This is a genomic window from Acinetobacter lwoffii (assembly GCF_024129735.1).
GTDB lineage: Bacteria > Pseudomonadota > Gammaproteobacteria > Pseudomonadales > Moraxellaceae > Acinetobacter > Acinetobacter lwoffii_H.
On the sequence record NZ_JAMXXK010000003.1, the window covers coordinates 1 to 57,671 of the forward strand.

The window sequence follows — 57,671 nt, forward strand, 5'->3', positions numbered from 1 at the left end:
GTACTTTAGCAAGTTGTTCAAAATCCTGTCGCACAACAGGTTTAATTAGCTCATGAAATACGGTATTCTGATGTGACAAAACCTGAATCCTGGTCGTTAAAGTGTTTGTTTGCACTCATATTTTAACTGTTAGGACTCAGGTTTTTTTATTTAAAGCAAACTATGGGACAGCAGTGGGGAATTCCCTCCTTTTTCAAAGGAGGGTGAGGGTGGATTAAATTTATTAAAAGAAAAAATAAGTCCTTATTGGGCAGCCGGTTTATCCGCTTTCTGCGCTCTTAACTGCGCCACCAGACTCTGCATATCTTCTGGCAATGGTGCTTCAATTGCTGGATAGCCCGGAATGTCCAGACGCATTGCATGTAAACACAAACGGCGTGGTTTTGGCCCACGATATTCTGTTTCATGACCATACTTTTCATCGCCTACTAGCGGATGACCAATACTCAAACCATGAACACGAATCTGATGGGTACGACCAGAAAGCGGAGATGCATACACCAGTGTGGCATGCATAAAACGTTCCTGCACATTCCACTGGGTTTTAGACTCTTTACCTTCTTTCGGGGACACGCAGACACGACGTTCACCATTGGCCAGCTCGTAACGATGTAAAGGTGCATCAATCAGCTGTTTATCCAGACTGACCTGCCCTTTTACTACAGCGGCATAGGTTTTTTTGATTTTATGTTCACGCAACATATCTTGTAATGTTTTCAACACGCTACGCTTTTTGGAAATCATCACCAGACCGGAAGTATCACGGTCAATCCGGTGAATCAGTTCCAGATACTTTTTACCGGTTGCGGCACGCAAGCCCTCAATCAGGCCATAGGCCACACCGCTACCACCATGCACAGCAATCCCGGAAGGTTTATTCACGACCATCAAACCTTCATCTTCATAAATCACACGGGCCAATAAGCCTTGTGCCACTTTGTCAGAAACCGGTGCAGCAGATTCATCTTTTTGTTCATAGCGAATCGGCGCAACGCGAATCTGGTCACCGATTGCGAGTTTGGTTTCTGCTTTAATGCGTTTTTTATTAACGCGAACCTGGCCTTCACGAATCAGACGATAGATACGGCTTTTTGGCACACCTTTCAGACGACTAAACAGGAAATTATCGATGCGTTGTCCATCTTGATGTTCATCCACTTCAAACCAAGTGACGTTTTGCCATTGTTGCGTAGAATTCATACAGTTACTATGACCCAAAAAATACTAAAATTGATTAAAAACTGATCACTTAGGTTATGCTTTACACAAGAAACATAAGCTTAGCCCATAGGCAGATGATGCAAGGTTTGATATAGTCAGCGCACGGAAACCATCGTTTGTGAGTAAAAGTTGAATCATTTCAGATTTTTCTGAACTTGATTGTTCAATTAAAGACTCACATGATACGGGAAGGTCCCCAAAGAATTATGCCACGCCGAAGGCTTATTATATCGGCAAACAAAGCAAACTGTTGCGTTTAATTGTACCTCAGGTACATAAATCAGTTTGTCTTAAAAAATATGTCGCCAACTTTGTTGGTTTTTAAACGTAAACTGATACACATCAGATTAGTCGCAACCTGAAGACGACTTCAGGCTACAGCGTTGATGCATTGGATCTGCACAGTTTGTAAAGATACGACGACAATTCCGTATCAAGACACTTTCTATAAAGAAGGGATGATCTTCGAGCAATGTGACAGTGAAAGTTACACACATCCAATGCACCGCTCGTCCGCCAGTGAAGCGTTCAGGTGACTTTAATCCGTTTAAAGATTGAAGCCGTATTGCCATCATCAATACGTGAATCAAAAACCGAAGCCCATCTATATTAAATAGAGCTCGGTCATAAAAGACTCAAACCACAATGAAATTCATTGCAGATTTGAGCCATTGATCCGTGATGTGTGATGTTCGCTACGTGTATAGCGATTTTTTGCTGTGTATCACTATAAGGTGTTACACCCATGAAACGTATGTTGATTAATGCAACACATGCCGAAGAAATTCGCGTTGCACTTGTCACTGGTCAGCGTCTTTACGATTTTGATTTAGAAAATCGTACCCGTGAACAAAAAAAATCCAATATCTACAAAGGTCACGTGACTCGCGTTGAACCTTCTTTAGAAGCTGTATTCGTTGAATACGGTGCAGGTCGCCAAGGCTTCCTGTCAATGCGTGAAATCGCGAATTCATATTACAAAGCCGACCCTCGCCAAACTTCGAATATCCGTGAACTGATCACTGAAGGCACCGAGCTTCTGGTTCAGGTGGAAAAAGAAGAGCGTGGCAATAAAGGCGCTGCCCTGTCTACTTTTATCTCACTTGCTGGCCGTTATTTGGTCTTGATGCCAAACAACCCTAAAGGTGGTGGTATCAGCCGTCAGATTTCTGGTTCAGTGCGTGAAGAACTGAAAGAAATGCTGGCAACACTGAACGTGCCACGTGGTATGAGTGTGATTGTGCGTACTGCCGGGATCGGTCGTTCACAAGAAGAATTGCAACTCGACTTACAGCACTTGTTAGACCTTTGGGCACAAATCCAGAGCACTGCAAGTTCAGGTCCATCGCCAATGTTGGTACATCAGGAAGCGGGCGTAGTGACACGTGCCATTCGTGACTACCTGCGTGATGATGTTGCTGAAATCCTGATTGACTCAGAACAAGCTTATAACGAAGCTTATAACTTCGTAAAAGCGGTAATGCCACGTCAGTTAGAAAAACTGAAAACTTATACCTTAAATGAACCTTTATTTGCGCATTTCGCGATTGAAAGTCAAATTCAAACTGCTTATGAACGTGAAGTAAAACTTCCTTCGGGCGGTTCGATCGTAATCGATCAAACTGAAGCTTTAGTGTCAATTGACATTAACTCGGCAAAATCGACTCGCGGTAGCGACGTTGAAGACACCGCGTTAAATACCAATATTGAAGCGGCAGAAGAAATCGCGCGTCAATTACGTTTACGTGATATCGGTGGTCTGGTGGTGATCGACTTCATCGACATGACTAAAGACCGCAACCAGCGTATGGTGGAAGCGAAGCTGCGTGAAGCGACGCAAAGTGACCGTGCCCGTATCCAGTTCGGTCAATTGTCACGTTTTGGTTTGATGGAAATGAGCCGTCAACGTCTGCGTCCTTCTCTTGAAGAAGCGACTGGCTACGTTTGCCCACGCTGCCATGGTACCGGCATGGTTCGTGATCTTCGTTCTTTATCACTTTCGATTATGCGTAAAGTGGAAGAGATCGCGTTACGTGAACGTCATGGTGAAGTTCAAGTCGAAGTTCCAGTCGAAATTGCTGCCTTCTTATTGAATGAAAAACGTCACACCTTGGTCTATTTAGAACAGACTTCAAATGTACGTGTCACTGTGCTGCCGCATCCGCATCTGGAAACACCGCATTATGAAATCACTTATAATGCCGAAGGCTTTGCACCAACCAGCTATGAACGTACTGAAGCAACTCGTTCAAGTGAAAAAGAGTTGGGCTATGAGTCATCTGAATGGCATTTAGAAGAAGAACAACATACGCATGCTGCTGCACCAGCGCCTGCTCAACAGCAAAACAACGGCAGAAACAATAAACGCCGTAACCAGCAAAACCAAAATGCACAGCAAGTACCTGTTGCGCAACAAGCTCCAGCCCAAGCACAAGTTGCTGCTCCTGCATCTAGCCCATGCGCATGGTTAGAAAACCTGTTTGTTCAAAAACAGGCTGCGACTGTTGATCAATCGCGTACTGCCAACAATGCAGCTGCAGCAATTGAACAAATGATCAATGGCGGTGCGGTGAGCCGTGGTCAGTTCGGTCAATTGTCTGCACCAGTGGCACAACCTGCGCCACAGCAAGTGTCTCAACCTGCTGCTCCGGCAAGCAGCAATGCCTATCTTGCACCATCGACTGTAGCGCAAAAACAGGAACGTGATGCTGAAAAACCGGCAGAGCGTGATGAAAGAGCGCCGCGTCATAACAATAAAAAACCACGCAATCCGAAGCACAAAGAACCGCGTGAGCAGGTTCAGTCTGAAGCTTCCGCTCCTCAGCAACATCAGGTGCATGAAGAAGTGGTTCAGGTATCTCGTCAAGAGCAACGTCATGAAGCACGTGAAAACAAGCGTAATTCTCGCCGTCAGCATCACAATGAGCCATCTCAGCAAAATGATGTTCAAAACAATGAACAACAGCCTCAACAGGTAATGCCACGTCGTGACCGCCGCAACCAGCCACGTCAGGAACGTCCAAATCGCCACCGCGATCCAAGCGTGCTGAATGAGCAGGCTCAACAAGCAGCACCTGCAGTCGTTGAAGTTCCAGCAGTCAATGACAAGCAGCTTCGTGTTGAATTGGTCGATGCGCCACGTCAAGACGTGATGCCGACTGCTATGGTGGTGAATATTGACCAGGCGAAAAGCGAAATCGTGGCATTGAATGACAATGCTGCAGTTGTAACGCCAGCGGTTGAAGTTACTGCACCGGCAGATGCGCCAGTTGAAGAAGCCGCTGCTGAAAATGTAGTGGAAGCTGCACTGACAGCTCCTGTTGAAGAGGTTGTGCCAGCTGAAGAATCAAGCGCTGAAAAACCACGTGCCAGCAACGATCCGCGTCAGCGTCGTCGTCAGCAGCGTGAAGGACAGCCTCAACAGGCTACAGTTCAGAAGTTGACTCCTTCACAAGTACCAACGTTGGGTCAGTTCACCATTGGTAGCCTGATTCGCCATGTTTATGGTGAAGACTGCTCCGTACTGATTGAACAGTTTGGTTTATTGCCAACCTTCAACCGTGCTCTAGAGAAGTTCACAAAAGAGTACAACGCGAGTCTGGTGGCTGCAGCAACGCCTGCCACAGAGAAAAAACCGGTCACCCGTGATGTTCAAGTGACCGTAGCCAAGGTTGAAGCAGAGCCTGCTCCAGTTCTGGACCTGACTCCACCAAAACCGGTGTCGGACAAACGTGTCGCAAATGATCCACGTGAGCGTCGCCGTCTGGCTAAACAGGCTGCAGAACAGGCCCTGCAACAAGCCAAGCAACAGGCTAAAGTAGAAACAGCTCCGGCAGTTGAAACTACGCCAGAAGCACCTGTAGCAGCAGAAGCGCAAGCAGAGTCAGTTGAAGCAGCAGCAACTGAAACTCCAGTAGCCACTGAAGTAGCTATTGAAGAAACCGCAAATGCTCAGCCAGCTGAACAAGCAACTGAAACGACGGCACCATTAGATACAGCTCCTGCAGAAGAGGCTCCAGTCACTGAAGCTCAACCTGAAGATGCTGCGCCAGTTGAAGCAAATGCTGAATCAGAAGCTCCTGTTACAGAAGCCCAGGATCAGGCCGAAGTAACAACAGAAGACACTGAAGCCAGCGAAGCTGAAAAAGCAGAGAAACAGGCTGCTCGTCCACGTCGTCCACGTGGTCGTCCACCGAAAAAAGCCAATACTGCAACTGAATCATAATTTGCTCAATTGCAGTCATCTAAAAAAACCTAGTCATTTCGGTGACTAGGTTTTTTTTGCTAGATTTAGTCAGAATAGGTTGATTGCACTAGTGTTTTAACGCTAAAAGATGGCTAGCTCGTCTACTGTATATAAATTGAACGTATCGGATACGAAAAATAAATAGGATTCTCATGACCCAAATGAAACCACACGATCTGATTGGGATTGCAGATGTCGCTGCCAAAATCCCGGCTTTTTTGACCAAAGTACCCAATTTGCTCACTGGTCTAAGACAGGCATATTTACGTACTCCGAACACACCGGCCGGCCTGGGTCTGGCTTTTGAAAAAGCGACCAAGCGTAACCCGGAAGGTATTGCCTTACGTTTTGAAGAGCAAAGCTATAGCTATGCCGCTCTCAATGCCTGGGCCAACCAGATTGCCCATTTCTATCTATCCTTGGGAGCCAAGAAAGGTGATGTCGTTGCTGTCATGGTCGAGAATCGTCCTGAACTGATTGCCAGTGTAATTGGTCTGGCCAAACTGGGGGTGACCACGGCTCTGGTCAATACCTCTCAAGTCGGCAAGGTACTGACCCATAGTATCAATCTGGTCAAACCGATTGCCCTGATTGTAGGTGAAGAGTGTCGTCATGCAGTTAACGAGATTCGTAATGACCTGAATATTAGCAGTGACCGCTTGCACTGGTTTGCAGATCAGAATACTCAAGCCGATCCGGGTCAGGCACCTGAAGGCTTTATCAACCTGGCTGAAAAAACCGATCTTTCTCCTAAATTCAATCCATCAACCACCCATTCGGTGCAAGGCAAAGACGGACTGTTCTATATTTACACCTCGGGCACCACAGGTCTACCTAAAGCGGTGATTTTTACCAATGGCCGCTGGACGCTCGCTTATGGCACCTATGGGCATGTGCTAAACCTCAATCAAGATGATGTGATGTACTGTACCCTGCCGCTTTATCATGCCACAGGCATGGTGGTGTGCTGGTGCGGTGTCATTGCAGGTAGCAGCACCCTGGCGATTCGGCGTAAATTTTCGACCTCCTCTTTCTGGAAGGATGTGCAAAAATTTGATGCCTCTGCGATTGGTTATGTCGGTGAGTTGTGCCGCTATCTGATGGATGCTCCCCCATCTGAACTGGAAAAAGGTCACCGCGTGACTAAGATGATTGGGAATGGCATGCGCCCAAATATCTGGGATAAATTTAAATCCCGTTTTGGCATTCAGGAAGTGCTGGAACTGTATGCCTCTAGTGAAGGCAATGTCGGTTTTAGCAATATTTTCAATTTTGACAATACCGTCGGTTTCTCACCCACACCGTATGCGATTATTGCCTTTGATAAAGATAAAAATGAGCCGGTACGGGACGCTAAAGGCCATTGCAAACGGCTGAAAAAAGGCGAAACTGGTTTATTAATTGGTAAAATTACCCGCCGTTCACCCTTTGATGGCTATACCGATCCGGAAAAAAACAAGTCAGTCATCATGCAGGATGTATTTACCCAAGGTGATGCTTACTTCAATAGCGGAGATCTGGTGCGCAATATCGGCTTCCGTCATGCGCAGTTTGTTGATCGTTTAGGCGATACTTTCCGCTGGAAAGGGGAAAATGTTTCTACAACTGAAGTGGAAAACATGCTGACCGAGTATGACAAAATCGTTGAAGCGGTGGTGTATGGCGTAGAAATTCCCAATACCAATGGTCGTGCCGGTATGGCCGCGATTACCCTGCAACCCGATGTAAAATTGGATGATGCAGATTTAGCAGCCATGGCCGCTTGCTTAAAAAAATGCTTGCCGGCTTATGCGGTACCGGTATTTTTACGTATACAACAGCAGATTGAAACTACAGGTACCTTTAAATACCAGAAAAATAAATTGAAAGAGCAAGCATTTGATCCGAGTAAAACCGATGAACGCCTGCTGGTGTTATTGCCAGGTGCAACGGCATATTCGGAGCTCACCGCAGAGATTTTTGCCAATATTCAGGCCTATCAATATCGCTTCTAAGTACTGAAGTTGCCTATTTTTTGTTTAGATAAAGCATAATTGTTGTATTTATAATCAAACATGGGCAACTTTGTTATTTTTTGCTTGCGCTGAAATGAGATCTTGCTACAATACGCTCCATCAAACAAAGTGGTGCTTTAAGCTATTTAGCTTGACTTGCACTGCACATTCAAACCTGGTTTGAATGATGGTTCAGGGTCGTTAGCTCAGCTGGTAGAGCAGCGGACTTTTAATCCGTTGGTCCCGCGTTCGAATCGCGGACGACCCACCACTTATTTGATATCCCTTGATGGGTCGTTAGCTCAGCTGGTAGAGCAGCGGACTTTTAATCCGTTGGTCCCGCGTTCGAATCGCGGACGACCCACCATCTTCCGAAAGGATCACGTAAAAGTACACCACACTCTTGCGTCATAAAAATGGTCATCATCATTTTTATTCCTCAGGGTCGTTAGCTCAGCTGGTAGAGCAGCGGACTTTTAATCCGTTGGTCCCGCGTTCGAATCGCGGACGACCCACCATTCTTTCCTTAGAATGTCTCCCTGATTCCCTTATTATATTTTAATTAAATTGCGATGTTTTGGTCGTGTATTTCTGCGCCCAGATTTTATGCTTACGCGCTCCCACAACTCGCCTTTATTGTCTAATCTAAATCGTATTTGAATTAAGCTTTCTACCAGATCAGCCGATTTTTATCGGGTATTATTCTTGAATATGAAAGGACGTGTCTTTGACCAGTTCATAGGCTTTCGAAGGTGCCGGATAGCCGCGATCAAATAATTCCCGGTTGGTTTTTTCTTTTTCACTATAGATTTTTTCCAGATTCATGACTAAGTGATTTGAATCTTTAATCTTATAGTAAAAGCTCGCCCCTTCTTTACGATTCACTACTATATCGGTACGCTCCGGATTGATAAACCAGCGGTCTTTACGGTAGGTAATATTATGAGCCGTGCTGCTTTTGGTATTATCAATAAATACTTTGCCATACTGTAAAATACTGCGATGCACCGTACCGTCCGGCATTAGAGTCAAAATAAATTCTGCCTTACCTTCAGTACAAGGCGCAAAGCGGCCATCACAGTCGATTTCAGTATGATAGCGACCTATAAACACCTTGGCATCCTCTGGTACAGTTGCCGGGTTTAAATCTGCTTCTACCGGAAGAGTCGCCTGCCCTGCGACCTGAGTTAAGGATTTGGCGCTGACAGTCACCACATCGGCCTTCGTATTGGCAGCGGAAATTTTAACGCCCTCTTCTGAGGTCGCCTGACCTTCCTGTTCAGGTTTGACTTGCTGCTGATCACAAGCCTGCAAAATCACCATACTCCCCAACACCAGGCTACATTTAAAAAAACTGCTTAATGTACAACGTGATACATCCAATTTCATTTTTAACAAACCTAAATAGGAAACATGGCGAGCAAAAAGCACCCAGCAAAGCTGATGAACTTTACACAAGAGTTCAATAGAATTTTCACTATGTTAGTAGCTCTTAGATCTGGTTTTAATCTTTATTAACATTACTTAACGATTTTATTTGTAATCAGCACTTTAAAAAGTTTAAGTAAACTCCATTTCTTTAAGTATGGATCCATTTTAGGATTCAAACTTATTTTTAATCAGGAGATTTTAATGGCCAATGTTGGTTTATATCGCTCAAACCGCTCAAACATGATTGCAGGTGTAATGGGTGGTATTGCTGAACGTTTTGGTTGGAACGCAAATTTATTACGTCTGATTTTTGTGGTGATTTCAATCATGAGTGCCGCATTCCCGGGTATTTTGGTCTATCTGGTGTTGTGGTTAATCATGCCGAAAAAACAGTACAGAATTGATCATGACAGCGTTCATCAACCTCAGGGCTATCAAAATCCTGTGCGTACAGTGAATCAGGATAAACGCTATTAAGCTGTACAGTCATTTTTAACAAGCGTTCTTAACCAGTTTCATCGCAGAGCTTCCTCTTTCACCCCGGTTAAATGGGATGAAATTTTGATGCCACGGTAATTTCCCCAAGTTATCGTGGCTTTTTTTTGCCTATATTTTTTGTTATTTCTTTGCTGTATTACAGCTTTTCACTTTCTTTCTCAGTTGAATTCACGATAAGTTCAAGATTCCAATTTTTGAAATGGATTTCACATGACTCAGGCAGAATGGATGATGCTGTGGCTCTGTGCCGTCGCAGCCCTGCTGCATGGTTTAAGCGGCTTTGGCTTTCCTATGATGAGTACGGCTGTTCTGTCCAGCGCATATCCGCTTAGCATCGCGGTTACCCTTGTCATTCTGCCCTGTCTGCTGCTGAATCTGATCATGCTGAATGCTGACCCTGCGCATAGCCTGTTGAATAGTATTGGCTATTATATAAAACGTTATTGGCCATTAATGCTTAGTAGCCTGGTCGGCAGTGTACTCGGGGTCAAGCTATTACTTTGGCTAAATGAGGCTTATTTAAAACTGTTATTGGGTCTGGTAATTATATTTTATGTCTTGGACCAGTTACGGGCACGCCCCTTACAAGTTAGTCCGCATATTTCCAGCATGCTCTGTTTTGGTTTACTGGCCGGCATTATTGGAGGTGCAACCAATGCCATGGCACCTTTTCTGATGATGTATCTGATGAGTTGCCAACTCTCTAAAACAGATATTGTCATTATCAGTAATCTCAATTTCATTGCCGGTAAACTGATCCAGCTGGTTTTACTGTTTCCAATTCTGATCACACTGGAAACCCATCAACAGCATATTCTGATCGGGATAAGCTTATTCGCCCTTGCTGGTGTCTGGATTGGAGGCAAAATACGCCATCGTTTATCTCAGCAACACTTCAAATGGATTGTCTTGGCTTTACTTTTCGGCTTGGGCCTGTATGCCTTCTGGCAAAGTACTGGATTATTGCAACAATCTGGTTATAGTATCTTTAAATAGGATATTTTTTAAGCAAAACAAAATTACAAATTTAAAGCTAATATAAAAAATGATGTAAATAAACACCTTGCAAGGAGAGCATATGACTCAGACCAACCTAGCTACCCCGACCAATGCCATGCCCAAAGGGCTGCTTAAAGGCTGGATTCTTATTTTTGTCGCAGCCATTGTAGCCTATGGCTTATATCTTTACCTGCCCTATGACCAGAATGCCAATAAAGGACTGGCCCTTTTAGCCTTTATCGGTATCTTATGGCTGACTGAAGCCATTCATATCACGATTACAGCTTTACTCATCCCCGTGATGGCGGTATTGCTGGCCATGCCAATGGCCTCTGGTGAGGAACTGGTTCCGATTACCACACAAGCCGCTTTGGCCACTTTTGCCGATCCTGTCATTTTCCTGTTTTTTGGTGGTTTTGCGCTGGCAACGGCGTTGCATATCCAGAAACTGGACCGGAAAATTGCCATGTGGATCATCTCCATGTCCAGAGGGCATCTGGGCATTTCTGTACTGGCGATTTTTGTGGTGACGGCGCTGCTGTCCATGTGGATTTCCAATACGGCGACTGCTGCCATGATGCTGCCTTTGGCCTTAGGCTTGCTTTCACATCTGGATGTCAGCAAGGATCGTAAAACTTTTGTCTTTATCCTGCTCGGCATTGCCTATTCGGCCAGTATTGGCGGACTGGGCACCATGGTCGGTTCACCTCCGAATGCCATTGCCGCCAAGGCACTTGGCTATGATTTTGCCGACTGGATGAAAATCGGCTTGCCGATGATGTTCATTATTCTTCCCGCCATGCTGGTCAGTTTATATCTGGTACTACGTCCAAAACTAAATCATAAAGTACAATTTGTGACCGAAGACATTCCCTGGACCGGCACCCGTATAGCCACCATGATCCTCTTTCTCTGTACTGCAATTGCCTGGATTTTCAGTAAAAAATTCACCGAAATTTTTGGTATTTCCCAGCCGGATACCTGGATTGCAATTTTGGCTGCCTGTATGGTGGTGATTCTGGGTACCGCAAGCTGGAAACAGATTGCAGAAAATACCGACTGGGGGGTCTTGTACCTATTTGGTGGTGGTCTGACCTTGAGTGCCATTCTGAAGGATTCAGGCAGTTCGCTGGTACTGGGTCAAACTCTGGCCAATGCCTTTGGTGATGCCTCCCCGCTGATGATTATTTTCGTAGTCGCTACTTTTATTATCTTCCTGACTGAATTTACCAGTAATACCGCTTCGGCTGCCCTGCTAGTACCAGTATTTGCCGCAATTGCGGATCAGATGGGAATGCCCAAAGAAATTCTGGTGATCGTCATTGGTATTGGTGCTTCATGTGCCTTTATGCTGCCGGTAGCCACCCCACCAAATGCGATTGTTTTTGGAACCGGTCATATCCAGCAAAGCGAAATGATGAAAGTTGGTTTTGTGCTGAATATCATGTGTATCTTTATTATTTCACTGTTTATTTACTGGTTCTTTATTTAATCATTACAGCTCTTAAACATCACACCCTCTACAAAGCACACTCCGGTGTGCTTTGTCGTATCAATCGCCTATATGTTGAATCTTTCTCTCATCGAAAAATAATATGCTTTTAACAATGATAAAGATAAAGTCTTTATATTAAAAACATCAAAAAGTAGCAGATAGATAGTGGACAGGATATTTCACTTAATCTCTCAACCGATCCAGAATTCCCCTTGGAAAATGACATTTAACCTCGCGCTTGCACCTCTGATCATAGCTGTAATTTTATTCCCTTATGCGCTATTTCATGAAGCCAGCTCTGGGATTTTCTCCATTTTCAAGAGCCTGTTTTCAGCGCTTTTTATTAGTTTTTTTGTCTGCCTGACTTACTGGGTGATGGTCTTTCCTTTTCTATGAGTGACTCACCTGCTGCTACGCTATTATCAGCTATTTAATATTATGACGATTTTAATGAGCTGCGTACTGGGAACCCTGATTCTGGCCTATATCTCGCATCCTTCAAGTGAAAATTTTAGTTCCCATTTTTTGTTTCTGCTGTGTTTTTCCCTGCCGATGGCACTATTTTACAGTTTTCTCAGCCGGCAAGCTGGCCAGAGTTGATCACACATGCTCTGTTAAATTCCGTTTTAATTCGGTTTTAAACTTTCATTTTAAAATGATTCAGCTCCTGATTCAGTGCGGCAATCATATCTGCCCGACTGATAATTCCCACCAATTGCTGCTCGCTCACCACCGGAATATAGTTGAACGAACGCTCGACAAAATACGGCACCAGATCTTGAATGGGTTGTAAAGGCTGCACCGTAATTACCTTACGGGTCATGATATGTTTGACCTGATGCTCCCAGCTGCTACGGACATCAGCCGCGCGCTTGAACCATTCCACCACCTGATACATTGCCAGTGTACCGACCAGTTGTTCATCGGCATTAACGACGGGCAGGCTCATCAGGTTCATTTGCTTGAACTTGTCCAATGCGTGCTGGATATCATCATTTTCATGCAGGGTTGCTACATCCTTCGTCATAATATCCTGGCAGCTAAATTCATGTACCGCACGCGCATTGGCGCGGTTTTGTGCCTCCAGAATGATTTTTTGCAGGTCATATTCACTGATATCCAGCAACTCGGTGCGCTGATCCAGCACTTCCTGAATATCCTGCGGTTGAATGGTGACTTTCTGGGTCGGCGTCGGATCCTTGGAACGAGTATTTAGTTGAGCTTGCTGCGGATAATCCTTGCCAATCATCCGGTTAAAGACAATGGCAATTACCATCAGTAAAATTGAATTGAGTAGTACCGGATAAAATACAAAGGCATAACCGAGTTCATGCACCGGCTGGCCGCCCAGCACTGCGGTAATGGCCACGGCGCCACTCGGTGGATGCAGGGAATCTGTGGTCATCATCAGGACAATTGCCAAAGCCACGGCTACACTAAAAGCCTCAGTTGGACTGGCAATTAACAAGGCACAGCTCACGCCAATCACGGCAGCAATGGTGTTGCCGACCAGAATATTCCAGGGCTGCGCCAGAGGGCTGGCCGGCACAGCAAACAGCAATACCGAAGATGCACCCATCGGGGCAATATACCAGGCTTCAAAATCCCCCAGAATCCATAAACTCAACAAGGACGAGACGACCAAACCCAATAGTGCTCCAGCTCCGCAGAGCAGACGGTCTTTAAGTGGCAGGACTTTGAAATTCGGTTTTAAGGTATTGAGCCAGTCGAGATGGGAGTGAAACACAGTGCGCCTGATCTTATTGTTTATAGATTTTGGGCATTATAGAACCAAGCCAGATGAAAGGCATCTGTGTTTTACATCTTTTCATCATTCGCGAACGCAGGCTTTTTAAAACAATATTTCGCTTAGCTTAAAATACTCAACCAGATTTTTTTATAAGGGCTGCGCTATCTCCGCCCACCTCTGGAATGGAAAAAATCCTTTTAAGCCATTTCACTTAGATATCTCTTAGATCACTTTTATTACGGCCTATCATTCATTCAGGTTGAATCAATGGCTGGATTTTTAACAGCTCGACCTCACCATAATAGGTTGAAAATGCCACATCTCCGGCATCGATTCCAGTGCCGATCCGAATGAGATTTTCGACTGGAGCCAAACGGGTCGGATCAAACTGCACCCAGCCACCGTCTAAATAGGCTTCAAAAATGGCATGAAAATCGGGTAAAAACTTTTCAATTTCCACATAACCGACCACCATGCGTGCCGGAATTCCCAAGGCACGGCATAGGGCAATGCCTAAATGGGCAAAGTCACGACATACGCCTGCACGATGCACCAGTACATCTGTGGCAGTGGTAAATTGGTCGGAACTACCAGACACATAAAAAATATTGTTATAAATCCACTGTTCAATCGCCTTGACCCGCGTATAGCCCGGTGTCATCCAGCCAAATGAGCGTTTCGCCATTTCCAGTAATAAATCTGAATTGCAATAACGGCTGGCCAGCAAATAAGGCAAGACTTCATCGGGCAGCTCAGGAATGGCTACTTCTTTCAGACCTTGCTGAAGCTCAAGAGAGAGACTCGGTTGACGAACCACTGTCGCCGCATAATTCAGCTCAAAAGCGTCACAGGGTTCAACCTGTAGCCGAACATGACGGTTTTGATGCTGAGCATCCTGAAATTCATGCCATGCTACGGGCAGATTAAAGCTGAGTTTTTCTTCGAGAATATTCTGATCGGAATGATGTGCTACCTGAAGCATAAAAATAAATTCTGTCGGTTGCACGACCTTGTATTTTAAATAGCATTGAATTTTGTAAGTGGTCATGAAGTTCCTTATTTTTAAGCATTATTATATTGCGTGAATATTAAACCAATTTTAGAGTCGCAATCGTATGAGATCCGTTGAACTTTATGACTCTCCGGTTAACAGCATGCCATACATCTGATTTATTCCTGATTTTCAGATCAGCCTGTATCGACCAGCAAAGCTAAAATCGCAGTAAGCCTCTAAATGTCGCGTATCCTTTAAGCTTGTTTTATTTTTTTCAGAAAAGTATCCCTACATTAACCCTTTGCCACTCCCCTGCAAAGTCCTTATAATTGAGCACAATTTTTCTCTAATTTTAAGTGGATGACCATGAGTCGCGCCATATCGCATATTGATACCTTCCAAGGCTTAATTCTTGCCTTACAAACTTACTGGGCGGAGCAAGGCTGCGTCATTTTGCAACCTTATGATATGGAAATGGGTGCAGGGACATTCCACACTGCGACTTTCCTTCGTGCACTGGGTCCTGAAACCTGGAATGCCGCTTATGTTCAACCGTCACGCCGTCCGAAAGATGGCCGTTATGGTGAAAACCCGAACCGTTTGCAACATTATTACCAATTCCAGGTGGTGCTTAAGCCAAACCCGGATAACATCCAGCAGCTTTATCTTGATTCATTAAAAGCGATCGGTATTGACCCACTGGTACACGACATTCGTTTCGTAGAAGATAACTGGGAATCTCCAACACTGGGCGCTTGGGGCTTAGGTTGGGAAGTTTGGCTCAATGGCATGGAAGTGACGCAGTTCACTTACTTCCAGCAAGTCGGTGGTGTTGAATGCTACCCTGTGACTGGCGAAATCACGTATGGTCTTGAGCGTCTTGCCATGTACTTGCAAGGTGTAGACTCAGTTTACGATTTGGTTTGGACCAAAGGTCAGTTCGGTACGGTGACTTATGGCGATGTGTTCCATCAAAATGAAGTGGAACAATCGACCTATAACTTCGAATATGCCAACGTTGAAAAAATGTTTGAATTGTTCGATTTCTACGAAGCTGAAGCAACACGTTTGATCGAAGCGAAACTTCCACTTCCTGCATATGAGCAAGTCGTGAAAGCATCACACAGCTTCAACTTATTGGATGCGCGTGGCGCGATTTCTGTGACTGAACGTCAGCGTTACATTTTACGTGTACGTACATTGGCACGTTCTATTGCGACCAGCTATGTAGCAGCACGTGCGGAACTTGGTTTCCCAATGGCTGAACCTGCATTACGTGATGAAGTGTTGGCACAATTAAAAGCGCAAGTTGAAGCAGAAGCGAAAGAAGCAAACAAGGAGAGCAAATAATGTCTAAACATACCGTTTTGTTCGAATTGGGTTGTGAAGAACTTCCACCAAAAAGCCTGAAAAAATTACGTGATGCCTTACATGCAGAAACAGTAAAAGGCTTAAAAGATGCTGGTCTTGTTTTTGATTCAATCGAAGCCTATGCAGCACCTCGTCGTCTTGCACTTAAAATTGTCAATGTTGATGCTGCACAAGCAGACACACAAAAACGTTTTGACGGCCCTGCCAAACAGGCAGCCTTTGATGCTGAAGGCAACCCGACGAAAGCACTTGAAGGCTTTATGCGTGGTCAAGGCATCACGGTTGATCAAGTATCAACTTTCCAAGCAGGTAAAGTTGAAAAAGTCTGCTACCTAAAAGACGTAAAAGGTCAAAGCCTTGACGTTTTACTGCCACAAATTTTACAAAATGCTTTGGACAATCTTCCAATCGCAAAACGTATGCGTTCTGCTGCTAGCCGTACTGAATTCGTGCGTCCTGTAAAATGGGTTGTGTTGTTAAAAGACAACGATGTGGTTGATGCAACAATTCAAGATCACAAAGCCGGTAACGTCACTTACGGTCATCGTTTCCACGCGCCAGAAGCAATTACTTTAACGCACGCTGACGAATACTTAGCGAAGTTAAAAGCAGCTCACGTTGTGGCGTCATTTGAAGAACGTCAAGCCATCATTGATGGTCAAGTCAAAGCGCTTGCTGATGAAGTCAATGCCATTGCGATTGTACCAAGCGATCTTCGTGACGAAGTGACTGCATTGGTTGAATGGCCTGTTGCGCTTCGTGCAAGCTTCGAAGAACGCTTCCTTGCAGTTCCTCAAGAAGCATTGATCACCACGATGCAGGACAACCAAAAGTACTTCTGTTTGGTAAATGCTGACAATAAACTTCAACCGTACTTCATTACTGTGTCAAACATTGAGTCGAAAGACCCGACACAAATTATTGAAGGTAACGAGAAAGTGGTTCGTCCACGTTTGTCTGATGCTGAATTCTTCTTCTTGCAAGATCAAAAGCAACCGCTTGCATCTCGTAAAGAGAAATTGGCAAACATGGTATTCCAAGCAGAATTGGGTACGCTTTGGAACAAGTCTGAACGTATTGCAAAACTCGCTGTTGCACTTGCGCCAATTACCGGTGCGAATCCTCAAGATGCTGAAAAAGCTGCACTGCTTGCAAAATGCGATTTAACTTCTGAGCTTGTGGGTGAATTCCCAGAACTTCAAGGCATCGCGGGGACTTACTACGCACGTCTTGAAGGTGAAAATGATGAAGTGGCTGAGTCTTTGGGTGAGCAATATTTACCTAAATTTGCAGGTGATGTTTTACCAAAAACGAAGACAGGTACAACGATTGCCCTTGCGGATCGTTTAGACACGCTCACAGGTATTTTCGGTATTGGTCAAGCACCTACAGGTTCTAAAGACCCGTTTGCACTGCGTCGCTCTGCGATTGGTATTTTACGTCTGGTAACTGAAAACGAGCTTGATGTTTCAATCGAAGATTTGATCAAACTTGCACTTGCTGCTTATGGCGATGTATTGAAAGATCACGACAAGACTTTGGCAGATGCTGTTGCATTCCTTGAAGGTCGTTACCGTGCGAAATACGAAGACCAAGGCGTTGCGGTTGATGTGATTCAAGCTGTTCAAGCGCTTTCACCAAAATCTCCGCTTGATTTTGACAAGCGTGTAAATGCAGTTAATCACTTCCGTGCATTGCCTGAAGCGGCTGCGCTTGCTGCTGCCAACAAGCGTGTTGCGAATATTTTAGCGAAAGAAGCGACACCTGAAGGTGCTGTGGTTGAAGCAAACCTGGTTGAAGATGCTGAAAAAGCTTTATTCGCTGAACTTGCGAAAATTGCGCCTCAAGTTGAACCGTTATTTGCTGCGAAAGACTACACTGCTGCCTTGTCTGCACTTGCTGCACTTCGTGCGCCAGTCGATGCATTCTTTGATGGCGTCATGGTGATGGCTGATGATGCTGACCTGAAAGCAAACCGTTTACGTATGCTTGCACAGCTTCGTGACTTGTTCACGAAAGTGGCTGATATTTCAGTGCTTCAACATTAAGCTCTGATTGAAATAAAAAACCCGCTTTAAAGCGGGTTTTTTTATGATTTTACCCTAAACTTATGATATAAAAATTTTATTTCTGATAACAATTCAATATGATAGATAATAATTTTACGGAAGATATAGAGAAAGACCCAAACCGAATAGCTGGGGGTAAGGTGATTTATCCTAGTCTATTAGCTCCTGGTATTCATAAGATATCCCTAGAAACACTAGAACAAACTGTACTTGTCCCCTTTCAGGATAAAAGAACACGTTCTAACCTCTGCAACCGCCTAAGAGCCTTAATTCAAGAATTAGAAACATATCAAGTTGAAATGATCATTTGGTTAGATGGATCATTTTGTTCAAAAAAGCCTCATCCTAGTGACATTGATATAGTTTTATTTCTAAATGAAGAAGACCTTAATAAACTTTCATCTAAAAAATATAATGAATTACTTTCATATCTAGAAAATCGTAATACAATTCGCGCCCGATATGGCTGTGATCTATTTTTTAATACTATGAGTGATGAAGGTCGCTATCATTACTGGCGCAGTCTTTTCAGTTTTAATCAACTATCTGAAGCTAAAGGTTTCATTCAACTTCGAGTTAACTCCCATGAATATCTCTACTCTTGAAGAACAAATATATTTAGCTGAAGAAATTATAAAAAAGGATAGTGAAACCCTAGATGAAAATGATCGCTTCAAAGTAGCTTCATTTAACTCTTTTAAAGACCACTTAGCCAACCTAAGAAAGCAACTTTATGATCTGCAACTTCGTAGAGAAAAAGAAATTCTAGAAGTTCGTTTTATTGGCGAGAAAGCTCACAATGGATCATTGCCTTTAATTTTACATGCCGCTTTATCAAAGGGATTAGCTGAAAGCTTAATTACTCTTTCAACGAAAGTTCGTACCCCTAAAAAGCATGCTGATTATGTCAATCAATCTGAATTAGATCTTCGCTTAGCTAATATCGTTTCAGGTTCGACAAAATTTATTCTTAGTTTAGAAATTCAACCAGATCTTTTTGGTTGGAGTCTGTCGCAAAATACTCTTAGTCAATGGTTTGGTTTTTTTGAATCATTAGACCATCCTGAAGAAAATCAGGAAGTTTTCTCAATCATGGGGAATAAAGGTATATCAAGTATTAAATCAATGCTTAATGCTTTAAAAAGCAATAATCTTGACTTCGAGCTGAATTGGAATTCTCATCTAAATAAAAACCACCATTGGATGGGCAGTTCACAAAAAATTGAAAAGGCTTTAAATTTTTTAAATGAATTAGAAATCCAAGAACCTTTGCTATGTGAAATTTCAGGATTAATTCAAAGTCTTGATAGATCAGGAAAAATTAATATCATTGATGATAATAAAAAAAATTATCGTATAAGATTGGAAAAATCTGTTTTATCCGAAATAGAAAAATTACGGATTAATCAATATGTAACATTAAGAGTAATGAAACATATCAGCCATCACCCCACATTTGATAAAATTATTGAAAACTATGATTTTATTGAAATAATCTAAACGAATTCATCCTATATATCTTTATAAAGATGTCTACATGAATACGATTAGTACTAGATCTAATTAAAGATATGGTTATCCCTTTTGCAATTCCCTATACTCAACCTAACAACACTCAACAAGAAAGAATCATATGAAATTTAAAGCTCTTATTTTGACGGGTCTTGCGAGTATCGCAGTTACAGCTTGTACATCTGCACCCAAAATCCCACAGCTTCAGGTTGGTGTCTTACAGGAAGTCCAAAACCTCGAAGTGGTTCCAGCCACGACCAACAACAAGGCAAAACTGACCAAATTCCTCGACAAATGCGTGATTGAATTTACCGGCGATATCGGCAATAACCGTGTCATTGAACAATGGTCATTTAAAGGCATGACTCTAATCGATGCCGGCTCAGCGACTTTCCAGCGCGACGGTACTAGCACTGCACAAAAATTTGACCTGCACGATGCGGGCGTACAAAAGAACTTTGTCAGCTTACGCGAACATTTCGCAAAAGATGCGTTGACACAATGTGACTAAAAAAATCGCCCTGTTTCTAGTCTAAGAATAGGGCTTTTATTTTGCTGAAAATCAATTCAAGGCTTCTTCTGATATCTACTGCCCCTTCTTTAAAATTACAATATTCCGGCACAGATCAACCTGAAAGCTCTGCACTCTTCACAGGATATTCATTGTTTTTGACCCATTATCCGTTACACTGAAAAACAAACTCAGACCGCACTTAGACGAATTCGAGGTCGATCCATAATGAATATCAAAACCCCAATTATTTTAACGACAGCTTTAATGCTTTCTGTTCCAGCATTCGCACAAACCACGACTCAGTCTGCTAAACCGGTTAAGCCTTATGGTGAAAATCCGAACCTGCTGCATGTCTTTGCTTATAAAGCACAGGAAGGCGTGATTAATACTGCTGAGAAAGTCGGTGAAGCAACGGAAAAAGGCATTGCCAAAATCAAGCCGGGGGTAGACCGGGCCTGGAGCAATACCAAATCTGCAACCTCTGATACACTGCAAAAAGTAGATCAGGGTGCAACTCAGGCAGCCCAACAAACCGGTCAGAAAATCCAGCAGACCAAAGAAGTCTGGCGTGGAAATTCACAACAGGCACCTATCGTGCAGCAGCCTTTAAGCCAGTCGAGTGCGACGCAAAACCCAAATACACCACAGACTCAACCCCAGTCAGGATCAGCTACCAGTTATGCGGTAACCGATTTATAAAAAAAGCCCGTGATGGGCTTTTTTAATTTTTAGAAAATAAAACTATTACCTTGTATCGACGCGATCTATGAATTGACCTGTCGAATCGGCTGACCCTGTTTAAATGCTGCTACATTTTCGACCATTTGATCCACAATCCGTTGTCTTGCATCGACACTGCCCCAAGCATTATGCGGTGTCACAATCAGGTTGGGAATCGTAGAGTCGAGCAGCACATTGCCCTGTTTCGGTGGTTCTACCGTTAGAACATCTGTCGCTGCACCGGCAATCTTGCCTGCACGCAGAGCCTCAGCCAATGCCGCTTCATCGACAATTCCGCCACGCGCACAGTTAATTAAAAATGCGCTGCTTTTCATTGCATCCAGCTCAGTATGACTGATTAAATGGTGGGTATCTTCAGTAAGTGGACAATGCAAAGTTAAAAAATCGACTTGAGGAAGTAGCTCGGCAAATGGCGCACGAGATGCATCCGCCGGACGATTTGGCAGCGCGGCAATAAGCACTTTCATGCCAAAGGCTTCGGCCAGTTTCGCCACCGCATGGCCCAGTTCGCCATAACCCACAATGCCCAATGTTTTTCCGGCCAGCTCGACAATTGGCGCATCCAGCAAACAGAACTGACTGGCTTTTTGCCATTCGCCTTGTTGTAACGCACGTTGGTAAGACAGGAATGAAGTTGCCAGATTCAGCATCAACATGATGGTATGCTGCGCGACTGCCGAAGTGCCATAAGCCTGACAGTTACACACGACGATCCCTTGCGCTTTGGCCGCCTCAAGGTCGACATTATTGGTGCCGGTTGCAGAGATTAAAATGAGTTTGAGTTGAGGGCATTGCTGAATCGTAGCTACACCGATCATCACCTTATTCGTAATGATAACATCGACATCAGCTACACGGGATGCAATCTCGGCAGCCGAGGTCGCCGGATACAAAACCAGTGGATCAAATGCGGCATGCAGTGCCTGAAAGTCTAAATCCTGCTGGTCTAAAGAAGCATAGTCTAAATAAACGGCTTTCATGGCTGTTCCCTCAATCCTGTTTGACAATTTATGTCTGTCATTTAAAACAAGTCATTGAGTCTTTTCAACCCGTTTCCAGCCTGATGCAATTAATCCAGCGGTTTATCCATATGATTACGTAGTGACTTGCGAATTCGATACACCACATACACGGACAGAATAATCATAAAGATGATGGACGCACTGACCATGATCACTGCAGGATGCACAGTTTCTGCATGCGCCAGATTAGGTAGAACCAAACCGAAGATAAAACATACTTGCATCATAGACATCCCCTTCTTCGTTTCAACCATCGGGAACGATATAATTGGTTTATTATTTATACCGCTTATCTCTATATTATGCCAAGCCCATAACAATTCAAGTAATTGTTTTTTATTAAAATTTTCAATTAATTTGTCTCACTGTGCGTCACAAACTGCGTATTTTTGTCACTATCGTCGATAAAAGCAGCAGCACCATATTCATTGGTACTCAGATTCAGCTGCTTATAGCTAAACATATAAAAATCACTATAGCGCTTTATTAAAATCGGGTGCATGCCCAGATTGAGTTCATCCTGTTCCTTGATCAGCTTCATGATATGCCGGTCATTCATCACCACCAGATAACGTTCATCATTCAGGTTAATACTCAATAAACCATTACCTTTGGCATAAATTGGAATCAGGAATTTATGGTTCAGGGCAATTGCACCTTCTGCATAACTTTCGATTTTATGGCTGATGACATTAAATACCAGACCATGCCCATACTGGTCTAACAGCAACTGACGATTTTCCTGCGGCAAATTCACATGAATGCCGAGCTTGAGCAGGTCATGCTGATCGACCTGTTTATTGCGCAAAAGTTCCCGCAAAATAACCTGTTTCTGGCTGGCATCAAAAAACTGGTTATCCAGTTGCAGATCGTTATTTTTCAGAATGTGTCCCAAGGCCATGCGGTGCCGTGGCAAGACATTTTCGATCACCTTGCGGTAGTAGAACTTGCTGTTTTTCTTGACCCGACGCATTTTCTGGTAGAAATAACTTGGCTCATATTCATGCACCAAAAAGTCATAGAGCAATTCGGAACTAGCCAAAACTGCGATCGCATCATGTCCGGTAAAAGGCAAATGCAGCACATGATGATGCGGAATCAGCGCCTCTAATTTCAGATAATGGGCACGATCTTCGGCACAGTAAGGATCATAGACAATAATATATTCACATGCAGGCTCGATATCCTGAGCTTCAACCCGCATATTGGCATTCAGCTCTGGCTGATAGAACATGTTATAGCGGGCATCATGTACATCTTCCGGATCGATCGAGTATTGCGGCACCATCGCCACCACCCGTTGTACGCCCAAGGCACGGGAATATTTAATTGCAGCATAGCCACCCATCGAGCCACCATAGGCAATACGCTGCTGAAACGGCGCAATCAGATCTGCGATGGCTTGCAACATGTTCCACATGGAACCTTGCGGAAACCAGGATTTATGCTTGGGCATAATACCAAGCACATTAAACTCGAATTTCGCCAGTGACTTTTCTGCATTGATGTTGAGGCCCTTGGCACGGGTAATCAAATCGCCAAATGAAAAAATCAGTTCTGAAGAAGATCCCGGCATAAAAATCGCACGTATATGTTCATCTTCAAAAACAATCTGCTTGTCCATAACTTTCCCATGCTGGTAAATCGAACCCTTCCACAACAATTCAGTCAATGAACGCTGTCAAAAAAGTGAATATGCTATTTTATATCGATCAAAAAGATTAAAAAGCGCAAAATATGACACAATCATTACATCCTGCAGCAAAACGGGGTTTTAGTGCGTCGGCTGAGCTCTATCAGCAAGTGCGTCCCGATTATCCGGCAGAAATCAGCCAGTGGCTGAGTGAAACGTTGGCTTTGCCTGCAGATGCGCATGTTTTGGATTTGGGTAGTGGAACTGGCAAGTTTATCCCCTATTTACGCCCGCTCAGTAAGCACATTATCGCAATTGATCCTGTCCCGGAAATGCTGGCTCAATTAAAACAGGCGCATCCGGACATTCATGCTCTTGAAGGCGTTAGCCATCAACTTCCCCTGCCTGATCATAGCCTGAATGCGGTATTTTGTGCACAGTCATTTCACTGGTTTGCCGATTCTGCTACCTTACAAGAATTAGATCGGGTACTCAAACCGCAGGGTTATCTGGTGTTAATTTGGAATCAGCGCGATACTCGGATCGACTGGGTTCAGGCCTTGGCCGATTGTATTGCCCCCTTGGAAGGCGATACGCCGCGCTATCATAGCGGCACCTGGCGCGAGGTCTTTGCACAGCAAACGCTATTTCAGCCCTATGCAGAAACCACAATGACCCAGCAACAGCATGGCAGTGTCGAGCAGGTGGTATCCAAGCGGCTGCTCTCGACTAGTTTTATTGCAGCCATGCCTGAACAGCAGCAGGCACAGTTAAAACAACAATTTGAACAGATCATCCAGCAATATACAGCCAAAAGCGCAGAGGAAATGATCGATTTTCCTTATGTCACCCATATCTATGTGTTCAAGAAAAGTAATTAAAAACAGGAGGCGATCATGCATAAAATACCAGGAATGACACGAACGCTGTTGTTCGCTGCGGCCATGCTGCTGATGGCATGTGACCAGAAAACGACCGAAACTCCGACTGAAGCGACAACAGATAATACGGCTTCAGATCAAGTCATGCAGGAACTGAAAACCGAGCCACTGAAAGACTTCCCTAAAACTGCTGATGATCCGCATGATATTGCTGCATTGACAGATTATGAACAGCGCTTTCAGGAAATGAGCAGCGACTTGGAAAAAGAATTAAACAGCATGCGCGATGATGAAAATATGACAGAAGAATTTGTCCAGCAACGTCAGCGTGATCATGTCCAGTCAGCATTGAATATGTTGAAGGCTTTAGAACTGAAAACCGAACAGGGCCGTTATATTCAGGGCTTAATGTATCAATACTGGGAACATCAGGACAAATTACTCAATACTCCCAAGACTCAAGCTACACCCGTGAATGAAGCCAGTGAGAATGTCAAAGGTCTAGGGAAATATCTACACGCCCAAGAACAACTGGAACGCTGGCGTTCGCAATATCCGGATCTCGCCAAGAAAGAACCCGCTTCCCGGCAAGTGAAGGAATAGTCTAGGATGCTAGATTGGCACACAGCTTAGATAAAATACAAAAATAATCTAAGCTGAACTGGCAGCTTTAAAACAGCGTGAATGAACAAGGCCGGATCTGTTGAGTCTGCATTCAGTATAAATACTAGATCATCCTAGCTATAAAATGACTTAATCTGCTGTCAGAAACTGATGCACACCTTCACCCGCTGCACGCCCTGTGGCAAAACAGGCTGTCAGTAGATAACCGCCGGTCGGTGCATCCCAGTCCAGCATTTCTCCGCAAAGAAATACATGTGGGTTAGATTTCAATTGTAGCTGTTCTGACAACACTTCACGCTTGACACCACCTGCACAGCTAATCGCCTCTTCAATCGGGCGGAAACCTGTGAGTGGAAGGGTCAAATGTTTAATTTTTTTGGCTAATTCAGCAGCATCTTGCCATACCGCTTTGGCTACCAATTCCCGTACTAAGGCCGCCTTGGCACCGTCCAATCCAGCTTTACGCCAGACATTAGTTAAAGACTGCTTCTTACTTGGCTGTAATTTTTGCGCAAGCTGTTCCATGCTTTGATTTGGGAAGAGGTCCAGATGCAGCTGCATCGGCTGCCCCTGTTTAAGCTGCTCACGTAAGCCACGACCCTGCTTATAGATCAGACCACTTTCCAGACCATAATGACTGATCACGATATCGCCGATGGTCTTTTCACCTTGCCCAACCCATGCTGCAACACGTTTCAGCGGCTGACCAAAGACTGGCTGCATAAACCGAGACCAAGGATATTCCACTCCGGCATTACTGGCTTGGAAAGGCTCAATTTCATCCGGTTTCAGCCATGCTTGCCATGCACCATCACTCCCCAACGCTGACCAAGACACTGCCCCACAAGCCAGAATAATGGCATCAAAATGTTCAGTGCGATATTCATTATTTTTCAGATCATGCAGCTCAAGCTGTTGTTGCTCTAACTGGCTGACTTTATGCCGGTAATGAAACTGAACATCATCACTGGCCAAACGCTTGAGCCAGGCACGCAGCAAGGGCGCGGCTTTCATCTCTGTAGGAAATACCCGGCCAGACGAACCGATATAAGGTTCAATACCAAGCTGCTTCATCCAGTCTTGAATCCAGAGCGCATCCCAGCGTTTGATCCAGGGAGACAACCACTCCATCTGATCATAACGTTGTACAAACTGTGGCACAGGCTCGGCATGGGAAATATTCAGACCGGTCTTTCCTGCCATCAGGAGTTTTCGCGCGGCAGACGGCTTTTGCTCATAGACATGCAACTCATAATCAAACTGACTGAGCACTTCTGCTGCCATTAAGCCTGCAGGGCCTGCGCCCACAATAGCAATGCGTTTGCTCATCTGATTATTCCGCGACGGTGGCATTCTGCCCTTGCAAAGGCTGGAAATCATCAAAGCGCGTTACATATCTTTCAGGCTTGCTGATGATCAGTTGCTGGCATAGTTCACCGCGCTCCAGATATTTAATTTCAAAATGGGTACGCGCCGAATCTGCAGCAATCACTTCTTTGACAAAAGGTAGCTTCCAGAGCTCTCGCACTTGTATTTCTGCTTCTTCGATATAGGCAGGAATATTACTGGCCAAAGTAATCGTTCCCCCGGTTTTCAGGCGGGAAAGTAGAAACTCAAAAAATGGCATATTGACCCAGCGCTGTGCCGGATTATGCGGTTCAGGATTTGGATATAAAATAAAGAATTGTTCGACCTGCTGCGGATACAGTGCATGCACGATCCACGGTAAAGCATCGGCATGAACGGTTTGTAAATTAGTTTGACCCTCAACAGCATGCTGTTTTTGCATTGCCAGAAATTTTTCACGGGTACGTTCAATTGCAATCAGTTGAGTGTCGGGATTGTTCTTGCTGAATAACAAGGCATGTTTACCTTTACCCGCTCCCACTTCGACGCAGACCGGTTCAGGACTGATGCTTTGAAAATCACGGGGCGCATGCATACGCTGTGCTTGAAATTGACGAATCGGCATAATCAGATCAAACTAATAAAAACCGCATAAGTCTAACAAGCGCGGCTATATTTGCCTAATCGAACCTTTATTTTTCTTTGGAGTCGTCCCATGCCTACCACTTTAAACTGTCCGCGCTGTGGCAAGCTGACCACATGGGAAGATAATGAATTCCGTCCTTTTTGCTCAGAACGTTGCAAGATGATTGATCTGGGGGCTTGGGCCAATGAGGAATATAGTTTGCCCACCCAAGATGCACCGCAAGCCGATAACAGCGAAGAATAAAGGTCTTCCCTGTCGAAAATTCTGTCTGAAAGCAGAATCTTGTCGAAATTAAGTAAATAAATCATATGAGTTTTATAAAATTACTTAGATAAAGCAACACGAATTAACATCTTTCATAAAGCCTTAGTATTATTGTTCTACTCTAAATTTTCACATTATTTTTAGAGCAATAATATGGGTTATATTATTTTAAGAGTCATATTAATTGGGGTTGGTCTACTCGCACTTCTTTCGTTGGGAGTCGGCATTTTCCAACAAGATAGTTTATTTATTGTATTGGGTGTGCTTTTTGCTTTTGCCGCTTGGCTCATACACATGCAAACGCGACAACTTCGCAATAATCCCTTTTCAGAATAAAAATAAAAGACCAAACTATATTGGTCTTTTATTTACGCTTTTAACCCGCTTTACCTGCAACAAAAGGATTATGCTGCTTTTCAAAACCAATGGTGCTAATCGGACCATGTCCTGAAATGAATTGGGTTTCATCTGGCAGGCTGAAACATTCTCGCTGAATTGAATCTAAGAGCTGTTGATGGTTGCCACGCGGGAAATCAGTCCGGCCAATCGAGCCTTTAAACAATACATCCCCTGTCCATAACAAGTCATAATTTTTGTTATAGAACATCACGTGACCCGGCGTATGGCCTGGAGCAAAACGCACTTCGAACTCCTCATTGCCGAGTTTGAGCACTTCACCACCTTCCAGCCACTGGGTCACTTCAACTTTTTCCGGAATCGGAAAACCATAACGTGCCGAAACTTCTTGAATCATGTCAAGCCAGAATGCATCTTCCTTATGTGGTCCGATTACCGGTACATTCCAGGCCTTTTTTAATGCACCCACCGCACCCGCATGATCCAGATGGCCATGAGTGAGCCACAAGGCTTTAACCGTTAAACCCAGCGCTTCAACTTCAGCTTTGAGTTTTTCAGGTTCGCCCCCCGCATCAATCAAAATGGCTTCTTTAGTGTCCGCATCCCAAACGATCGAACAGTTTTGCTGAAATGCAGTAACTGGAACAATTTTGACTTGTAACATGGGGTGAAAAACCTCGGGCAAGTTAATGGGCAAGTGTCTGTGTCAATGCATCCAGATTAGCCTGAAGCAGACTGTTGAGCAATCGCAAATGATCTTCACGGCTATTTAATGCCGGAATGTAACTATAGCTTTCACCGCCCATTGCTTTAAAAGTCTCGGCATTTTCGATTGCCAGCTCTTCAAGCGTTTCCAGACAGTCCGCGGAAAATGCCGGACTCATCACTTGAATTGATTTCACCCCTTGCTTGGCCCAATCTTCCAGCAAAACATCGGTATAGGGCTTGATCCATTCCTGCTTGCCAAAACGTGACTGGAAGCTGATCGCATATTGATCTTCATTTAAACCTAGTGCTTCCGCCACCAATTTACCCGTGATGCGGCAACGGTCGGCATAAGGATCACCTTTATCAGCATAGGGCTGTGGAATGCCGTGGAAAGACATCAATAATTTCTCTGGCTGACCATGAATTGCCTGATAATCACGTACACTTTGAGCCAATGACTGGATAAATAAAGGATGTTGATAATAATCCCGGATCACTGTCAAACCGGGTAAATTGCGCTGTTTAACCACCCATTTCGCCACTGCATCGTATAGAGGTGCGGTCGACGTGGCAGAATATTGTGGAAACAAAGGAAATAGAATCACGTGTTCCTGTGGCTGCGCGGAGACCTGTGCCAAGACATCCTGAATATTCGGATTGCCATAGGTCATGGCAGGTACCACATTCAGCTCAAACTGCGGATAAAGTTGGGTTAAATGGGTCTTAACTGCTGCGACCTGCTCAAACAGAATTTCACGCATCGGCGAATCCTGTCCCCATACTTGCGCATAGGCCTGTGATACTCGCTTTGGACGGAAGGGCAAAATGAATAAGCGCAGGATGATTTGCCAGATCGGTTTGGGAATTTCAATCACACGCTGATCAGACAAAAACTGCTTGAGGAAACGGCGTACCGCTGGAACCGTAGGTTCATCCGGTGTGCCCAAATTTGCCAATATAATCGTAATTTTAGGTTTAGCTGGTGAATACATGCAGTTGGTCCATGGTGAGATCAGCCTCTGTACTTTAACAGTTTTCTATTACTTTGCTCTATGGATTAATACGCTGACTTATATTGAAAAGTGCGATCTAAATCCAGCAAGCTGCTGTCCAGCAACTTTTGCGCTTTTGGCGTGATCTGCCACAGCATGCGCTGTCGGTCATCACGACCGGATGGCACAATCCAGTCATTCTGGCGCATTTGAATTTTTAAACTATGCAAGGCACGAATATTCATCTGGGCACGCGCAACTGCATGCGCACGCGGCATCTGCACCCGTGCATCCTGCAAACCAGTTTCATTCAGATATTCATTCATGCGCTTTGAGAAAAACTCTTCAGGCGTGGGATTGACAAAGGTTGAACCCAGCAATGCCAATAATTGTGCCCAGGTGAGTTTTTTCTGAACTTTGATTTCCTTGAAGTTACCATCCTGATAAGCATGCATCCGGTATTCAAAAGAAAAAACTTCATGCATCGCCACTTTGGGTAAACTCAGAAATGGATCGACTTCCGCAGTTCCGCCATCGCGTTCCAGTTGAGCCACTTTGGCTTTAAGCTGGTCAATCTCGTCATGCAGCGCCTGGGTATTTTGCGGACGCACCCAGCCGGTCACCGGATAGCGCTCCAGCATTTGTGGCATGTTAAAACGCACGGCCATTTCCAGATCGCGCAGGCTACGGTAAGTAAAGACCTGATCCACTTCCTGCTGTAACAGTTGACGGAATTCCTTGAATTTTTCCTGTAATTCCGGTTTGGCATCATGCAATGCACTTTCACGTGATGCCGGATCATCATGCATAAACACAATAATCGGTTTTTGCTTGGTCACTGCATAAATATATTCGAGATGCATATAACCGACACCCGATACCGACTGCTCCCCATACTGGCTGCCCAGCAGAATCACGACATAATCACAGTCATCAATCTGGCGGCGTGCAAATGCAGTATTCAGCGGTGTACGCTGTTCCAGTCCCCACGAGAAAAACCCCATTCCTACCAGTGTTTGAGACAGAATGATACGCTCCGGTTGCATTTCTGCCCCAGAGGTTGAGATGAACACTTGGTACCGTTTATCCAGCATGGGCTATCCTCTTCTCCTGTACATTTGGATAAAAAATGCATCATCACATGCTTCTTTACCCAATCTGGCCACCCCAAAATCAAAATATCATTCTTCTTAAATTATAAAAATGAGTTTTAAACTGCACTCATATTATTGACCAGCCATTTTAAATCGGCCGGAATCAGGTGCTGCAAAATCGGTCGGAGCTGTTCAGCATTCTGCCCACTCACCACCAATTCAATTTTCACGCTTTCTTTAGACTCTTGCTCAAATAATAACCCATTTTTAATTAAAATTCGGGCCGTTTGTCTTGCAACCGCGAATCCTGAGTCAATTAATGTCAGCTTTTGACCAAAAATATACTGAATTGACGATTTTAGGAAGGGGTAATGTGTACATCCTAACACTAAATAATCAGCGCCCTGATCTACAACTGGTTGTAAAATCTCTTTTAATGTTTGCAAACAGGCTGCACTCATCTGCTCCCCAGCCTCAACAAAAGGCACCAGATCCAGACTGGTCACAGGCAGGACTTTGACTTGAGCCGGTTCAGCAAAACGGGAAATCACATCTTTAATCAGCTGGCCGCGGAAGGTCGCGGGCGTGGCCAGTACCGCCACAGTTTTCGACTGGGTATTCAGGACTGCCGGTTTAAGCGCGGGTACCAAACCAATAATCGGAAAGTTTTCACCATAATAGTCACGCAAATAATCCAGGCTAAAAGCGGAAGCGGTATTACAAGCCACCACCGCAACTTTACAACCTTGACGATAAAGCCATTCAATCGCCTGAGCCGTCAGGGCACGAATTTCCTGATCATCTCTCGGGCCATAAGGCACATGCGCAGTATCCGCATAATAGACAAAACGCTCGTTAGGCAAATGGCGGGCAATTTCCAGGGCGACTGACAAACCGCCTACGCCTGAGTCAAAAATACCAATCGGCGCATCTGCCGTGGCATTGGGCATCGGGTCTAATAGCTGGGAAATTGGTTGAATAGCGCTCATAACGTTGCAGGTGGCTTGTTTGAAATTTCTAGCGATCAAGCTTAAACCTCAGGTGCTCAAATGCAAGTCTAAATCACCACTTTTCAAACTTAAAACAGTTTCGCCTGCCGGATTTTCATCAAGCTCGCCCATCTCCACTAGATGTAAAAATGCAGCACGCTGGATTAGGGCATTGATCCCGAAACGCACATGCACATAAGGCCGTAGTTCACCTTTATATTCACGCATAAAGATCGGATGTTCAGCATCGACAACAATCAGGTCTTGCGTGGTTGTGCCCAGTTGCAGATAAGTCACTCCATTGATCTCAACCTGATCGACCTGATTGACAAATAAAGGTTCATCTTCAACTTCAATTTCAATCATTTCTACCGGTGTTTTTAGATAGAATTTATCGTTTTCTTTCCAGAGCACCGTTGCAAACAGGTCAATCATGGGCTGGCGCTTGATCAATTGACCTTCGTGCCACCATTCGCCGTTAGCTAAAACCTTCAGATCCATTGCTCCGCAATGCTTTGGCTGCCATTGCTCCAAAGGGGGAATTGACCTTTTGTGACTGCCCTGTGCATCTTTTAAGTATTGTGCGATATCCATTAAATTTTTATCATCGGGATAAGTTACTTTTTTCGTCGGATTTGTGCTGGGTACTGGCTTATCCATAAAAGAAGACCTTAATGACGGAAAAATAATATGTTTCAGCCAATTGGCTAAAACTGGCTTTAAAACTATACTAGCCCAGATTATCAAAGACACCAGCATTTTTGTGTCTAGGAACCAAGAACACTTATGGCAGCACCCAACCATCCGGTTATGGTTGCCACCGAATAGTAATATGAGGAGTCCTACATGGAACACATCGAACGTGAATCGATGGAGTTTGACGTCGTCATCGTAGGCGCAGGCCCTGCGGGTCTTTCTGCTGCGATCAAAATCCGTCAACTTGCAATTGAAAACAACTTAAACGATTTGTCCGTTTGTGTCGTAGAAAAAGGCTCCGAAGTCGGTGCGCATATTCTGTCTGGTGCTGTGCTTGAACCGCGTGCCATGAATGAGTTGTTCCCGGACTGGAAAGAACAGGGTGCCCCGCTGAATGTTCCGGTGACCGAAGATAAAACCTTCTTCCTACTGTCAGATGAAAAATCACAGGAAGCACCGCACTGGATGGTGCCTAAAACCATGCATAACGATGGCAACTATGTCATCTCGCTTGGCAATGTGGTGCGCTGGTTAGGCCAGAAAGCAGAAGAACTGGAAGTGTCGATCTTCCCGGGCTTTGCAGCCTCTGAGATTCTTTACCATGCAGATGGCACCCTTAAAGGCATCCAAACCGGTGATATGGGTATCGGTAAAGATGGCGAACCAACGCATAACTTTACCCCGGGTTATGAATTACATGCCAAATACACGATTTTTGCTGAAGGCTGTCGTGGTCATTTAGGTAAGCGTTTAATCCAGAAGTTCAACCTGGACAAGGATGCGGATCCACAACATTACGGTATCGGGATTAAGGAACTTTGGGAAATCGATCCCGCCAAGCACAAACCAGGTCTGGTGATGCACGGTGCTGGCTGGCCTTTATCTGAAACTGGTTCTTCAGGTGGCTGGTGGCTCTACCACGCGGAAAACAACCAGGTCACTCTGGGCATGATCGTGGATCTGTCTTACACTAACCCGCACATGTATCCATTTATGGAAATGCAGCGCTGGAAAACCCATCCATTGATCAAGCAGTATCTGGAAGGCGGTAAGCGTATTTCTTATGGTGCACGTGCTGTGACCAAAGGTGGCTTTAATTCGCTGCCTAAATTTACTTTCCCGGGTGGCTCGTTAATTGGAGATGATGCCGGCTTCCTGAACTTTGCCAAGATCAAAGGTTCTCATACTGCCATGAAATCCGGCATGCTCTGCGGTGAAGCGGTCTTTGAAGCGATTGCTGCGGGTGTAGAAAAAGGTGGTGATCTGGCGATTGCGCGTGTAGTGGAAGGCGAAGATTTCTTTGTTAAAGAATTGACTGCTTATACCGACAAGTTCAACCATAGCTGGCTGAAAGAAGAGCTATACAACTCGCGTAACTTTGGCCCTGCGATGCACAAGTTCGGTCAATGGATGGGAGGTGCATTTAACTTCATCGACCAGAACGTGTTTAAAGTGCCGTTCACCTTGCATGATCTGGTTCAAGACCATGCTGCGCTAAAAACCCAGGCGGCTGAAAGCTTTAAGCCGAACTATCCAAAACCGGATGGCAAGCTGACCTTTGACCGCCTGTCTTCGGTGTTTGTATCGAACACGGTCCATGAAGAAAACCAGCCAGCGCATTTGAAACTGACTGATCCGTCCATTCCGGTGGAAGTAAATCTGCCGAAATGGGATGAGCCTGCACAGCGTTACTGCCCAGCGGGTGTCTATGAGATCATGGAAAATAATGACGGTTCGAAACGCTTCCAGATCAATGCAGCCAACTGTGTGCACTGCAAGACCTGTGACATCAAGGATCCTTCCCAGAACATCACCTGGGTAACACCGGAAGGTGGTGGTGGTCCTAATTACCCTAACATGTAATTAGTATCCAAATATGTAATTTGATCATCAGATAAAAAATAAACCCGCTTTTAAGCGGGTTTATTTATGGATAAATATTTAGAATTTCAGTTCCTGTCCATTCATCTATTTAATTAAGCAGATTTTTGAAATTTTATTTTCTAAATAAGACAAATCTTTGAGCTCATCAGCCCTTGGTATTTTTAGCCGCCTTTTTTGACTAAATAATGAAATTCTTTATTACCATTTTCATCCAGACGTTCTTCTTGCAATAGCAACTCATGTCCCAGATGCATACAGAATTTTGGAATATCCCAAGAAGTCGAATTATCCGTAGCAAACACCTCAACCACATCACCTGCCTTGGATTTACGGATCGCCTGATGCAACATCATCACTGGCTCAGGACAACGCAAACCTCGGGTATTCAATTGCAGACTTGGAATAATTTCAGTTGGGGACATCGATAGACTCAGGATGGAAAGACCGCCATATTTTAGCATAAAGCTGCGATTACATTGCTGCTTTACATACGTGGCCAGCTCCAAAATCAGCGCTGACTCGCGCGATCAAGACTGCGCATCATATTTACAATAGACAAGCGAATTTTCTGCGGTATGATAAAACCACGTTTTTTTAGATATTAAGAGTCTTCAGGAAAAATCATGCACGAGGAATCAGGCCCGTCGTGGGGTATGCGCGGCTTACGCAAATGGCTGGGAACTGCACCCGAAACTCGCGACGAACTGCTAAAATTAGTACAAGATTCACGTCGATTTTTAGAACCCGATACTGTTGCCATGCTTGAGGGCGTTCTTGACCTCCCGGCAACCAAAATTCGTGAAGTCATGACGCCTCGCACGTCCATGATCAGCTTACAGGAAGATGACCAACTGCTGGATATCCTGCATGTGCTGGTCGAGTCTGCGCATTCACGTTTTCCGGTATTTTCATCCGATCAGACCGACAATGTAGTCGGCATTCTATTGGCCAAGGATCTATTGCCTTTTCTGACTGAACCGACGGCCAAAGTCGATATTCGCGCGCTTATGCGTCAGCCTTTGTTTGTTCCGGAAAGTGCCCGCTCCGATCAGGTGCTGCGCATGCTGAAAAACACCCAGACGCATATTGCGGTGGTGATTGATGAATACGGTACGACTTCGGGTCTGGTGACGCTGGAAGATATTCTGGAAGAAATTGTCGGTGAAATTGAAGATGAACATGACAATGCTGATGAAGAAGCATACTACATCGTTCCGGACAATGATCCGGCTACGGCCAATACCTGGGTGGTACAAGCGCTGACCCCGATTGAGTATTTCAATAATATGCTGGATGCGACTTTCCCTGATGATGAAGTGGAAACCATGGGTGGCTTGTTATTACAGGAAATTGGTCTGGTGAGTGACCTTGAAGGTCAAACCATTGAACTGGAAAACTGGCAATTTACCATTCTTGAGGCAGATTCACGCTCGATTCACCTAATTCGAGCCGTGCGCCAATGAGAGCGTATTTTGATAAGCTGTTGAGTTCTAATCAACAGCAAAAACCGTTGCCGCTGATCTATCCTGTTTTAATTGCCTTATTCGCAGGTGCCATCTTTAGTTTGGCACTAGCCCCCTATCATTACTGGTGGCTGGCCATTCTGTCTCCAGCACTGCTCTATGCCTGCCTGCGCGGACGTACAGCAAAACAGGCTTTTGGCATTGGCTGGGCTTATGGGATCGGCTTGTGGTTTGTCGGCGCATTCTGGCTCTATACCTCGATTCATGTCTATGGCGATACCAGTGCATTTCTCAGCGTTGTAATGATCCTGATTATGGCACTGGTGATGGGTCTGTTTAGTGCCGTTCAAACGTTTGTCTATCGCCGCTTTTTCCCGGAAACTCCTTTAACCTTTGCCCCGCTGTGGGTGCTGTTTGAATGGTCCAAGACCTGGGTCTTTACCGGATTCCCATGGCTATTCGCCGGCTATGCCTTTACCGAACGCTACCTAGATGCTTATGCGCCCTTATTCGGGGTGTTTGGCGTATCTTTCGTGGTGATCATTCTGGCCTGTGCGCTGGTTGAAATTCTAAATAGACGCCTGTTCTGGGCCATTCCTTCGGCAGTTTTATTACTCGGTGCCTGGGGTGCAGCACAACTGACGTTTGTTGAGCAAAAAAATCAGAAGCCTTTAACGGTTTCTCTGATTCAGGGTAATATTCCGCAAGACTTGAAATGGCTGACTGAATATCAGGTGAAGACCTTATTGATTTATGCCAATTTGAGTAAAACTGAATGGGGCCGCGATCTGATCGTCTGGCCGGAATCTTCGATTCCCATGTTCCAGACTGATATTGAAGCCTTTCTGGAAGCCATGAAAGTACAGGCTGAAAAATCAGGTACGGCCTGGGTGACCGGCATTCCGTATTGGGATTTAGCAGAATCACAGGCTGCGGGTTATCCAAAATATTACAATAGTATTATGGCCAGCGGAGATGAATCCGATGGGCTATACAAGAAGCAACGACTGGTTCCTTTTGGTGAATATATTCCACTTTCAGGCTGGTTAAGTTGGGTTCTGCCGGCACTGCAAAATGATCCATCCATGAGTGGTTTTACCCGGGGCGCAGATCATCAAAAACCATTGAATGTAAAAAATCATCCTTTGGGTTCTGCGATTTGCTATGAAGTGGCTTATCCGAATTTGACCCGTCGCAATGCCAGTCAAAGTGATTTTCTGGTGACCGTGTCTAATGATGCCTGGTTTACCGGCACGGCAGGACCATTACAGCATCTGCAGATGGTGCAAATGCGTGCTAAAGAAAATGGCCGCTGGTTTATTCGGGCGACCAATACCGGTGTGACCGCCTTTATTGACCATAATGGGCATATTGTGAAAAAAGCTCCGATGGATCAGGAAGCAGTATTACGTGGTGAACTTCCAGCCATGCAGGGTGAAACGCTGTATATGAAACTCAGCGATTGGCCAGTGATGATCTTCTCGGTTCTGCTTTTGCTTATGGGATGGCGTTTTCGCCCACGTAAAGTGGATGTCAGCTTTAAGTCAAGAAGATAATTTCTTCAAGTCCCCTTTTACAAGGGTGAGCCATATATGGCGCAAGAGGGGAATTCCTGAATATAGCATCTTATCAATTCCTCCTAAGCTCCCTTTATGAAAACGAGGAACACTCAAGGCAATAAAAAACCGAGGTCAATGCCTCGGTTTTTTCATCTCTTTAAAGCTTAAAACTGTACTGCCAGATAACAGAGCATGCTGGCTAAAGACAGCATCGGTACATGACGATAAATGTAAACTACTGTCTGTTCAAATACTGAGCTTTTCTCGGCCTGAATGCGAATAACACTCGCATTTAATGCTGACCAGAAACATAGAGCCATTAAACTGCTCATCAAGCTAATGGCAAAGAAAGCCACCATAATCTGGCTGCTGCCTTCGGTGCTTTGCCATAAATGGACGATACCCTGACTGATCGGCAGCATGCTTAAAACCAGAAGAACAGATTTCAGCATCGACCAATGAAATTGATTGATTTCATCCCCTAAGATTAATGCTTTCATGTGCTTCTCCGTTGGCGAGTCAAGTGCCATTCAGATCATTATGAGCTTTTTTAAATAAATAGAAAGTGTATGTTTATTCATATTTTACGAGAATTGTAATAGATAAATATGGGAATAATTCTTATTATAACTCGCATATCGTCTTTATTATTTAATTATTATAAATATCAATAACTTACATTATATTTAATAATTGATAGTTATTATCACTTCACTTAGTATTGAAATAGCCTATTCAGTGAAGTGATATATGCCATCTATCGAGAATTTATAATGATTCTCAATACAATTTTTCCATAAATCATTTTTTTCTAATCACTTCAAAAGAAATTCTCCCTCTCCTTTTAGGAGACTTGCGGAGCATACTCCTCAGGGAGAGGTTTTTATAAAAACTCCCTCATCTTTTTGTGAAGCAATGCTTCTCATCCCAGAGGGAGAAAGGACGTTCAATATCTATTTAAATATGAATAGAACGATCATTTTTTGATTGATGAAGGATATCTAATTAAGGCTGATAATAAATATCGGCATCTGTTCCTTCACCACCCGATTGACCATCTGCACCAAATGAATACAGATCGAAGCTTCGACCATCGGTGCCCGGAATCACATATTGCAGTTCATTATCCCAGCTGTCTTTTGGAAAACCGCCTTTGACATAACCGCCCGGCACCCAGTTTTTCGCAGTCGCTGGCTGATTCACCAGTGCATCCAGACCACCTTCCTGCATGCTTGGATACTTGCCATTGTCCAGCTTGTATTGATCCAGTGAACCTGCAATGCTTTGTAACTTGATCACGGTGGTATCTACTTTGGCCTTTTCACCGCGTCCCATCACGTTCGGAACGATCAGCGCAGCAAGCACACCGAGAATAACAATCACCACCATGACTTCGATTAAGGTAAAGCCCGTCTGTTTATTTAATTGATTCCTTTTCATTCAATCTCTCTCATTTATTTGCATCATTCAGACCACTTGAATCTTGATCACAGCAAAATTCTAACTGGCTTCTGTTTAAATCATATTATTCATATTTACAATTGGCAGCATGACCGCAATCACAATGACCAAAACGATACTGGCCATCAGTACCAGCATTAAAGGTTCCAGCAAGGCCAGTAAAGTTGAAATCAGGGTGGTCACTTCGCGATCCTGCATCTGTGAAGCACGTTCCAGCATGCGGTCCAGTTCACCGGACGCTTCACCACTTTTGATCATTTGTACCATCATCGGCGGGAAATAACCACTGCGTTCCAGTTGGGTTGCTAGGTTACCACCTTCAGTGACTTTTTCCGCTGCCAGATTGACAGCATCACGGATCACCCAGTTGTTACTTACTGCGGCACCAATCCGCAATGCATCGACCAGCGGCACGCCAGATTGGGTCAAAATGGATAAGGTACTGGCAAAACGTGCAGCATTAATCCCGCGTGACAATTTGCCGAATAAAGGTAATTTTAAGGTCAGACGGTCAAAGGCATAATGCCCGGCAGTGGTTCTTAAAAACCGGACCAACAGGAAAATCCCCAAAGCACCACCGATCAATAAAAATGGCCAGGCAATGCGAATGAAATCGCTGGCTTTCATCAAGGCCACGGTAATCCAGGGCAAGGCATCTTTACTCTGGTCAAAAGTCTTGACGATATCTGGCACCACATAGGTCATCAGCCCCATCACGATCGCAAAGGACATCAGCATCAGGATAATCGGATAGACCATCGCACCCTGAATTTTTTTCTGCATGGCAAACCGGTTTTCGGTATAGTCAGCGAGTTGGTCCAGAATCAGGTCCAGATGTCCGGAACGTTCACCGGCGGCAATTGTGGCAATATACAGTTCAGGAAAACGTCCGGATTGCTGCAAGCCCTGCGCCAGACTATGCCCTTCCAGCACCTTGGAGCGCACCGACATCAGCAGGTTTTGTACATGCACTTTTTCGCTTTGCTTGCCAACGGCGCGGATGGCTTCTTCCAGCGGAATCGCGGCTGCGACCAGCACAGATAGCTGCCGGGTCATGAGGGCCAGATCATAGGCGGTGATGCTTTTTTCAAACCATTTTCGACGATGCTGCTGGTCTTTTTTTTCAACAGGATCAACAGAGACCGGAATAAGTGCTTTATCCCGTAATTGTTGCCGGATCTGACGTGCAGAATCCCCCTCCAGCACGCCTTTTTGCTGCTTTCCTGAAGCATCAAGCGCAATAAACTGATATGCAGGCATTGTAATGCTCTAATTTTCCAAAATTTTGCTCAACGCTGTTGCGTCAGACCACCGAAATCATTCATATTCTTTGATATAAATTATCTGCTCACTCTAACATAATCGAACTTTAAGCACGACGAAATTTCTTCAGGATCTCCACCCCAAGATATGCAAAATTCTCACACCGATTCCAGTCCACTTTATCGCATACGCGTTGCTGTACCTGTGCATGTATTTGATTGTTTTGATTACACGATGAGTGCAAAACAATTTGAACAGGCACAGATGGGCGCACGTGTACTGGTGTCGTTTGGTCGGCAGAATCTGGTCGGGGTGATTATTGAAAAACTGTCTGCAGATACTCCTCTCGACCCACGCTTTAAGCTTAAGGCAGTAACCGAACTGCTCGATGAACGTGCCATTATAGATAGCAAAGTTTTAAGTTTGTTGACATGGTCAGCACAATATTACCAGTTTCCAATCGGTGAAGTCGTCCACAGTGCCCTGCCGACCCTGTTGCGTCAGGGTAAGCCTTATAACCTGCTGGCCCGTACCTGGAAATTGCTGGACCCTGATGCCGAGGCCAAAGTACGCCGTTCAGATAAGCAGCAGGAAGCCTACCGGATTCTAAAACTGCATCCGGTCGGGACCACTGAAAATGTATTGAACATGGCCGGGATTGAAACCGCGACCTTAAAAGCACTGGAGAAAAAAGAGATTTGCGCCTGTGTGCTGGAGCCACAAGATTTCAGTCCGCAGCCGATGCAACTGGCACAGATGCCGCTAACGGCCAATCCTGAACAAAAACATGCAGTCGAACAGGTATTAAAATATCGCAATCAATATCAGGCTTTTTTACTGGATGGTCTGACCGGCAGCGGTAAAACTGAAGTGTATTTGCAGATCATGGAGCAGGTACTGAAACAGGGCAAACAGGTGCTGGTGCTGGTACCGGAAATCGGCCTGACGCCGCAAACCATCAGCCGTTTTCAGTCCCGTTTTCATTGCCATATTGCGTTGCTGCACTCCGGTCTGAATGACTCCAAACGGCTACAAGCCTGGCAGTCAGCGGAAACCGGCAAAGCCTCGATTGTGCTGGGTACACGTTCCGCCATTTATACGCCAATGCCGAATCTGGGCCTGATCATTCTGGATGAAGAACATGACCTGTCCTTTAAACAGCAGGAAGGCTTCCGCTATCATGCCCGAGATGTCGCCCTGTACCGCGGCCATTTACAGCAATGTCCGGTAATCTTAGGGTCAGCCACACCAAGTATTGACAGTTATGCACTGGTGCAACATGGCAAGATGCAGGCGCTGGAGCTGAATCAACGTGCCGGCACGGCCTTGATGCCCAAAATCCATATTCTGGATTTAAAAGTCGCACAGAAGCAGCATGGGATTAGCCTGCAACTGATTCAGGACATCAAAAAGCGTCTGGAGAAAAAAGAACAGGTGCTGATCTTTTTAAACCGCCGTGGCTATGCTCCCGTCCTTCTTTGTGGCAGCTGTGGCTGGCAGGCGCAATGTCCGCACTGCGATGCTAACTTCACTGTACACCGCCAGCCTTATCAGCATCTGCATTGTCATCATTGCGGCACTATTCACCGTATGCCGGAACACTGTCCGCAATGTCAGCATCAGGAACTGGTTACGCTGGGCATGGGCACTGGCAAGGTCGAAGAACATCTAAATGAACTCTTTCTGGATTTTGAGGTGATTCGGGTCGATCGCGATTCCACCAGTCGGGTCGGCAGCTGGCAGAAAATCTATGACAAGATTCAGAAAAGCGAACCGGCGATTCTTCTCGGCACCCAGATGCTGGCCAAGGGACACCATTTTCCCTATGTCACGCTGGTGGCGATTCTGGATATTGATTCCGGTCTGCTCAGTGTGGATTTCCGTGCTACTGAACGGACTGCACAGCTGATCGTACAGGTCGCAGGCCGGGCCGGACGCGGGGAACATAAGGGTGATGTCTATCTACAAACGCTCAGGCCTGATCATGCCTTGCTGAATACCTTGGTCAATGAAAATTATCGCGTATTTGCCCAACAGACCTTAAAAGAACGGCAGATGGCCAGAATGCCGCCCTACCGTTATGCCATCCTGATTCGCTGTGAATCCAAGGATCAGTCACAAAATACCGAATTCTTACAGAAACATGCAGCACTCCTCAGGCAATATCCTGATCTGGCGCTGGACATCTGGGGACCAATTCCTGCGCCAATGGAACGCAAGGCCGGACGCTATCAGTCGCATATGGTGCTATTGTCAGCGGATCGTCCACGTTTGCATTACTATGTGCGCTGCTGGTGGCAGAACATGCTGCAGGACAAACCTTCCAGCATGAAGCTCACGCTGGACATCGACCCTCAGGAACTGAGCTAAAAGATATTGCGCCTGAGGATCGGTCTGGAATACAAGACTCCCAGTCTGGATCAAGAATAAATTTAGGGCAGGAAAATGTCGATACTGTTACAAATAACACTGGTTCTGGTCATTGCACTGTTGATGGTGCCACTGAGTAAAAGGCTCAGGTTGCCAAGCGTGCTGGGCTATCTGTTAACAGGGATCATCTTAAGTCCAAGCCTTTTGCATCTGATTCAGGCACCCGAAGTCATGCGTAGTTTCATGCAAGTCAGCCTAATGGCATTGTTGTTCTGGATCGGCCTGCAACTCAGACCGAAACGCATTGTCCAGATTAATCCCTCCCTGTGGATGATGGCTACTTTACAGGTACTAATCAGCGCCCTGATTTTTACGCTCATGGCTTGGGTTTTCCTTCAGCAAAGCCTACTTGCCAGCATTGTAATTGGACTCGCCGGCAGTTTGTCCGCCATGACTTTGGCGATCCAACATCTCAATCATCAGGAACAGTTCGCCACCAGCTATGGTCAGCAAGCTTATTCGATCCTCCTAATTCATGCCCTGTTGGCCATTCTGGTGATTGCAGCCATTCCATTATTTGCCGGGATTCGCTCGACTGAACATGGCGTGGCCTACTTTGCTGCCCTCGTCGCGACGTTAAGCGGTCTGTTTCTGTGTAATCGTTACCTGATGCAACCGCTGTATCGTTGGATTGCTAAAAGTGCCAGTCACGAATTGCACGCGATTGTGGCGATTGCGGTGACCTTGGCATTGCTGGTGCTGATGAATACCCTGGGACTAAATCTATTTCTCGGCGCCTTATTTGCCGGCATTTTACTGGCAGATTCAGATTTTCGGCCTGCAGTAGAAAGTGCTATTCGGCCTTTTCAGGGCCTGTTGATGGGCCTGGCCTTTATCAGCCTGGGCATGTCACTAAAATTGCCTGATCTGCTGGATTTTCCCTGGATGATTCTGGGGGGCACTTTTGCTTTAATCTTGGTCAAGTTTGCAATCAGTCTGGCATTGGCACGTTATCATCAAAATAGCTGGCGCAATAGTACCTTGTTAGCAGCTAGTCTGGCGCAAGGCGGCGAATTTGCCTTACTCGCACTGGTGATTGCGGTATCTGACCAGATTATTGCGGCCAATCTGCTCTCTCCATTGCTGTGGATGGTGAGTTTTTCCTTGCTGCTGACGCCAGGATTTTATTGGTTATTGCACAGCCAGATCTTACCGCGTCTGGATCGTCACAATCATCTGGCAGCGACCTTCGAAACCGGTTCCAATCCTCAAACCAGCACACCGATTCTGCTGATTGGCTTTGGCCGCTTCGGGCAAATCATCGCCCGGATTTTACTGCAGCAACAACACGCCTTTAGTGTCATGGACAGCAATGTGCCAGCCACTGAACTTCTGGCACAGTACGATATTCCTTTCTATCAGGCAGATGCCACAGAACCGGAAGCCTTGATACAGACCGGCATTGCCACAGTGCAACAGGTGATTGTGGCGATTGACGATATTGAAGACTCAATGCTGATCGTGCGGCATCTGCGGCTGAATTATCCTGAAATCTGTTTATGGGTCCGCGCCCGTGACCGACATCATGTGCATTTATTGCAGGATTTGGGTGTGAAATACATCTGGCGTGAAACTTATCTTTCCGCCTTGGAACTCAGTCAGGCCTTACTAAACCAGCTCAATGCTGACCTCGAAAATAGCCAGCAACAGATTCAAAACTTCCGTAAACAGGATGAAAAGCTGCTCAACAGCCAATATCATCTGGATCCGGATGAACATCCAAATTATGAAAATCAGCGTAGCAGTTTAGCCGAATTGGAGCATCTGTTTGCCCAGGATCAACGCCATAAAGCGCAAAAACAGGCTACACAGCAGCAACAGGATACAAACGGCGCAGGAATTGATACGTTAAGAGATGAACTCTCATAACTTGTGTTTTACAATAATGACACCATTAAAGCAGGGTTATGGAGAATTTTATGTCTGATTTACGCCAACGCTTTTTTATTGAAGATAGCCCTGTTCGTGGTGAAGTGGTGCATCTTGAAGAAGCTTTACAAACCATTTTAGCGCAACGTGACTATGCACCTGCAGTTAAGATCCTGCTAGGTGAAATGCTCAGTGCCACTGCACTGCTGGCCAGCACATTGAAGATTAAAGGGCGTATCAGCCTGCAAATTCAGGCATCAGGCACATTTAAATGGGCTATGGCTGAATGTAACCATTTGGGTGAAGTTCGCGCTTTGGCTGACTATGAAGAAGATCCGCACTTTCTGGTCGGCGAAGACAGCAGTACCGTGTTGAAATCTCTAACCTCTCCGGTTCTGTTCATCAATATCGAGCCAGAATTTGGTGAGCGTTATCAGGGGATTGTACCTCTTGATAAAGAAAATCTCGCGGGCTGTCTGATGCAGTATTATGACCTATCTGCACAAATTCCAACGCGCATTGTATTGGCGAGCGACCATCAGCGTGCAGGTGGTTTACTGATTCAGTTGTTACCACGTAATAGTGAAGAAGAACAACGCCGGGTAGATGAAGACCTATGGCCACGTCTGACCATGCTGACAGAGACCCTAAAAACTGAAGAGTTAGTCGGTTTGCAAGCCACGGATATTCTGTACCGTTTATATAACGAAGAAGAAGTGCGTCTGCCAGATACGGAAGTGTTGAAGTTTGGTTGTACCTGCTCTAAAGAGCGTTGTGCAGTCGCTTTACAGCAAATCGGCATAGAGTCGATCCGTGAAACGCTGGAATTCCAGAATCCGATCGAGATGGACTGTCAGTTCTGTAACAGCCAATATACCTTTACCGCTGAAGAAGCCTTGGGTCTATTTGGTAAGCACCTGAGCTAAGCAGTTCGAATCCTTAAGCTTAAAAGCATTCTCCGGAATGCTTTTTTTATATTTTAACACCTGGTCGACTGAGCTCAACCAAGCGTATTCCCCTACAGTAGAAAACCTGTCTACTTCCTGAATCAAACTCTCATGTAAATCCAATCCGAGAATCCCTGTTAAATTATAAGATTATTCACATTAATAAAACCTGAATATTTATCATTTTCAAAAAATTATGAGAAAAACTGCACAGTTCATACTCTTGATTTAATTATGCTTTTAAAATAAATTAGAGCAATAATTCTAAAATGAATACATTATCAATTTAACAGGTATGTTATGAGAAAATTATTGAATACTCTAGTAATGGGGATGAGTTTAGCCGCAGTTTCTAGCTTGGCCTTTGCCTATGAAGATCCGTTATTGGGTAAATGGAAAACCATCGATGATCAGTCTGGTTATTCTCGTGCGGATGTGGAAATTCGCAAGAAAGCAGATGGTAGTTATGAAGGGGTGATTGTCGAAACACGCAGCTTGCCTGGCGCAGAAAAAATGGGCATCTGTCATAAATGTCCAGGTCAGCTCAAGAACAAGCCTTTTCTAGGCCTGCCGTTTATTTGGGATTTTAAGGCAGATCCGAAAAAGCCACGTGAATACCAGGATGGCAAAGTGCTTGATCCGATCAGTGGCAAAGTTTATAAGGGTAAAGCACGCTTAAGTGCCAATGGCAAACGTCTAACCTTACGTGGCTATGTCGGGGTATCGGTAATTGGCCGCAGTGTCACCTGGGTAAAATATTAATTTCAGAAAGATTTTCAAAGCTCCTATATCAGGGGGCTTTTTTCTTTGTCATGATTTGAAACAATAAGGTACAAATAAAAACTGTTTTGGGGCAAGTAAAGTCATAATAATGGATCGAAGACGGTTATTTTTTATCCATTTATGATGATCAATCTTCAGCCTTGTTCAATTCTGCCCTTTGGTCTGCTTTGCAGCCCTGATATGGCGCCCTCTATTCAACACAGGAAAGTGATTGAATACGCTTTGTCGATAACACATAAAATTATAAAAACAACTTCAGCTTTAACCTTCTTTGCCTCGCATGCTGCTGATAAAGATCCGGTCAGACCGACTGATTCATCGACTACCAGCGCATCCAGACTCTTCACTCATGATCATTTGAGTCATCACTCTGAGTCTGCATGTCCAAGGATTGGAAAGCGTTCTATTTTAGCACCTTCCCTTTCTTCGGATTTTGCACACTTGGCTGTTTAAGGAGTAGACCCATGACTACGATTCAGTACCAAGAAAGTTTTTCCCACGGTTATACCCCCTCAGAAATTATGGACGATCGTTCATTTGACTTGATCCACTTTGCAGAAGCGTGTGGACAAAGCCCGGAATGGGTCATGCAGTTAATTGAACATGGAATTTTACCCAATCGTTCCACAACCCCGACCAACACTTTCCTCGGTGAAGATATCTCGCGTGCACAACGCGCCTATCGCCTGCAACGCGATTTTGATGCCTCATTTAGCGCCGTTGCCATGATGCTGGACCTCATTGATGAGGTGCAGGAGTTACGCCGCGAGGTCAAACATTTGCACTTCAAGTAAATCCTTTTCATGTTCTGTCGATCTGCATTTTCCAATGCAGATCAGAACATATTTATATTTAATTTTATGATTAGAGTATAAGAATCCCTATGAAAACCAAAGATTGCAATAAGAAAATCAAATATATGTTTCCCGAATACCGCGACTTGATTGTGCAACTTCGCGAGGAAAATCCCTATTTTGCCAAGTTATTCGAGGAACATAATGAGCTGGACAAAGAAATCAGCCAGCTTGAACTTGATCCAGTCAATCATATCAACAATGATATTGAGGCGATCAAGCGTAAAAAACTAAAACTCAAGGATGAAATCTATAAAATACTGACTCGAACAGCTCAAGTGGAGTGATCAGCAGAACAGAGTGTTGATTTCTACAGAGCTAATCTAAAATTGAAGCCCACTGATCTACGTGTGCTTGAAAATAGGACAACCTTTATAAATATCGATTGATAAAGGTAGCTCTATTTTAATTTGGTCAGCTTTTCAACTTCTTTCATGGTCTCTTTCACTGATTGCTTAATCGGCTCATAGTCAAGGAACCAGAACAGATTCACGTGTTGATTCTTATGCTGTTGTGCCAGTAGATCAATCACACTGCGCTCCCCTCGGCCGACCAGATGTCTGCGATAGAAATAATACACCAGCAATACCGTGCTAATGAACATGATCATTAACATACTCCAGAACCCGACAGGAGATTTCGCCCCCGGAATAAATTCAAAGTTCATCCCGTAAATCCCGGTCAATAAAGTCAGCGGTGCAAAAATAGCGGTAATTATCGCCAAGATACGCATATTTTCATTGGTCTGATTGGCAATGGCTGAAAAATGCAGGTCGATGGCCGCCTGAATCGAGGCACGCAAACGAACAGTGTGTTTTTGGATGCGCTCTACATGGCTGACCAGGTCATTCATTCGGACCAGCATAATATCCTGCCGTTCTGACTTCTTCTTGCCTTTCAAGTGCGGATAATTATCGATAATTTCATCTCGCAGTTCTTGCAAGGTATCAATTTGCTCTTCACAGAGATTTTCCACTTGTTGAAAAGACATGCTTTCTTGCAATAACTGGTTCCATTTGGTAAAGCGGCGATGCCCCTGTAATAACTCCTGTTGCCAGAATTCAACCCGTCGGGTTAAAGGCACACGTAAATCCAAATAACCATCCACCATGCTATTCAGTAAACGTAACGATAAATCCAGCGGGGTCATCGGGAGTTTTCGTGACTTATTTTGTTCCTGAGCGGAACGGATCACATGGGTTTCAATACGGGAAATATAATTTTTTATTGCTTTATTTCCTTGCTCACGTACTGTAATCAGCACTTGAGGAGTCATGATAAAACTAATCGGAGTAGTCGCCAGACCAAATACTTTTTCATGCTGTTCCAGCGCCTGCTCACCGCTCTCGATGTCATCATCCGGGGTAATCAGCTTGCGAAAAATAAGCAACTCATAGTCATCCATGCTATCAAATACACAAGGATGTTCTAAATTAAGAATATCGTTTACATGCAATTCGTTTAGGTATAAATGGGTCTGCTGTTCTATTTCTTTTTGCCAAGTCTCAGCCCGATTAACCACATCTGCCCGGGTATAGTCGATCCAGATAAATTCAGGTTCAGCTTGAGCAATAGGCTCTTTTTGTACAAAAATATGATGTTCGGTCGGATGTTGGTAAAAATAATAAACCTGCATTAAGACAATTCTCTATTCACAATTCTGCTTTTTGTTGTTGCAGGATAGAGCTAGGCCTCCCCCATCTATCCGTCTATCCATCTATCCATCTATCCGTCTTAAAATTATGAGCCGAGCCGCAGACTTAAGCAATCCAATCAGTCTTTATTTGCGTAGCAGAATCTTATTGAAGGCATAAAAAAGCCCTGAGCCAGCCAAAGTAAACATTTTGACCAAGCTCAGGGCTTTTTTATTGTTATTCACATGAGTTTTCCCATGTGAATATTTTAACGATTAAACTTGTTCGATGTCTTTCATCGTCAATTTGATACGGCCACGGTTATCAACATCCGCAACCTGTACTTTCACTTCCTGACCTTCTTTCAATACATCCGCCACGTTCGCAATGCGTTCGTTTGAGATTTGAGAGATGTGAAGCAAACCATCAGTACCTGGCAGGATATTCACGAACGCACCGAATTCAACGATACGGATCACTTTACCTACGTAGATTGTACCTGGTTCGATTTCAGCCGTAAGTGCCTGAATCTTGGCAACTGCAGCTTGCGCAGCCGCTTTAGTTTCACCAAATACGCGAACTGTACCGTTATCTTCGATATCGATCGCCGCTTTAGTTTCTTCAGTAATCGCACGAATGGTCGCGCCACCTTTACCGATCACATCACGGATTTTATCCGGGTTGATATTGATCACCTGGAATGTCGGTGCGTGCATCGAAATTTCAGGACGCGCACGTGAAATCACTTGGTTCATCTCATTCAAGATGTGCATACGACCCGCATAAGCCTGGTTCAATGCAGATTCCATGATCTCTTCAGTGATACCTTCGATCTTGATGTCCATTTGTAGCGCAGTAATACCGTTTGCAGAACCAGCTACTTTAAAGTCCATGTCGCCCAAGTGATCTTCATCACCCAAGATGTCAGAAAGAACTGCAAAACGCTCGCCTTCTTTCACTAGACCCATCGCAATACCTGCAACTGGTGCTTTAAGTGGAACACCAGCATCCATAAGAGAAAGTGATGCACCACATACAGACGCCATTGAAGACGAACCGTTTGATTCAGTGATGTCAGAAACGATACGGATCACGTACGGGAAGCGATCAGCCGCAGGAAGAACTGCTTGAACACCACGACGTGCCAAACGACCGTGACCAATCTCACGACGCTTAGGACCAGATTCACGACCTGTTTCACCTACAGAGTATGCAGGGAAGTTGTAGTGCAACATGAAGTTGTCAGTTTTTGTACCTGCAAGGGTATCAACCATCAACGCATCACGTGTATTACCCAAAGTCGTTGTGACCAAGGCCTGAGTTTCACCACGTGTGAACAATGCTGAACCGTGTGCACGATCCAATACGCCTACTTGTACGTCGATTGCACGAACAGTTTTGGTATCACGACCATCGATACGTGGCTTACCAGACAGGATGTTGTCACGAACGGTACGGTATTTAAGGTCTTCGAACAGCTCATTTACTTCTTCTGCAATGCCAGTTTCGTCATTTTCAGGAACGAACTGTGCAACTGCTTCTGCATAAAGCGCGTCAAGTGCCGCATAACGGTCTTGCTTAACTGCAATCGTGTAAGCTTCAGAGATTTTCGCTTCGAATGCTTCTTTCAATTTACCAAGAAGTTCTTCATTTTTAACTGGAGCAACCCAAGTTGACTCAACCGCGCCTGCAGCTGCAGCAAATTCTTTGATCGCCTGGATCGCAATTTGCATTTCGTCATGACCGAACAATACAGCGCCCAGCATTTGGTCTTCTGAAAGTTCTTTCGCTTCAGATTCAACCATCAATACTGCAGTTTCAGTACCCGCAACAACAAGATCAAGATCAGACTCTTTAAGTTGTTCAAGGTTTGGGTTCAGGATGTATTCACCGTTGATTAAACCAACGCGCGCGCCACCAATCGGACCACGGAAAGGCGTACCAGCGATAGACAATGCAGCTGAAGTACCCAACATTGCAGCAATGTCAGCATCCATGGTTTTATCAGAAGAAATCACAGTTGCAGTCACTTGAATTTCGTTGAAGTAACCTTCTGGGAACAACGGACGAATTGGACGGTCAATCAGACGTGAAATCAAAGTTTCAGCTTCAGACTGACGGCCTTCACGCTTGCCATAACCACCCGGGATACGACCAGCAGCATATTGCTTTTCTTGATAGTTTACAGTCAATGGGAAGAAATCTTGACCTGCTTTTGCTTTAGGCTGTGCCACAACAGCAACAAGTACTTGTACGCCGCCCATGGTGATCACAACAGTGTTTGCCTGACGGGCAACACGACCTGTTTCCAGAATAACGTTGTGCTGACCGAATTGGAATTCTTTACGAATAATATTAAACATTGACATGTTTTATTTTTTCCTAGTTCTTGTGAACAATTATTCTAGTGGAGACCCCTAAGGTTTGGCATTCATGACCATATGGACGAGTAAATGACAAAGCTTAGAAGCCGACCTCACCAGATTAAATACTATTTTTAAACACAAAGAAGGAGCGAAACATTCGCCCCTTCCACTGGCTCAGCGCAAAGCTAAGCCGACTTTAGTTTTCAGTAATACAGCACAAAGCATGCAATACACCCGAAAATAAAGTTTAAATCGAATTAACGACGTAAACCTAAAGCACCGATCAATGCTACATAACGACCGTGGTCTTTACCGTTAAGGTAGTCAAGTAGCTTACGACGTTGGTTAACCATACGGATTAGACCGCGACGGCTATGGTGGTCGTGTTTATGCTCTTTAAAGTGACCTTGTAAATCATTGATTTGAGCAGTTAAAAGAGCTACTTGAACTTCTGGTGAACCAGTGTCGTTTTCAGCGCGAGCGAATTTAGCCATGATCTCTGCGCGATCTGCGTTAGTTAAAGCCATTCGATTTCTCCGAGATGCTTGTATATTTTGATAAAAATCAAAGTGATGAGAATTCAAAACCTTGACTGCCGTGCATCACTACAGCAAGTTGCATATTTTAAGGGAAAACGCATCAAATTGCAAAAATAGATCCAGATTTTTGCATGGTTTTGGTTGCTCATTGATGCAGTTCAGATCCGATGACTCTTGTTCCTTAAAGATTCAGGTTTTGCATTATTTTAATGAAATAAATCCAGAATAAATTAAATATAGAAACTCCTTTGAAAAGCCCGCAAACCCTTTAGCTCGCTTGAATCTTCAGCTACTCCCCATAGAAAATGGATAAAAAAAAGCCCGAGTAAACTCGGGCTTTTTGGCGCTGTAGTTCTTTCTCTTATCATTATTATTTATTGTATTATTATGGCGTTTTACGCTTATTATTATTTTCAAACATCCTGTTGAAAAATCATCTTCCTTGTGTGGTAGATTTTGCCATATTCCCACCAGACAACTAGAGGTATTTGCCTCATTTTGCTGTAAGCCATTTCGTACATCACAGGGTGAAAATTTGCATAATGTTACATAGCTCTCGTTTTATTTAACGCTATTTACTTAAGTTTACTGGCTAGGGCTGAAAATTTTTGCTAAGAAATTAGGATAAAAATCCAGCAAGCTTCCTATAAAAAAATCAGGATATAAAAAAGCCTTGTAGTCTCTCCCAAAACTACAAGGCTTAGCGGCTGTAAGTTTCCTCTTTCACTTACTTCACTGTAAGTTCGCTGTCTACCGACATTATTATTATCATTATGCGATTATGCTCAACTTTCCGTGTTGAGTTATTTTGTAGAACCAATCTTCTCAAAAACCGAGCAAAAGCTCTATGCGTCAATTTCCTGAATCCTTGTAAGCTTTTACCTACAAGATTTGATTATTTTTGCCAATTAAATTACTAGATTGTTCAATGATTTTTTGGCTCAAACCACTTTTCCGGGTAGTTTTAACACAAAGTGCTTGTGTAAAAGCATCATAATCTACCAATAAACTGACCACTTTTTTGGCTCGAGTAATTGCAGTATAAATCAACTCTTTGCTCAATAAATTTTTTGCATATTGATCCAGCACCACTGCCGTATGGGAAAATTCTGAACCTTGAGATTTATGAATGGTCAGCGCAAAAGCGGTTTCAATACTTTTAGGTAAACGGGTGGCTAATACCCATTTTTCCAGACTCGGGAAATACACTTCAAACTGACGTTGACCAGATTGCTCACGTAAAAAACAGATACCAATATCACCATTGGACAGGCCCAACTGATAGTCGTTATAGCTCATCATGACGGGTCGTCCGACATACCAGTCGCCCTGTTTCAACTGACCTTGGGCTGCTAAAAAACGTTGTTCAATCTGTAGATTGATCTTGAGCAGCCCCAGATCACCAGAACGGATTGCCGTTAAAATACGGTAATCATCAAAAGTTTTGACCACCTGTTGCACATAGTGTTCAAAATCAGCTGAGTTTCGTTCTGTTTTTATGGCCTGTACATAAGCCTGATAACCATACATCAGCTGGTCATAATACTGATTCAAATTATGCGCGGTCTGTTCGGCACCAGCGAGCAGGTATTGTAACTGCAACTGGTCGATCTTCACCTGATCCAAATCGATCGCCTGTAACTCACTGGCTGCCACAATCTGCTGCTCAAATTTCTGCAAGACGTGAGAAGGCTGATGATTCTGCTGGATAAACTCCGCCATTGCGCCAATCCTGGCTCCAGGCGCAAAACGCCGCGTGGTGATTAAATTGACCCGGTTATCTTCCAGAGTCGCTACTTGCTGTAAATCTGCCAATACCGTTCCCACATCCACAGAGGCCAGCTGATCTGCATCACCGAGTAAAATCAGCCGTGCATGAGATGGTACGGCGGCCAGTAACATCTGTGACAGGTTTAAATCCAGCATCGAGGCTTCGTCGACCACGATCACATCATAAGGCAGAGGCTGCTTGGCATGAAAGCGTGGCTGTCCGCGAGTGCCCAGACCCAATAAGCGATGCAGGGTGACCGGTTGTAACTGTTTTAATTGTTCTAGCTCAAACTCTTGTAACGCTTCACTGTGCAAGGCTTTTTGCAGTGCTTCTTTCATGCGCTGTGCGGCCTTTCCGGTAGGTGCTGCCATGGCAATCCGGATATTTGGCAAGGCTTCATGCAGGACCGCAATCATATGCGCCAAGGTATAGGTTTTACCGGTACCCGGACCGCCGCTAATAATATTCAGCGCCTGCCGCGCAACCATTTCCAGTGCCAATTTTTGCTGTGGATCTGACAATAAATTGCGATCACGTTCGGATAAATCAATAGCGGCAACCGGTTGGGCTTTAATCCGAGCAATATGTGAGGCTACTGCCTGTTCCAGTTGCCAATAGCGGTACAGATATAAATGCTGATCTACAAAAATAAATGGTGCAATTCCTGCACCCTGCTGACGGCGGTCTAGAACCAGATTATGCAATAAGGCAACCTGCTGAGGATCAACTTCGATACAGCTATCTCCCGCCTGCATCGCCTCAAGCAATTGCTCGATCAAGATTTTTGCTGCCGGATCAAATGTAGCCGTACTAAACGGCGGCTGACACAGATAGTCAATCCAGGCCATTAAATTGGAGTCTTGCTGCGACACGTGATTCTGCTCATTTTCCACACAGTTATCCTCAAAGTTATCCACAGGATAATTTTCTGTTTAATCTCTATATATTTTATAAAACTGCAAAATCATGCTGATTTTTTCTGCTCAAAATAGCCCAGTATTTGATCCAGTTTTTCTATGAATTCCAGGCTCGGTTGCCAATGATAAGCCCCTTGCTGGACCTGTCCATTCATCCCGCGCAAATACAAATAGGTTGCGCCGCCCAGATGCTGTGTGATCGAATAACCCTGCATATTGGCACTCAGATAACGATGCAGCGCCACCAGATACAAAGCGGCCTGCAACCAGTAACTGGACTGGCTCATATTCTGCTGAATCGCCTCAGCACTATAGTGCTGCTGATCAGGGCCGAGGAAGTTACTTTTATAATCGGCAATATGGTAGCGCTGGCCATCGAAATACACCAGATCGATGGAACCGGTCAGATATCGCGCCGATTTGGCCTCATTAAAATCGCTCATGACTATGTCATGTCCGAGAAAAAGCTGATGGATTTGCCGAATCTGCAAAGGGGCATCGGTCAAGGACAGATAAAAAGGAAATTCTGACAGATACTGTTTAGCCTCCAGCTGCGCCAAAGCAAAATCTACCTGAATCGGAGTGGCCAGAATGTCATGTACCCAGTCATGCATCAGGTTCAGCAAAATATCTTCTGTAATCTCGTCCAACAAGCCATCAAAAGCAGTCTGGAAAATACTGTCCACATTCAGCGATTCAGTGCTTGCAGAGCGTGTGAGCTGGGCCACTTCCTGTTCAAAAAACTGGATAAAGGAGTCATCCTCCAGCCCATCGAAATACACCTGAAACTGACCTAAAAATTCTAGCAGACCCGAACGATCGAGCTGTTGTGCCGAGTGAAACAGCTGCTGCCATTGCTGGCGATAAGCTTTGCTTTGGTCATGCAGGCGAATTCCGGTCAATAACTTATAGTTCAGGCTGGACAATACGCGCTGCATACTATGACGCAATTCCTCGGCTTTGAAATCTGCCTGAGCTGTGGCCTGAAACAGGGTTCGCAGATTCACCACAGCGGCCTGATAATGCAGGGAAAAGGCCTGTTCCAGTACACTACGTATATGAAAAGCCTGTTCAAATTTTTCTTTCAGTTCCTGCCAGATTTGCGGTGCGGTATTTTTAAAACGGCGCCGGATTTCCAAATTCCAGTAACTGCTGTCCTGAAAATCGATATGTTCAAAAATGCTGTGCAAGAAAGTTCCGGCCACTGTACCTTTAGGAAAATTCAGCCTAATCCAGTCTAAGGGCACGGCTGCTGGCTGTTCTTCCAGACCGGTAAAATGAATTTCATCGGCAGCACTGTCGGGCTGTTCATAAGCCGTGACCAGATCGTCCTGCAAGATATGTCCATGTAGCTGATGCTGTGACAAAGCCGTAAAACTGGTTTTGGTTCGCGGATAAAACTGCCGCTCTGGCAAAGGTTGCGCCCGCATGTCGACCTGATGATGGTTCGACTGCTCGACCAGGCGCGGTGGCTCCTGAGACAGAGGCGGCTCGACCAGACTTAAAGCATGTTGAAACAGTTGATCTCCCTGACCACGCCAGAAGGCCAGCCCCGAATCGGACTGTGCGTTTTGATCCTGCAGCATGGCATATACTCGGTGACTGGCACGGGTCAGCGCCACATACCAGAGCCGGTGGTTTTCGGCAGCATTACGCGCTGCATTTTGCAGAATCGCCTGCTCATGCAAATTCTTGTGATTGACTGCAATCACCCGGGATTGTTCCAGGATGTTGTCCTGTTCAGGCGCAGACAGGGAAAAATTCAGATTGCCTTTATTCACATCAAAAGCAGCATCTACTCCCAATAAAAACACCACTTTAAATTCCAGCCCTTTGGAGGCATGAATGGTCATCAGCTGCACCCCATGATCCCCAGACAGCTTGCGTTCTTTTTCGCTGTCCTTGCCTGAAGGTGACTGAAGCTGGCGCAAATACCAGTGATAGAGTTTTTGCGCCCCCTGATAATATTCACTCTGCTGGCTCAGCATCTCGGTCAGATGGCGCAAATTGACCACCACCCGCTCATTGTCCAGACTTTGACTGGCCACCAGATTGGTCCAGACCTGAAACAGGTTCAGTGCATAATTCCAGGCGGTCAAAAAGCCTTTCTCAAACCACATTTCCCGAATTATATCCAGATCGGCAATATAGCGACTGAGGCCTTCACTCTGGCTTTGCAAATCAATCAGTTTTTTCAGATTGAAGCCCAGCAGACGGGTTAGTAAAGCCCGCTTGACCTTGGCCTCATTGAAAGGATCCATAATCGCCGTCAATACTGCCGCGACATCCTGAGCAATTGGACTGGCAAACACGCTCTGTTTGGATTCCTTATAGCAGGGAATGCCCATACGCTGCAGACGCTGCTTCACCTGTTCCAGAGCAAAATGTCCAAATCCCAGTACGGCGATATCATCTGCGCTCAGGCTTTGCTGATGCTCTTGCTGCTGAAAGTACAGTTGCTGCTGGGCAGACTGATTCAGCAATGCACGGATTTTCCAGGCCACCTGGTCTGCCTCCAGGTCCGATTCACCTAGCTGAATCCATCGTAAAGGCTGCGGGTTGATCCTGCCCATATCGACCAGATCTGGATGCGGGCGACTACCGGCCTGAATCAAGGTGTACTGCACCTGTTCGCCAAAATCCATTTGCCGCTGGAACAGCGCATCAACCACTTCTACGAGTGGTTTGACTGACCGATGGTTCTGCATCAGGGTATATTCGCGGCCCTGTTTATGCAGCACATCGGCATGTGCCTTGTTATAGGTGAGCATATCGCCGCCACGGAAACCGTAAATTGCCTGTTTCGGATCACCGACCATAATCATGCAGCCGGACTGCACCCGGTTGGCATCACGCCAGATCTTGGCCAGCAAATCATCCTGATCCTGATTGGTGTCCTGAAATTCATCGACCAGAATCAGCGGATAACGTGCCTGTACAAACTGGGCAAAACGCTGTCCCTGCTGGCCTTGCAATGCTTCCGCCAATGTACGAATTTGCTGGGAAAAAGTGGTTTCACCCTGCTGCTGCAAGGTTTGTGGCAAACGGGTCTGCACACTTTGAATAATATGAAATTCCAGATAGGTCGTAAGCTGTTGCAGCTGCTCATCCAGATACTGTTTGACCTCACACAGCGCATCAATTGCCACGATCAGACTATGTTGCAAAATCAGCTGCTGCTCTGCATCCGGACAGCTTTTGTTAAAGACCTGAGTGGTCGGCTGGAAATCGGTTTTCTTGCGGCGCAAATGGCACAGATTCAGTAAAATCGGCTGCAATTCAGCATCAAAGAAACTCATGCCACCCTGATTTTTCAGGGCTGCGCTCCAGGTCATAAAGTTTTCACAAATTTCGGTTAACTTGGTCAAAAAACTCTTGTGAAAATACTTCGGACTTTCCTGACAATAACGCCGCATGACGGCAAGATCATGCTCCTGAATACTCACTAATTGACTGATGCAGGCTTCCAATTTGTTCAGGTCACATTCAGCCAGTTCGATCTTGCGGAAATGCTGCTTGCTGAAATTCAGGGCATCACGCACCAGCCCGGTATAATGCTCCACCGGTTTCAGCAGATTTTGAACATACAGATGATTGACCATATATTGCGGCTGCTGCTGAATCCAGTCACGCAGCACATCATGAATCAGCTGCCGAATATACAGATCCTGATCTTCGGTCAGTTCTGCACGTTCAATCTTGCCACTTTCAAAGGCAAATTCACGTAACAGTTTCTGGCTAAAGCTGTCCAGGGTGCCGACAAACAGTTCATCCAGCTGGTTTAGCACCAGACGTAAACGGCGACGGGCATAATCCAGCCGTGAACCATAATCTTTCAGTACC

Annotated in this window: 47 protein-coding genes and 3 tRNA genes (1 of these 50 running past the window's edge); 27 read left to right on the forward strand and 23 right to left on the reverse strand. The window is 44.9% G+C overall.

From position 1 onward, the window contains the following. Nucleotides 1–243: 243 nt before the first annotated feature. The gene (locus NI469_RS01530) at nt 244–1,200 is read right to left on the reverse strand and encodes an RluA family pseudouridine synthase (RefSeq protein WP_004278531.1); all 957 of its coding nucleotides are present in this window, start codon (nt 1,198–1,200) and stop codon (nt 244–246) included. 766 nt (nt 1,201–1,966) lie between these two features. Between NI469_RS01530 and NI469_RS01535 the strand changes: the two genes are divergently transcribed. From NI469_RS01535 to NI469_RS01555, 5 genes are all read left to right on the forward strand, one after another. Then, nucleotides 1,967–5,446 (forward strand): Rne/Rng family ribonuclease, encoded by a 3,480-nt coding sequence (locus NI469_RS01535; protein WP_253174270.1) that lies wholly within the window; start codon nt 1,967–1,969, stop codon nt 5,444–5,446. A 173-nt stretch (nt 5,447–5,619) separates the two neighbouring features. Next, a complete protein-coding gene (locus tag NI469_RS01540; RefSeq protein ID WP_253174271.1) occupies nt 5,620–7,461 on the forward strand; it encodes a long-chain-acyl-CoA synthetase in 1,842 nt (613 codons plus the stop codon). 195 nt (nt 7,462–7,656) lie between these two features. Further along, nucleotides 7,657–7,732, forward strand: a tRNA-Lys gene (locus NI469_RS01545). 20 nt (nt 7,733–7,752) lie between these two features. Then, nucleotides 7,753–7,828: transfer RNA gene (locus tag NI469_RS01550), tRNA-Lys, on the forward strand. Between the two features lie 75 nt (nt 7,829–7,903). Further along, a tRNA-Lys gene (locus tag NI469_RS01555) sits at nt 7,904–7,979 on the forward strand. 181 nt (nt 7,980–8,160) lie between these two features. Here NI469_RS01555 and NI469_RS01560 read toward each other — a convergent pair. Beyond that, nucleotides 8,161–8,850, reverse strand: coding sequence for a hypothetical protein (locus NI469_RS01560; protein WP_005245882.1), 690 nt, complete (start codon nt 8,848–8,850; stop codon nt 8,161–8,163). 243 nt (nt 8,851–9,093) lie between these two features. Here NI469_RS01560 and NI469_RS01565 point away from each other — a divergent pair, with 243 nt between their 5' ends. The 3 genes from NI469_RS01565 (at nt 9,094) to NI469_RS01575 (ending at nt 11,881) form a co-directional block, all read left to right on the forward strand. Beyond that, nucleotides 9,094–9,369 (forward strand): PspC domain-containing protein, encoded by a 276-nt coding sequence (locus tag NI469_RS01565; RefSeq protein WP_004278536.1) that lies wholly within the window; start codon nt 9,094–9,096, stop codon nt 9,367–9,369. A gap of 231 nt (nt 9,370–9,600) precedes the next feature. After that, on the forward strand, nt 9,601–10,386 hold the full coding sequence (locus tag NI469_RS01570; RefSeq protein WP_005261680.1) for a sulfite exporter TauE/SafE family protein: 786 nt from the start codon (nt 9,601–9,603) through the stop codon (nt 10,384–10,386). An 82-nt stretch (nt 10,387–10,468) separates the two neighbouring features. Next, nucleotides 10,469–11,881: an SLC13 family permease gene (locus NI469_RS01575; protein ID WP_253174272.1), complete on the forward strand. Its 1,413-nt coding sequence runs from the start codon at nt 10,469–10,471 to the stop codon at nt 11,879–11,881. 640 nt (nt 11,882–12,521) lie between these two features. Here NI469_RS01575 and NI469_RS01580 read toward each other — a convergent pair. Next, entirely contained in the window at nt 12,522–13,631 is a 1,110-nt protein-coding gene (locus NI469_RS01580) for an HPP family protein (protein WP_044111804.1), read from the reverse strand. A 253-nt stretch (nt 13,632–13,884) separates the two neighbouring features. Next, nucleotides 13,885–14,682 (reverse strand): transglutaminase-like domain-containing protein, encoded by a 798-nt coding sequence (locus tag NI469_RS01585; protein ID WP_253174273.1) that lies wholly within the window; start codon nt 14,680–14,682, stop codon nt 13,885–13,887. A 312-nt stretch (nt 14,683–14,994) separates the two neighbouring features. On the opposite strand from NI469_RS01585, the gene glyQ reads away from it, so the two are divergent. The 6 genes from glyQ (at nt 14,995) to NI469_RS01615 (ending at nt 20,793) form a co-directional block, all read left to right on the forward strand. Next, on the forward strand, nt 14,995–15,978 hold the full coding sequence (gene glyQ / locus NI469_RS01590; RefSeq protein ID WP_004278542.1) for a glycine--tRNA ligase subunit alpha: 984 nt from the start codon (nt 14,995–14,997) through the stop codon (nt 15,976–15,978). Then, nucleotides 15,978–18,047 carry a glycine--tRNA ligase subunit beta gene (gene glyS / locus NI469_RS01595; protein WP_253174274.1) on the forward strand — a complete coding sequence of 690 codons (2,070 nt, stop codon included), beginning with the start codon at nt 15,978–15,980 and terminating at the stop codon, nt 18,045–18,047. The genes glyQ and glyS overlap by 1 nt, the downstream gene beginning before the upstream one ends. Nucleotides 18,048–18,145: 98 nt before the next feature. Beyond that, complete coding sequence (locus NI469_RS01600; protein WP_253174275.1) at nt 18,146–18,673, forward strand: DUF6932 family protein; 528 nt, start codon at nt 18,146–18,148, stop codon at nt 18,671–18,673. Further along, complete coding sequence (locus NI469_RS01605) at nt 18,654–19,568, forward strand: hypothetical protein (protein WP_005261666.1); 915 nt, start codon at nt 18,654–18,656, stop codon at nt 19,566–19,568. The genes NI469_RS01600 and NI469_RS01605 overlap by 20 nt, the downstream gene beginning before the upstream one ends. A gap of 133 nt (nt 19,569–19,701) precedes the next feature. Further along, on the forward strand, nt 19,702–20,091 hold the full coding sequence (locus tag NI469_RS01610) for a hypothetical protein (protein ID WP_005261664.1): 390 nt from the start codon (nt 19,702–19,704) through the stop codon (nt 20,089–20,091). Between the two features lie 228 nt (nt 20,092–20,319). Next, nucleotides 20,320–20,793 (forward strand): hypothetical protein, encoded by a 474-nt coding sequence (locus NI469_RS01615; RefSeq protein ID WP_004729377.1) that lies wholly within the window; start codon nt 20,320–20,322, stop codon nt 20,791–20,793. Between the two features lie 65 nt (nt 20,794–20,858). On the opposite strand, the gene NI469_RS01620 is transcribed toward NI469_RS01615, so the two are convergent. From NI469_RS01620 to NI469_RS01630, 3 genes are all read right to left on the reverse strand, one after another. After that, a complete protein-coding gene (locus NI469_RS01620; RefSeq protein WP_253174276.1) occupies nt 20,859–21,815 on the reverse strand; it encodes a 2-hydroxyacid dehydrogenase in 957 nt (318 codons plus the stop codon). An 89-nt stretch (nt 21,816–21,904) separates the two neighbouring features. Next, entirely contained in the window at nt 21,905–22,084 is a 180-nt protein-coding gene (locus tag NI469_RS01625) for a hypothetical protein (protein WP_004729374.1), read from the reverse strand. A gap of 125 nt (nt 22,085–22,209) precedes the next feature. Beyond that, nucleotides 22,210–23,481, reverse strand: coding sequence for a hypothetical protein (locus NI469_RS01630; protein ID WP_253174277.1), 1,272 nt, complete (start codon nt 23,479–23,481; stop codon nt 22,210–22,212). Nucleotides 23,482–23,594: 113 nt separating this feature from the next. On the opposite strand from NI469_RS01630, the gene NI469_RS01635 reads away from it, so the two are divergent. Continuing rightward, entirely contained in the window at nt 23,595–24,371 is a 777-nt protein-coding gene (locus NI469_RS01635) for a class I SAM-dependent methyltransferase (RefSeq protein ID WP_253174278.1), read from the forward strand. 15 nt (nt 24,372–24,386) lie between these two features. Further along, nucleotides 24,387–24,974, forward strand: a complete 588-nt coding sequence (locus NI469_RS01640; protein WP_004647351.1) for a hypothetical protein — start codon at nt 24,387–24,389, stop codon at nt 24,972–24,974. Nucleotides 24,975–25,124: 150 nt separating this feature from the next. Here NI469_RS01640 and NI469_RS01645 read toward each other — a convergent pair whose 3' ends face one another. Both NI469_RS01645 and NI469_RS01650 read right to left on the reverse strand, forming a co-directional pair. Continuing rightward, nucleotides 25,125–26,324, reverse strand: a complete 1,200-nt coding sequence (locus NI469_RS01645) for a TIGR03862 family flavoprotein (protein WP_253174279.1) — start codon at nt 26,322–26,324, stop codon at nt 25,125–25,127. A gap of 4 nt (nt 26,325–26,328) precedes the next feature. Beyond that, on the reverse strand, nt 26,329–26,973 hold the full coding sequence (locus NI469_RS01650) for a class I SAM-dependent methyltransferase (protein ID WP_219310114.1): 645 nt from the start codon (nt 26,971–26,973) through the stop codon (nt 26,329–26,331). 84 nt (nt 26,974–27,057) lie between these two features. On the opposite strand from NI469_RS01650, the gene NI469_RS01655 reads away from it, so the two are divergent. Then, nucleotides 27,058–27,231 carry a DNA gyrase inhibitor YacG gene (locus NI469_RS01655; protein WP_004278554.1) on the forward strand — a complete coding sequence of 58 codons (174 nt, stop codon included), beginning with the start codon at nt 27,058–27,060 and terminating at the stop codon, nt 27,229–27,231. 174 nt (nt 27,232–27,405) lie between these two features. Continuing rightward, complete coding sequence (locus NI469_RS01660; RefSeq protein WP_004278555.1) at nt 27,406–27,588, forward strand: hypothetical protein; 183 nt, start codon at nt 27,406–27,408, stop codon at nt 27,586–27,588. A gap of 40 nt (nt 27,589–27,628) precedes the next feature. On the opposite strand, the gene NI469_RS01665 is transcribed toward NI469_RS01660, so the two are convergent. The 5 genes from NI469_RS01665 to NI469_RS01685 form a co-directional block, all read right to left on the reverse strand. Next, nucleotides 27,629–28,273 carry an MBL fold metallo-hydrolase gene (locus tag NI469_RS01665; protein WP_005245863.1) on the reverse strand — a complete coding sequence of 215 codons (645 nt, stop codon included), beginning with the start codon at nt 28,271–28,273 and terminating at the stop codon, nt 27,629–27,631. 22 nt (nt 28,274–28,295) lie between these two features. After that, the gene (gene hemH / locus NI469_RS01670) at nt 28,296–29,309 is read right to left on the reverse strand and encodes a ferrochelatase (RefSeq protein ID WP_044111792.1); all 1,014 of its coding nucleotides are present in this window, start codon (nt 29,307–29,309) and stop codon (nt 28,296–28,298) included. Nucleotides 29,310–29,374: 65 nt separating this feature from the next. After that, nucleotides 29,375–30,403 carry a DUF4062 domain-containing protein gene (locus NI469_RS01675; RefSeq protein ID WP_004278558.1) on the reverse strand — a complete coding sequence of 343 codons (1,029 nt, stop codon included), beginning with the start codon at nt 30,401–30,403 and terminating at the stop codon, nt 29,375–29,377. Nucleotides 30,404–30,519: 116 nt separating this feature from the next. Further along, nucleotides 30,520–31,392: a glutamate racemase gene (gene murI, locus NI469_RS01680; protein WP_044111791.1), complete on the reverse strand. Its 873-nt coding sequence runs from the start codon at nt 31,390–31,392 to the stop codon at nt 30,520–30,522. A 48-nt stretch (nt 31,393–31,440) separates the two neighbouring features. Continuing rightward, on the reverse strand, nt 31,441–32,052 hold the full coding sequence (locus tag NI469_RS01685) for a DUF1285 domain-containing protein (RefSeq protein WP_044111789.1): 612 nt from the start codon (nt 32,050–32,052) through the stop codon (nt 31,441–31,443). Between the two features lie 186 nt (nt 32,053–32,238). On the opposite strand from NI469_RS01685, the gene NI469_RS01690 reads away from it, so the two are divergent. Continuing rightward, complete coding sequence (locus tag NI469_RS01690) at nt 32,239–33,951, forward strand: electron transfer flavoprotein-ubiquinone oxidoreductase (protein WP_253174281.1); 1,713 nt, start codon at nt 32,239–32,241, stop codon at nt 33,949–33,951. Between the two features lie 182 nt (nt 33,952–34,133). Here NI469_RS01690 and tusA read toward each other — a convergent pair whose 3' ends face one another. Further along, nucleotides 34,134–34,394 carry a sulfurtransferase TusA gene (gene tusA / locus NI469_RS01695; protein ID WP_004729361.1) on the reverse strand — a complete coding sequence of 87 codons (261 nt, stop codon included), beginning with the start codon at nt 34,392–34,394 and terminating at the stop codon, nt 34,134–34,136. Nucleotides 34,395–34,595: 201 nt separating this feature from the next. Between tusA and NI469_RS01700 the strand changes: the two genes are divergently transcribed. Both NI469_RS01700 and lnt read left to right on the forward strand, forming a co-directional pair. Beyond that, the gene (locus NI469_RS01700; protein ID WP_005261638.1) at nt 34,596–35,435 is read left to right on the forward strand and encodes an HlyC/CorC family transporter; all 840 of its coding nucleotides are present in this window, start codon (nt 34,596–34,598) and stop codon (nt 35,433–35,435) included. Next, nucleotides 35,432–36,991: an apolipoprotein N-acyltransferase gene (gene lnt / locus NI469_RS01705; protein ID WP_253174282.1), complete on the forward strand. Its 1,560-nt coding sequence runs from the start codon at nt 35,432–35,434 to the stop codon at nt 36,989–36,991. The genes NI469_RS01700 and lnt overlap by 4 nt, the downstream gene beginning before the upstream one ends. A 167-nt stretch (nt 36,992–37,158) precedes the next feature. On the opposite strand, the gene NI469_RS01710 is transcribed toward lnt, so the two are convergent. The 3 genes from NI469_RS01710 to gspF all read right to left on the reverse strand — a co-directional run bounded on the left by NI469_RS01710 (nt 37,159) and on the right by gspF (nt 39,715). Next, nucleotides 37,159–37,494 (reverse strand): hypothetical protein, encoded by a 336-nt coding sequence (locus tag NI469_RS01710; RefSeq protein ID WP_253174283.1) that lies wholly within the window; start codon nt 37,492–37,494, stop codon nt 37,159–37,161. 505 nt (nt 37,495–37,999) lie between these two features. Next, nucleotides 38,000–38,434 (reverse strand): type II secretion system major pseudopilin GspG, encoded by a 435-nt coding sequence (gspG, locus tag NI469_RS01715; protein ID WP_004278567.1) that lies wholly within the window; start codon nt 38,432–38,434, stop codon nt 38,000–38,002. Between the two features lie 75 nt (nt 38,435–38,509). Beyond that, nucleotides 38,510–39,715 carry a type II secretion system inner membrane protein GspF gene (gene gspF / locus NI469_RS01720; RefSeq protein ID WP_004278568.1) on the reverse strand — a complete coding sequence of 402 codons (1,206 nt, stop codon included), beginning with the start codon at nt 39,713–39,715 and terminating at the stop codon, nt 38,510–38,512. 150 nt (nt 39,716–39,865) lie between these two features. Between gspF and NI469_RS01725 the strand changes: the two genes are divergently transcribed. From NI469_RS01725 to NI469_RS01750, 6 genes are all read left to right on the forward strand, one after another. Continuing rightward, a complete protein-coding gene (locus tag NI469_RS01725) occupies nt 39,866–42,088 on the forward strand; it encodes a primosomal protein N' (protein WP_253174284.1) in 2,223 nt (740 codons plus the stop codon). Nucleotides 42,089–42,163: 75 nt separating this feature from the next. Further along, nucleotides 42,164–44,017: a cation:proton antiporter domain-containing protein gene (locus tag NI469_RS01730; RefSeq protein WP_253174285.1), complete on the forward strand. Its 1,854-nt coding sequence runs from the start codon at nt 42,164–42,166 to the stop codon at nt 44,015–44,017. Between the two features lie 50 nt (nt 44,018–44,067). Continuing rightward, nucleotides 44,068–44,943, forward strand: a complete 876-nt coding sequence (hslO, locus tag NI469_RS01735) for an Hsp33 family molecular chaperone HslO (RefSeq protein ID WP_004278571.1) — start codon at nt 44,068–44,070, stop codon at nt 44,941–44,943. A gap of 321 nt (nt 44,944–45,264) precedes the next feature. Then, the gene (locus tag NI469_RS01740; protein ID WP_253174286.1) at nt 45,265–45,726 is read left to right on the forward strand and encodes a DUF2147 domain-containing protein; all 462 of its coding nucleotides are present in this window, start codon (nt 45,265–45,267) and stop codon (nt 45,724–45,726) included. A gap of 485 nt (nt 45,727–46,211) precedes the next feature. Beyond that, the gene (locus tag NI469_RS01745; protein WP_253174287.1) at nt 46,212–46,541 is read left to right on the forward strand and encodes a chaperone modulator CbpM; all 330 of its coding nucleotides are present in this window, start codon (nt 46,212–46,214) and stop codon (nt 46,539–46,541) included. A gap of 89 nt (nt 46,542–46,630) precedes the next feature. Continuing rightward, nucleotides 46,631–46,888: an HP1242/YdcH family protein gene (locus tag NI469_RS01750; RefSeq protein ID WP_004278574.1), complete on the forward strand. Its 258-nt coding sequence runs from the start codon at nt 46,631–46,633 to the stop codon at nt 46,886–46,888. Between the two features lie 113 nt (nt 46,889–47,001). Here NI469_RS01750 and NI469_RS01755 read toward each other — a convergent pair whose 3' ends face one another. The 5 genes from NI469_RS01755 to NI469_RS01775 all read right to left on the reverse strand — a co-directional run. Next, entirely contained in the window at nt 47,002–48,237 is a 1,236-nt protein-coding gene (locus NI469_RS01755; RefSeq protein WP_253174289.1) for a magnesium transporter CorA family protein, read from the reverse strand. Nucleotides 48,238–48,510: 273 nt separating this feature from the next. Further along, nucleotides 48,511–50,598, reverse strand: a complete 2,088-nt coding sequence (pnp, locus tag NI469_RS01760; protein ID WP_171058372.1) for a polyribonucleotide nucleotidyltransferase — start codon at nt 50,596–50,598, stop codon at nt 48,511–48,513. A 260-nt stretch (nt 50,599–50,858) separates the two neighbouring features. Further along, entirely contained in the window at nt 50,859–51,128 is a 270-nt protein-coding gene (gene rpsO, locus NI469_RS01765; protein WP_004278577.1) for a 30S ribosomal protein S15, read from the reverse strand. Between the two features lie 894 nt (nt 51,129–52,022). Next, complete coding sequence (gene recD, locus NI469_RS01770) at nt 52,023–53,804, reverse strand: exodeoxyribonuclease V subunit alpha (RefSeq protein ID WP_004278578.1); 1,782 nt, start codon at nt 53,802–53,804, stop codon at nt 52,023–52,025. 71 nt (nt 53,805–53,875) lie between these two features. Beyond that, a protein-coding gene (locus NI469_RS01775; protein ID WP_253174290.1) for a UvrD-helicase domain-containing protein crosses the window boundary here: on the reverse strand, nt 53,876–57,671 show its 3' portion. Its footprint extends 329 nt past the window's final position; the window shows 3,796 of its 4,125 coding nt (coding positions 330–4,125); the start codon falls outside the window, past its right edge; the stop codon is at nt 53,876–53,878.

Excerpts from the sequence above, each read along its gene's own strand:
- NI469_RS01530 (WP_004278531.1), bottom strand. The coding sequence starts at position 1,200 with ATGAATTCTACGCAACAATGGCAAAACGTCACTTGGTTTGAAGTGGAT.
- NI469_RS01535 (WP_253174270.1), top strand. The coding sequence starts at position 1,967 with ATGAAACGTATGTTGATTAATGCAACACATGCCGAAGAAATTCGCGTT.
- NI469_RS01540 (WP_253174271.1), top strand. The coding sequence starts at position 5,620 with ATGACCCAAATGAAACCACACGATCTGATTGGGATTGCAGATGTCGCT.
- NI469_RS01560 (WP_005245882.1), bottom strand. The coding sequence starts at position 8,850 with ATGAAATTGGATGTATCACGTTGTACATTAAGCAGTTTTTTTAAATGT.
- NI469_RS01565 (WP_004278536.1), top strand. The coding sequence starts at position 9,094 with ATGGCCAATGTTGGTTTATATCGCTCAAACCGCTCAAACATGATTGCA.
- NI469_RS01570 (WP_005261680.1), top strand. The coding sequence starts at position 9,601 with ATGACTCAGGCAGAATGGATGATGCTGTGGCTCTGTGCCGTCGCAGCC.
- NI469_RS01575 (WP_253174272.1), top strand. The coding sequence starts at position 10,469 with ATGACTCAGACCAACCTAGCTACCCCGACCAATGCCATGCCCAAAGGG.
- NI469_RS01585 (WP_253174273.1), bottom strand. The coding sequence starts at position 14,682 with ATGACCACTTACAAAATTCAATGCTATTTAAAATACAAGGTCGTGCAA.
- glyQ (WP_004278542.1), top strand. The coding sequence starts at position 14,995 with ATGAGTCGCGCCATATCGCATATTGATACCTTCCAAGGCTTAATTCTT.
- glyS (WP_253174274.1), top strand. The coding sequence starts at position 15,978 with ATGTCTAAACATACCGTTTTGTTCGAATTGGGTTGTGAAGAACTTCCA.
- NI469_RS01600 (WP_253174275.1), top strand. The coding sequence starts at position 18,146 with ATGATAGATAATAATTTTACGGAAGATATAGAGAAAGACCCAAACCGA.
- NI469_RS01605 (WP_005261666.1), top strand. The coding sequence starts at position 18,654 with ATGAATATCTCTACTCTTGAAGAACAAATATATTTAGCTGAAGAAATT.
- NI469_RS01610 (WP_005261664.1), top strand. The coding sequence starts at position 19,702 with ATGAAATTTAAAGCTCTTATTTTGACGGGTCTTGCGAGTATCGCAGTT.
- NI469_RS01615 (WP_004729377.1), top strand. The coding sequence starts at position 20,320 with ATGAATATCAAAACCCCAATTATTTTAACGACAGCTTTAATGCTTTCT.
- NI469_RS01620 (WP_253174276.1), bottom strand. The coding sequence starts at position 21,815 with ATGAAAGCCGTTTATTTAGACTATGCTTCTTTAGACCAGCAGGATTTA.
- NI469_RS01625 (WP_004729374.1), bottom strand. The coding sequence starts at position 22,084 with ATGATGCAAGTATGTTTTATCTTCGGTTTGGTTCTACCTAATCTGGCG.
- NI469_RS01630 (WP_253174277.1), bottom strand. The coding sequence starts at position 23,481 with ATGGACAAGCAGATTGTTTTTGAAGATGAACATATACGTGCGATTTTT.
- NI469_RS01635 (WP_253174278.1), top strand. The coding sequence starts at position 23,595 with ATGACACAATCATTACATCCTGCAGCAAAACGGGGTTTTAGTGCGTCG.
- NI469_RS01640 (WP_004647351.1), top strand. The coding sequence starts at position 24,387 with ATGCATAAAATACCAGGAATGACACGAACGCTGTTGTTCGCTGCGGCC.
- NI469_RS01645 (WP_253174279.1), bottom strand. The coding sequence starts at position 26,324 with ATGAGCAAACGCATTGCTATTGTGGGCGCAGGCCCTGCAGGCTTAATG.
- NI469_RS01655 (WP_004278554.1), top strand. The coding sequence starts at position 27,058 with ATGCCTACCACTTTAAACTGTCCGCGCTGTGGCAAGCTGACCACATGG.
- NI469_RS01660 (WP_004278555.1), top strand. The coding sequence starts at position 27,406 with ATGGGTTATATTATTTTAAGAGTCATATTAATTGGGGTTGGTCTACTC.
- NI469_RS01665 (WP_005245863.1), bottom strand. The coding sequence starts at position 28,273 with ATGTTACAAGTCAAAATTGTTCCAGTTACTGCATTTCAGCAAAACTGT.
- hemH (WP_044111792.1), bottom strand. The coding sequence starts at position 29,309 with ATGTATTCACCAGCTAAACCTAAAATTACGATTATATTGGCAAATTTG.
- NI469_RS01675 (WP_004278558.1), bottom strand. The coding sequence starts at position 30,403 with ATGCTGGATAAACGGTACCAAGTGTTCATCTCAACCTCTGGGGCAGAA.
- murI (WP_044111791.1), bottom strand. The coding sequence starts at position 31,392 with ATGAGCGCTATTCAACCAATTTCCCAGCTATTAGACCCGATGCCCAAT.
- NI469_RS01685 (WP_044111789.1), bottom strand. The coding sequence starts at position 32,052 with ATGGATAAGCCAGTACCCAGCACAAATCCGACGAAAAAAGTAACTTAT.
- NI469_RS01690 (WP_253174281.1), top strand. The coding sequence starts at position 32,239 with ATGGAACACATCGAACGTGAATCGATGGAGTTTGACGTCGTCATCGTA.
- tusA (WP_004729361.1), bottom strand. The coding sequence starts at position 34,394 with ATGTCCCCAACTGAAATTATTCCAAGTCTGCAATTGAATACCCGAGGT.
- NI469_RS01700 (WP_005261638.1), top strand. The coding sequence starts at position 34,596 with ATGCACGAGGAATCAGGCCCGTCGTGGGGTATGCGCGGCTTACGCAAA.
- lnt (WP_253174282.1), top strand. The coding sequence starts at position 35,432 with ATGAGAGCGTATTTTGATAAGCTGTTGAGTTCTAATCAACAGCAAAAA.
- NI469_RS01710 (WP_253174283.1), bottom strand. The coding sequence starts at position 37,494 with ATGAAAGCATTAATCTTAGGGGATGAAATCAATCAATTTCATTGGTCG.
- gspG (WP_004278567.1), bottom strand. The coding sequence starts at position 38,434 with ATGAAAAGGAATCAATTAAATAAACAGACGGGCTTTACCTTAATCGAA.
- gspF (WP_004278568.1), bottom strand. The coding sequence starts at position 39,715 with ATGCCTGCATATCAGTTTATTGCGCTTGATGCTTCAGGAAAGCAGCAA.
- NI469_RS01725 (WP_253174284.1), top strand. The coding sequence starts at position 39,866 with ATGCAAAATTCTCACACCGATTCCAGTCCACTTTATCGCATACGCGTT.
- NI469_RS01730 (WP_253174285.1), top strand. The coding sequence starts at position 42,164 with ATGTCGATACTGTTACAAATAACACTGGTTCTGGTCATTGCACTGTTG.
- hslO (WP_004278571.1), top strand. The coding sequence starts at position 44,068 with ATGTCTGATTTACGCCAACGCTTTTTTATTGAAGATAGCCCTGTTCGT.
- NI469_RS01740 (WP_253174286.1), top strand. The coding sequence starts at position 45,265 with ATGAGAAAATTATTGAATACTCTAGTAATGGGGATGAGTTTAGCCGCA.
- NI469_RS01745 (WP_253174287.1), top strand. The coding sequence starts at position 46,212 with ATGACTACGATTCAGTACCAAGAAAGTTTTTCCCACGGTTATACCCCC.
- NI469_RS01750 (WP_004278574.1), top strand. The coding sequence starts at position 46,631 with ATGAAAACCAAAGATTGCAATAAGAAAATCAAATATATGTTTCCCGAA.
- NI469_RS01755 (WP_253174289.1), bottom strand. The coding sequence starts at position 48,237 with ATGCAGGTTTATTATTTTTACCAACATCCGACCGAACATCATATTTTT.
- pnp (WP_171058372.1), bottom strand. The coding sequence starts at position 50,598 with ATGTTTAATATTATTCGTAAAGAATTCCAATTCGGTCAGCACAACGTT.
- rpsO (WP_004278577.1), bottom strand. The coding sequence starts at position 51,128 with ATGGCTTTAACTAACGCAGATCGCGCAGAGATCATGGCTAAATTCGCT.